Source organism: Streptomyces odontomachi (assembly GCF_024435355.1).
GTDB lineage: Bacteria > Actinomycetota > Actinomycetes > Streptomycetales > Streptomycetaceae > Streptomyces > Streptomyces odontomachi.
Window position 1 is genome coordinate 461,373 of sequence record NZ_JAMJWG010000001.1, and the last position, 57,671, is coordinate 519,043.

At 70.7% G+C, this 57,671-nt stretch carries 43 protein-coding genes and 3 tRNA genes (2 of these 46 cut by a window edge); 22 read left to right on the forward strand and 24 right to left on the reverse strand.

The window, feature by feature from the left end:
• The 4 genes in view from NQO67_RS01935 to NQO67_RS01950 are tightly spaced (at most 45 nt apart) and all read right to left on the reverse strand, a layout consistent with a single transcriptional unit that may run on beyond the window.
• A protein-coding gene (locus NQO67_RS01935) for an MFS transporter (RefSeq protein WP_255945651.1) crosses the window boundary here: on the reverse strand, nt 1-948 show its 5' portion. The gene continues 453 nt to the left of window position 1, outside the view; the window shows 948 of its 1,401 coding nt (coding positions 1-948); the start codon lies at nt 946-948; its stop codon lies off the left edge, out of view.
• A 45-nt stretch (nt 949-993) separates the two neighbouring features.
• Complete coding sequence (locus NQO67_RS01940) at nt 994-1,452, reverse strand: RpiB/LacA/LacB family sugar-phosphate isomerase (RefSeq protein WP_255945652.1); 459 nt, start codon at nt 1,450-1,452, stop codon at nt 994-996.
• Nucleotides 1,453-1,468: 16 nt separating this feature from the next.
• Entirely contained in the window at nt 1,469-2,401 is a 933-nt protein-coding gene (locus NQO67_RS01945) for a PfkB family carbohydrate kinase (protein WP_255945653.1), read from the reverse strand.
• Nucleotides 2,402-2,403: 2 nt separating this feature from the next.
• Nucleotides 2,404-3,384 (reverse strand): LacI family DNA-binding transcriptional regulator, encoded by a 981-nt coding sequence (locus NQO67_RS01950; protein ID WP_255945654.1) that lies wholly within the window; start codon nt 3,382-3,384, stop codon nt 2,404-2,406.
• A gap of 756 nt (nt 3,385-4,140) precedes the next feature.
• Between NQO67_RS01950 and NQO67_RS01955 the strand changes: the two genes are divergently transcribed.
• The gene (locus NQO67_RS01955; RefSeq protein ID WP_255945655.1) at nt 4,141-4,701 is read left to right on the forward strand and encodes a DUF308 domain-containing protein; all 561 of its coding nucleotides are present in this window, start codon (nt 4,141-4,143) and stop codon (nt 4,699-4,701) included.
• Nucleotides 4,702-5,031: 330 nt separating this feature from the next.
• Here NQO67_RS01955 and NQO67_RS01960 read toward each other — a convergent pair whose 3' ends face one another.
• Nucleotides 5,032-5,607 carry a TetR/AcrR family transcriptional regulator gene (locus NQO67_RS01960; protein ID WP_255945657.1) on the reverse strand — a complete coding sequence of 192 codons (576 nt, stop codon included), beginning with the start codon at nt 5,605-5,607 and terminating at the stop codon, nt 5,032-5,034.
• 173 nt (nt 5,608-5,780) lie between these two features.
• Here NQO67_RS01960 and NQO67_RS01965 point away from each other — a divergent pair, with 173 nt between their 5' ends.
• Both NQO67_RS01965 and NQO67_RS01970 read left to right on the forward strand, forming a co-directional pair.
• The gene (locus tag NQO67_RS01965; RefSeq protein ID WP_255945659.1) at nt 5,781-6,146 is read left to right on the forward strand and encodes a VOC family protein; all 366 of its coding nucleotides are present in this window, start codon (nt 5,781-5,783) and stop codon (nt 6,144-6,146) included.
• Nucleotides 6,147-6,581: 435 nt separating this feature from the next.
• Nucleotides 6,582-7,145 (forward strand): chorismate mutase, encoded by a 564-nt coding sequence (locus NQO67_RS01970; protein WP_255945661.1) that lies wholly within the window; start codon nt 6,582-6,584, stop codon nt 7,143-7,145.
• Between the two features lie 145 nt (nt 7,146-7,290).
• On the opposite strand, the gene NQO67_RS01975 is transcribed toward NQO67_RS01970, so the two are convergent.
• The 9 genes from NQO67_RS01975 to NQO67_RS02015 all read right to left on the reverse strand — a co-directional run bounded on the left by NQO67_RS01975 (nt 7,291) and on the right by NQO67_RS02015 (nt 17,340).
• A complete protein-coding gene (locus tag NQO67_RS01975) occupies nt 7,291-7,875 on the reverse strand; it encodes a TetR/AcrR family transcriptional regulator (RefSeq protein ID WP_255945663.1) in 585 nt (194 codons plus the stop codon).
• 109 nt (nt 7,876-7,984) lie between these two features.
• Nucleotides 7,985-9,553 carry an MFS transporter gene (locus NQO67_RS01980; RefSeq protein WP_255945665.1) on the reverse strand — a complete coding sequence of 523 codons (1,569 nt, stop codon included), beginning with the start codon at nt 9,551-9,553 and terminating at the stop codon, nt 7,985-7,987.
• A 667-nt stretch (nt 9,554-10,220) separates the two neighbouring features.
• On the reverse strand, nt 10,221-11,069 hold the full coding sequence (locus NQO67_RS01985; RefSeq protein WP_255945667.1) for a TetR/AcrR family transcriptional regulator: 849 nt from the start codon (nt 11,067-11,069) through the stop codon (nt 10,221-10,223).
• A gap of 182 nt (nt 11,070-11,251) precedes the next feature.
• Nucleotides 11,252-11,389 carry a hypothetical protein gene (locus tag NQO67_RS01990; protein ID WP_255945669.1) on the reverse strand — a complete coding sequence of 46 codons (138 nt, stop codon included), beginning with the start codon at nt 11,387-11,389 and terminating at the stop codon, nt 11,252-11,254.
• A 172-nt stretch (nt 11,390-11,561) separates the two neighbouring features.
• On the reverse strand, nt 11,562-12,491 hold the full coding sequence (locus NQO67_RS01995; protein ID WP_255945671.1) for a DUF1702 family protein: 930 nt from the start codon (nt 12,489-12,491) through the stop codon (nt 11,562-11,564).
• Entirely contained in the window at nt 12,488-13,477 is a 990-nt protein-coding gene (locus NQO67_RS02000; protein ID WP_255945673.1) for a DUF1702 family protein, read from the reverse strand. The genes NQO67_RS01995 and NQO67_RS02000 overlap by 4 nt, the downstream gene beginning before the upstream one ends.
• A 130-nt stretch (nt 13,478-13,607) precedes the next feature.
• A complete protein-coding gene (locus tag NQO67_RS02005; RefSeq protein ID WP_255945675.1) occupies nt 13,608-14,579 on the reverse strand; it encodes a DUF1702 family protein in 972 nt (323 codons plus the stop codon).
• An 11-nt stretch (nt 14,580-14,590) separates the two neighbouring features.
• Nucleotides 14,591-15,535, reverse strand: coding sequence for a DUF1702 family protein (locus NQO67_RS02010; protein ID WP_255945677.1), 945 nt, complete (start codon nt 15,533-15,535; stop codon nt 14,591-14,593).
• A complete protein-coding gene (locus NQO67_RS02015) occupies nt 15,532-17,340 on the reverse strand; it encodes an NAD(P)/FAD-dependent oxidoreductase (RefSeq protein WP_255945679.1) in 1,809 nt (602 codons plus the stop codon). Before NQO67_RS02015 ends, NQO67_RS02010 begins: the two co-directional genes overlap by 4 nt.
• A gap of 442 nt (nt 17,341-17,782) precedes the next feature.
• Here NQO67_RS02015 and NQO67_RS02020 point away from each other — a divergent pair, with 442 nt between their 5' ends.
• On the forward strand, nt 17,783-18,673 hold the full coding sequence (locus NQO67_RS02020) for an AfsR/SARP family transcriptional regulator (protein ID WP_255945681.1): 891 nt from the start codon (nt 17,783-17,785) through the stop codon (nt 18,671-18,673).
• Nucleotides 18,674-18,771: 98 nt separating this feature from the next.
• Complete coding sequence (locus NQO67_RS02025) at nt 18,772-19,101, forward strand: SCP2 sterol-binding domain-containing protein (protein ID WP_255945683.1); 330 nt, start codon at nt 18,772-18,774, stop codon at nt 19,099-19,101.
• A 106-nt stretch (nt 19,102-19,207) separates the two neighbouring features.
• Here NQO67_RS02025 and NQO67_RS02030 read toward each other — a convergent pair whose 3' ends face one another.
• A complete protein-coding gene (locus NQO67_RS02030; RefSeq protein WP_255945685.1) occupies nt 19,208-20,050 on the reverse strand; it encodes an AfsR/SARP family transcriptional regulator in 843 nt (280 codons plus the stop codon).
• Nucleotides 20,051-20,239: 189 nt separating this feature from the next.
• Between NQO67_RS02030 and NQO67_RS02035 the strand changes: the two genes are divergently transcribed.
• The 6 genes from NQO67_RS02035 (at nt 20,240) to NQO67_RS02060 (ending at nt 31,926) form a co-directional block, all read left to right on the forward strand.
• On the forward strand, nt 20,240-22,057 hold the full coding sequence (locus tag NQO67_RS02035) for an NAD(P)/FAD-dependent oxidoreductase (RefSeq protein ID WP_255945687.1): 1,818 nt from the start codon (nt 20,240-20,242) through the stop codon (nt 22,055-22,057).
• A gap of 24 nt (nt 22,058-22,081) precedes the next feature.
• Entirely contained in the window at nt 22,082-23,821 is a 1,740-nt protein-coding gene (locus NQO67_RS02040) for an NAD(P)/FAD-dependent oxidoreductase (RefSeq protein WP_255945689.1), read from the forward strand.
• A gap of 80 nt (nt 23,822-23,901) precedes the next feature.
• On the forward strand, nt 23,902-24,777 hold the full coding sequence (locus tag NQO67_RS02045; RefSeq protein ID WP_255945691.1) for a thioesterase II family protein: 876 nt from the start codon (nt 23,902-23,904) through the stop codon (nt 24,775-24,777).
• Entirely contained in the window at nt 24,774-30,434 is a 5,661-nt protein-coding gene (locus NQO67_RS02050; RefSeq protein ID WP_255945694.1) for a type I polyketide synthase, read from the forward strand. Before NQO67_RS02045 ends, NQO67_RS02050 begins: the two co-directional genes overlap by 4 nt.
• The gene (locus tag NQO67_RS02055; RefSeq protein ID WP_255945696.1) at nt 30,415-30,690 is read left to right on the forward strand and encodes a 4Fe-4S dicluster domain-containing protein; all 276 of its coding nucleotides are present in this window, start codon (nt 30,415-30,417) and stop codon (nt 30,688-30,690) included. Before NQO67_RS02050 ends, NQO67_RS02055 begins: the two co-directional genes overlap by 20 nt.
• Before the next feature lie 156 nt (nt 30,691-30,846).
• Entirely contained in the window at nt 30,847-31,926 is a 1,080-nt protein-coding gene (locus NQO67_RS02060; protein WP_255945698.1) for a hypothetical protein, read from the forward strand.
• A gap of 78 nt (nt 31,927-32,004) precedes the next feature.
• Here the strand turns inward: NQO67_RS02060 and NQO67_RS02065 are convergent, their stop codons facing one another.
• The 5 genes from NQO67_RS02065 to NQO67_RS02085 are packed head-to-tail and all read right to left on the reverse strand — an operon-like array spanning nt 32,005 to nt 37,193.
• Complete coding sequence (locus tag NQO67_RS02065) at nt 32,005-32,601, reverse strand: GTP-binding protein (RefSeq protein ID WP_255945699.1); 597 nt, start codon at nt 32,599-32,601, stop codon at nt 32,005-32,007.
• Nucleotides 32,582-33,028, reverse strand: a complete 447-nt coding sequence (locus NQO67_RS02070; protein ID WP_255945700.1) for a DUF742 domain-containing protein — start codon at nt 33,026-33,028, stop codon at nt 32,582-32,584. Before NQO67_RS02070 ends, NQO67_RS02065 begins: the two co-directional genes overlap by 20 nt.
• Nucleotides 33,029-33,039: 11 nt before the next feature.
• Nucleotides 33,040-33,462 carry a roadblock/LC7 domain-containing protein gene (locus tag NQO67_RS02075; protein WP_255945701.1) on the reverse strand — a complete coding sequence of 141 codons (423 nt, stop codon included), beginning with the start codon at nt 33,460-33,462 and terminating at the stop codon, nt 33,040-33,042.
• Nucleotides 33,462-36,344, reverse strand: coding sequence for a sensor histidine kinase (locus NQO67_RS02080; RefSeq protein WP_255945702.1), 2,883 nt, complete (start codon nt 36,342-36,344; stop codon nt 33,462-33,464). The genes NQO67_RS02075 and NQO67_RS02080 overlap by 1 nt, the downstream gene beginning before the upstream one ends.
• A gap of 51 nt (nt 36,345-36,395) precedes the next feature.
• Complete coding sequence (locus NQO67_RS02085) at nt 36,396-37,193, reverse strand: MHYT domain-containing protein (protein WP_255945703.1); 798 nt, start codon at nt 37,191-37,193, stop codon at nt 36,396-36,398.
• A 685-nt stretch (nt 37,194-37,878) separates the two neighbouring features.
• Between NQO67_RS02085 and NQO67_RS02090 the strand changes: the two genes are divergently transcribed.
• The 5 genes from NQO67_RS02090 (at nt 37,879) to NQO67_RS02110 (ending at nt 40,950) form a co-directional block, all read left to right on the forward strand.
• Nucleotides 37,879-37,951, forward strand: a tRNA-Glu gene (locus tag NQO67_RS02090).
• A gap of 146 nt (nt 37,952-38,097) precedes the next feature.
• Nucleotides 38,098-38,169, forward strand: a tRNA-Asp gene (locus NQO67_RS02095).
• An 18-nt stretch (nt 38,170-38,187) separates the two neighbouring features.
• Nucleotides 38,188-38,266: transfer RNA gene (locus tag NQO67_RS02100), tRNA-Val, on the forward strand.
• 33 nt (nt 38,267-38,299) lie between these two features.
• On the forward strand, nt 38,300-39,724 hold the full coding sequence (locus tag NQO67_RS02105) for an SDR family NAD(P)-dependent oxidoreductase (RefSeq protein ID WP_255945704.1): 1,425 nt from the start codon (nt 38,300-38,302) through the stop codon (nt 39,722-39,724).
• Nucleotides 39,718-40,950, forward strand: a complete 1,233-nt coding sequence (locus NQO67_RS02110; RefSeq protein WP_255945705.1) for a leucine-rich repeat domain-containing protein — start codon at nt 39,718-39,720, stop codon at nt 40,948-40,950. Before NQO67_RS02105 ends, NQO67_RS02110 begins: the two co-directional genes overlap by 7 nt.
• A gap of 103 nt (nt 40,951-41,053) precedes the next feature.
• Here NQO67_RS02110 and NQO67_RS02115 read toward each other — a convergent pair whose 3' ends face one another.
• The 4 genes from NQO67_RS02115 to NQO67_RS02130 all read right to left on the reverse strand — a co-directional run bounded on the left by NQO67_RS02115 (nt 41,054) and on the right by NQO67_RS02130 (nt 49,135).
• A complete protein-coding gene (locus tag NQO67_RS02115) occupies nt 41,054-42,199 on the reverse strand; it encodes a Glu/Leu/Phe/Val family dehydrogenase (protein WP_255945706.1) in 1,146 nt (381 codons plus the stop codon).
• On the reverse strand, nt 42,192-45,218 hold the full coding sequence (locus tag NQO67_RS02120; protein ID WP_255945707.1) for an FAD-binding and (Fe-S)-binding domain-containing protein: 3,027 nt from the start codon (nt 45,216-45,218) through the stop codon (nt 42,192-42,194). Before NQO67_RS02120 ends, NQO67_RS02115 begins: the two co-directional genes overlap by 8 nt.
• A 75-nt stretch (nt 45,219-45,293) precedes the next feature.
• Nucleotides 45,294-47,042 carry a hydantoinase B/oxoprolinase family protein gene (locus tag NQO67_RS02125; RefSeq protein ID WP_255945709.1) on the reverse strand — a complete coding sequence of 583 codons (1,749 nt, stop codon included), beginning with the start codon at nt 47,040-47,042 and terminating at the stop codon, nt 45,294-45,296.
• Complete coding sequence (locus tag NQO67_RS02130; RefSeq protein WP_255945711.1) at nt 47,039-49,135, reverse strand: hydantoinase/oxoprolinase family protein; 2,097 nt, start codon at nt 49,133-49,135, stop codon at nt 47,039-47,041. Before NQO67_RS02130 ends, NQO67_RS02125 begins: the two co-directional genes overlap by 4 nt.
• 222 nt (nt 49,136-49,357) lie before the next feature.
• On the opposite strand from NQO67_RS02130, the gene NQO67_RS02135 reads away from it, so the two are divergent.
• The 6 genes from NQO67_RS02135 to NQO67_RS02160 all read left to right on the forward strand — a co-directional run.
• Complete coding sequence (locus NQO67_RS02135) at nt 49,358-49,999, forward strand: GntR family transcriptional regulator (RefSeq protein WP_255945713.1); 642 nt, start codon at nt 49,358-49,360, stop codon at nt 49,997-49,999.
• A gap of 124 nt (nt 50,000-50,123) precedes the next feature.
• Nucleotides 50,124-51,461: an MFS transporter gene (locus tag NQO67_RS02140; protein ID WP_255945715.1), complete on the forward strand. Its 1,338-nt coding sequence runs from the start codon at nt 50,124-50,126 to the stop codon at nt 51,459-51,461.
• Nucleotides 51,462-51,561: 100 nt separating this feature from the next.
• Nucleotides 51,562-52,953, forward strand: coding sequence for a 2-oxoadipate dioxygenase/decarboxylase (gene hglS / locus NQO67_RS02145; protein WP_255945717.1), 1,392 nt, complete (start codon nt 51,562-51,564; stop codon nt 52,951-52,953).
• A gap of 103 nt (nt 52,954-53,056) precedes the next feature.
• A complete protein-coding gene (gene boxC / locus NQO67_RS02150) occupies nt 53,057-54,784 on the forward strand; it encodes a 2,3-epoxybenzoyl-CoA dihydrolase (protein ID WP_255945719.1) in 1,728 nt (575 codons plus the stop codon).
• Nucleotides 54,785-54,788: 4 nt separating this feature from the next.
• On the forward strand, nt 54,789-56,210 hold the full coding sequence (gene boxB / locus NQO67_RS02155) for a benzoyl-CoA 2,3-epoxidase subunit BoxB (protein WP_255945721.1): 1,422 nt from the start codon (nt 54,789-54,791) through the stop codon (nt 56,208-56,210).
• A gap of 21 nt (nt 56,211-56,231) precedes the next feature.
• On the forward strand, nt 56,232-57,671 hold the 5' portion of the coding sequence (locus tag NQO67_RS02160; protein WP_255945723.1) for a benzoate-CoA ligase family protein. The gene runs 180 nt beyond the window's last position; 1,440 of the gene's 1,620 nt are visible here — the first part of the coding sequence; its start codon is at nt 56,232-56,234; its stop codon lies off the right edge, out of view.

Here is a 57,671-nt window from a genome sequence, read left to right on the forward strand (position 1 = left end):
GACACAGCAGGCGGCGATGTACAGCGGACGCCTTCCGATCCGGTCGGTGAGGGAGCCGGCGAGGAACGTGGTGAAGATGGCGGTGATGCTGGCGGCGGTGAGCGCGCCCAGGGCGACGGAGTGAATCCCCTTGTGGTGTTCCGTCAGGTAGTTGAGCAGGAACGTCGCCGTCAGGTAGTAGGCGAAGGACTCCACGATGCGCAGTCCGATGACCTTCAGCACGCTCCGCCAGTCGTCGCGCAGGGTCGTCACGAACGGGTTCCGCTCCGTGCGCCCTTCCACCTGCGCTGCCGCGAACGCGGGGGACTCGGACAGCCGTGAGCGGACGACGAGCCCCACGACGACGAGCACGACGCTGACCAGGAAGGGAAGACGCCACTGCCAGTCGCCGGGAAGGTTCGACGAGATGAGGAACATGGCGCTGGCGAGGGCGATCCCGAAGGGGTTCCCGGACTGCGGGATCGCCGCGAACCGGCCGCGCTGGTGCCAGGGAGCGTGCTCGTAGGCCATGGTCACGGCCCCGCCCCATTCGGCGCCGAACGCAAGGCCCTGGATCATCCGGATGACGACGAGGAGGACCGGGGCGAGCACGCCGATCTGCGCCTCGGTGGGCAGCACGCCTATGAGGCAGGTCGCGCCGCCCATCACGAGCATCGCCGACACGAGCACGGGCTTGCGGCCGAAGCGGTCCGCCAGGTAGCCGCCGACGGCTCCTCCGAGCGGGCGCATCAGGAACCCGACGGCGAAAGTGGCGAACGCCAGGAGCGTGCCGGCGAAATGGTTCGAACTGGGGAAGAAGGCATCGCCGAAGTACAGGGCAGAGGCGGTGCCGTAGGCGATGAAGTCGTAGTTCTCGACGCTGGTGCCCAGAGCCGCGGCGACGGCTGTCTTGACGCGGTCCTCGGAACCGAGTGGCGACTGGACGGGTGCGGGCGCAGTGGCGCTCATCAGGTCAGGTCTCCTTTGATCAAGCCCTGAGGGATGGATGTGAGGTCAGCTCGTGGGCGGCCGCAGCCGGTCCAGTGCGTTGAGTTTCGCCACGCGTCGACGGGTGTCCTCGTCGTCGTCGAAGGTGGCCCGGAGGAAGTTCTCGAGGATGGCATCGAGGAAGGCGGGCGGCACCAGCCAGGCGCCGAGTGCGATGGCGTTGGCGTCGTCGTGCTCGACGGCCTGGTGCGCGGAGTAGGCCTCGTTGGCCAGTCCGCAGCGAATGCCCGGGATCTTGTTCGCGGCCATCACCGCCCCGGCCCCCGTGCCGCACACCAGGATGGCCCGGTCTGCTCGGCCGTCGAGCACCGGAGCGCAGGTCGCCTGGGTGATGTCGGGGAAGTCGACGGCGGCGGTGCTGTCCGTGCCGCAGTCGACGACGGTGTGGCCCAGCCGCCGGACGGCCTGGACGACCCTGTCCTTCAGGGGGAATCCGGCATGGTCGGCACCGATGGCAATTCTCATGTACCTGCTCCTTCAGTCAGCAGACGGCGGGGATCCACTGCTCCACTTCGCAGAGCGTGGGAATGGACGGGGAGGCGCCGGGCCGGGTGACCGTCAGAGCACCGGCCGCGCCGGCGAGAGCCATGCCCGCGCGGACCGGCAGCCCCCGGTGGGCGGCGAGATAGCCGACCACGGTGTCTCCGGCCGCCGTGGTGTCCACGGCGACGACCTGCGGGGCCGCCACAGCGACCGCCTCACGCCCATCGCTGTGCACTGCGCCCAGGGCGCCGCGGGTGCAGATCACCTGCGTGCGAAGGGTTCGGGCCACGGCGTGCAGGAGCGGCTCGGGCAGCTCGGCCGGTGCCTCGGACAGCTCGTCCGGCAGGGCGAGCAGCCGGCCGATGCTCGCCAGCTCGTGCTCGTTGACCACCAGCAGGTCGACATCCGTGACGATGTCCGCTTGCCTCCGCGGCGCCGGCGCTGCGTTCCAGATCACCGTCGCGCCTGCCCGGCGAGCCGAGCGCGCCGCGAACCGGCCGACGTGAGCGGGGATCTCGTTCTGCAGGACCAGGACGTCACCGTCCGCGATCGACGCGAGGCCGATGGCCACGTCCTCCTCGGTCACCGTGGCGTTCGCCCCCGGCAGCACGACGATCGAGTTCTCGGCCGAGCGATCGACCAGGACCGTGGCCTGTCCCGTCAGGGAACCGGTACGGGATCGCAGAAACGTTACATCTACGCCGCGCTCCGCGACGGAGCGCACCAGGGCCCGCGTACCGGCGTCATCGCCGACCGCTCCGACGAGCACCGTCGGTGCGCCGGCCGCCGCGGCGGCGATCGCCTGGTTGGCCCCCTTGCCGCCCGGTGAGGTCGCAGACGTTTCGGCGATCACCGTCTCGCCCGGCCCCGGGAGGAGCGGTACCAGGATCCGGGTGTCGGCATTGATGCTGCCGACGACGTACACAGTCATGGTCAACTGCCGGGCCTTTCGATGAATTGCGTCGGGATCCTGCTGGGCGCGGGCGATTCCCCGGCGATGACGGAGAGGAGTGTCCGCATGCCGCGGCGGCCGATCTCCGCCGCGTCGTTGGCCACGGCGGAGACGGGAGGGGAGACCAGGCCGAACCAGGGCGCGTCGTCGAACGCGACCACGTCGACGTCGCGACCACGCCCGGCGAGCCGGTGAAGCTCTTGGACCACCCCGAGGGTCATCAGGCCGTCCGCCACCAGGAAGGCGTCCGGCCGGATGCCGGAGGCGAAGACGCGCCGCGCGATCTCTCCGCCGCTCTCCATCCGGAAGTCGCCCTCGCAGACGAGCCGTTCGTCGACCGAGAACCCGAACTCGTCGCGCAGGTCCAGGAACGCCCCGAGTCGCTCGGCCGCGGTGGAGACCTCCCGCGGACCTCCCACGAACGCGATCACCTGCCGGCCCCGGCCGGCGAGCCAGGCGGCCGCCTGGCGGATTCCACCCGCGTTGTCCGAGGCCACGACCGGGACATCCACCCCCGGCACCGTCCGGTCCACGAACACCAGCGGCACGCCCGCCGAGACCAGCGCCGCGAACTGGGCCTGGTCCTGTCCCTGGGGAGCGATGAGCAGTCCGTCGATGCGCTGTGCGGCGAACGTGCGCAGGGAGGAACTCTCCTGCTCCGGATCCTCGTTGGCGTTCGCCAGCAGTACCGCGTATCCGTGCCGGCGCGCCTCCCTCTCGGCGGCGTGCGCGAGGTCGGAGAAGAAGGGGTTGCGAATGTCGGACACCAGCAGTCCGACGACATCCGTGCGTGCCCGACGGAGCGACCGGGCCGGGCCGTGGGCGATGTAGTTCAGCTCCGCTGCGGCCGCAGTCACCTTGAGGCGTGCATCGGTGGAGGTTCGGCTGTCGCCGCTCAGCACCCGCGAAGCCGTCCCCAGGGACACCCCCGCCAGCTTAGCGACATCTTTGATCGTCGCCATTCCCGCCTCCGTGGAAACGTTTCCATGACTGCTGCGTGGAAACGTTTCCACGTCAGGATTTTCGATGATGCTGTCAGCGTGGCGCTCCCGTGTCAATGCTCTGCCCTGTGGTACCGCCCCTGCCGAATGCCTCATCCATGCTGGTGGGGGCGGTTTCGAGAGGGTCAAGTGGCGTGCCGTGGCGTGCACTTGCCTGCCGCGAGCGCCGCGGCGCCATGGGTGGTCGCGCTACCGGGACGGGCCCGTCGCCGACCGCCATCGCCCGCACCGGGCCGGCGGATCACTCTTTTCCCTCGTGCGCGGGCGAGCATCCGGTCCCGTCGCGCCCGGGCGAGCACCCGGCCCATGATCGTCCCGACCGCTCGCCGGGGGCCTGCGCACCCAGCTGTTCGGTGGCGTGATCGGGAGCCGGGGAGTGAACTTCGCCCGCATCGCGCGAGATCGAGCCCCAGGGGCATGATCCGCTCGTCCTGCCTCGGCGCCGAACAGGCCCTCTGATCTGCGCGGATGTCATTCTCGGCGGGCGCTGGATGGCGATGGCCGGATGCCCGGGCGGGCCTCCTGATGTGCGGCGACTCCCGAAGCCCTCCGGTAGAGGTAGAACGTTCTGTCTTGACAAGTCGGAGCCGCCTTGCCAATCTTGCGATACAGAACGTTCTCCCTTGCGGTGGGGGCCTCCGGCAACCCGGGACGCCCTCCGACCGCAGGACAGGCCTCACCGCTTTCTCCGCCGCGTATTCACCGAAAGGGATCACTGTGAGCACCATCGCTGCTCCGTCCGGCATCACCGGCACCGCCTCCACCCTGCGCCGGCTGTACTTCGTCCGGTTCGCGTTCGCCATCGTCTGGGCCCTCGTGATGTTCACGATGGCGGCGAAGCTCAGTCCCGTCGGGATCGTGCTGCTCGTGCTGTATCCGCTGTTCGACGTGGGGGCGGCCGTCGTCGACGCGAGATCGTCGCGCACCGCGGGATCGCCGGTGCTGCTCTACGTGAACATGGCGGTCAGTCTGGTCGCGGCCGTCGGCGTGGCCGTCGCCTGCGCGTCCGGCATTCCGGCGGTGCTGCGCGTGTGGGGAGCCTGGGCGATCGTGTCCGGGCTGGTCCAGCTGATCGTCGCGGTTCCGCGCCGCACGATGGGCGGCCAGTGGGCGATGATCCTCAGCGGCGCCATATCGGTCCTGGCCGGGGCGTCGTTCGTCGTGTCGGCCAGCGCGGACGAGCCCACGCTCACCAGCGCGATCGGCTACGCCGTCCCGGGCGGCGTCTTCTTCCTCATCTCCGCCCTGCGGCTTGGCCGCGCCGCCAGGGAGAGCTGAAGGGACGCCCCTGCCTGCGACGCCAGCGCGCCGTGCACCACCCGGTCGGGGAGCGCGTCGCCGACCGGGTGGTGCACGGCGCGCTGGGTGCCGTCGTCGTGCGGGAACTGACCGGCGGTGAGTGCTCCGACCGGGCCCGCACACCGGTCAAGGCGCCGCTGCGGAGCACGGCCGCGCTCCGAGGGGCACGGGGAGGAAGAGGGAGTCGACGCGGAGCTATGGCGGTCCCTCCCTGCTCGAACGAAGTGGAGAGCTTGGGGGAGAGTGACGACAACGCGGAAGATGCGCGTGCCAGGGCCCGCGAGCCCAGCAGGATCCAGACGAGAGGCCCTAGCCCTGGCTCGCCGCGCCGTAGCGCAGGCCGTCGTACAGCAGCGACACGATGCGCTTGGCGTCGTCCTGCCAGCCCTTGGCCCGCATCCCGCAGATGCCACCGAGGGCGCGTAGGACGATGCGGCCGCTGACGTCGCCGCGGATGCTGCCGGCCTCGACGCCCGCGGCCACTAGCTGGTCGAGGGCGTGCGCCATGTCCTCGCGTGACTCGTCGAAGACCGGTGAGTCCGTCGCCATGATGCTCTCCAGCGCTTCACCCATGCCCTTTCCCGTGGCGGAGTGCTCCACGAGCAGGAGCAGGAAGGCGTGCAGTGCTTCGTCTGCGGGGTGTTGAGCGAGGAGCCGTGCCGGGGCGTCGCAGAGCTCGGCGACCTCCTGGCGGTAGACCTCGGCGACCAGCGCTTCCCGCGTCTCGAAGTGACGGTAGAGCGTGCCGACCGCTACCCGGGCGCGTCGGGCGATCTCCTCTACGTGCGCGTCGGTGTCACCGGCCAGGAACGCCTCGCGCGCTGCCGCGAGGAGCGCTTCGCGGTTGCGGCGGGCGTCGGAGCGCATCGGGCGGGACGAGGGCAACGGTCCTCCAAGGTGAGTCTGGTTCCGTTTACGTGTAGGGTTTCCGGAGTCCGGTTCACTTTACCGGCGTGCGCGGCGTGCGCGTCATGTGCCTCCTGCCGTCGACGCGGGACCGGGCTGAGCCGGCCCGCCTCGAAGAAGAGGCGACGAGAAACAAGACCAAGGGAGAGCACGTGAACCTCAGCCTGATGTCACTGGTCGTGGACACCGCAGACCTGGAAGGCGAGAGCTCCTTCTGGAACCGCCTGCTCGGCGGATCGCTCGCGAGGACGGACACGCACCACTTCCTGCGGGTCGATGACTTTCCGGTGCTGGTGATCCAGCTCGTACCGCGGCACGAGCCGCCGCAGTGGCCCGACGGTGTCTCCCAGCAGATGCACTTCGACCTCGCGACGGACGATGCCGCCGAGGCGGACAAGCGCATCCTCGACGCGGGCGGCCGACGCCTGCGGCCGACCGACGAGGTCGCTCCCACCCACCAGGGCAACCGCGTGTACGCCAGCCCCGCCGGCCACCCCTTCTGCGTCCGCGCGGCCTGACCGCAGCGGACACCCGAGGCGGGCCGGCCCTGCGGGACGGGCGGTCACCACCGGGCCGGACGAGTGCCCCTGACGGAGCCGGAGTTCGGCAACCGCGCCCCACACCGGTAAGCTGACCAGCGCTCTCGAGCCCGGTGCGCTGCCGGGCGGCCACCCCGACTGCTCGGGCCGGACGAGGCGATGCAGAGGCACGAGCCCCCGGTCCGCGCACCGAGCGGCTGCTCGCAGCGAAACGCCGCTTCGATCCGGACCACGTCTTCCGCGCGATCCCGCTACCCTGCCGAACCCGGCGAACGGCACGCTGACGCAGGCAGACCGCTTCCTGCGTATACCGAAAACCGAGGTAGACAATTGAACCTGCCAAACAGGATGGCTCGCTGCGCAGCGATCACCGGATTGTTGGGAGCCGCAACCGTACTGACTGCCCCTCACGCCGTGGCCGCAGATGGCCATGGGCATGCCGAATCCGTCACCAGCACGGTCGAGACGACCAGGCCACTGGGCAGGCTCGGCCCTCTGACGGGTCTTGTCATCGAACGCATCCGCGTGGGCGACGACGTGGCGGCGGCCAAGTTCGGCACCGACTCGCCCATCGAGGATCCCGTGCGCGAGGCCCAGGTGCTGGAGCAGGTCCGCGAGCAGGCCGAAGCCGTCGGAGTGAACCCGGACGCGGCGGCGGCGTTCTTCCGTGACCAGATCACCGCGAGCAAGGTCGTGCAGCGGGGACTGTTCACCCGCTGGACCGCTCACCCCGAGGAAGCCCCCACGACCCGCCCCGACCTCGGTCGGATTCGCCAGCACCTCGACCAGCTCACCACGGCCCTGCTCCAGGAGCTCAAGGACACGGAGCACGTGCGGGACAAGCCCCTGGCCTGCACGGCGCAGCTCGCCCTGGCAAGTGCGTCGGGGACGGTGCTCGAACGGTTGGACACGCTCCACCGCCAGGCGCTCGGGGTGGCGACGCCTTCCGTGTGCCGTTCCGGCGAGCCGACCGGATAACACCGAGCACTTCCCCGGGCACGGCACTGCTTCATGGACCAGGACGCGGCACGCAGCTCACCGCGCCACCGGGCGGCCGGCCGGGGTGCTGGTCCATGACGGCACCCCGCGGTGCGCGCGGCGCGGACATGACGGCCCGCCCGCGTCAGGCGGCGCGGGCCCGGAGGATTCCTTCGATGCCTTGCAGGAAGGTCTCGGAGACCAGCTCGGGGTCGGACAGGCAACCCGAGGCCATGGCGCCGTCCCGGAGCATGACGAGATGCCGGCCGGCGGCTTCGGCGGGCGCGTCACCGGTCTGGGCCAGCAGCCCCGTCATGGTCTCCAGGAACCACTGTCGATGGGCCAGGACGGCTCGGTGGACCGGGTGGTCCCGGTCGGGGTATTCCGCCGCCGCGTTGAGGAAGGCGCATCCCCGAAACCCCGGGGACCGGATACCCGCGGTGATGGTCCGGCAGATGGCCCGGATCTTGTCGGCTGCCGACTCCTCGCCTGCCTGGGCGGTCTCGGCCTGCGCCCGGAGCTCCCGGTCGGCCTGGTCGAGGTACGCGAGGACGAGGTCTTCCTTGCCCGCGAAGTGGCGGTACAGCGTGGCGCGGGTGACCTGTGCCTCCGCGATGATCCGGTCGATGCCGACGGAGTGGATCCCCTCCGCGTAGAAGATCTTGGTCGCCGTGCTGAGCAGCCGCGATCGCGCTTCCGACGTCCCTCTTCCTTTGGTGCTCTGGCTCATGCGCCCAGGTTAGCGAAGAACAAGGGAGAACGATCTGTCTCGTCGGGGTTTCCTGTCGGCGACGGTTTATCTTCCGGCCCGCGGAGTCCGACGCCGGCGACGTCGCCGGTCATGTCGTCCCGCCTCCCTTGCCCGGCGTGCGTGTTGTCGGTGTGGCCTGGGCGGGAACGGACTCGCTGCGCACCAGATCGTCGAGTTCGGCGTCCAGCGGAGCCGCATCCCCGAGGGGCTGGTGTGCGGCGTGCGGGTTGCTTCCGCGGGCGGCCACGGCGATCCCCGCCAGGGCCATGGGGAGTGCGACGAACAGCGCAGCGGTGCGCATGCCTCCCGGTACCGAGAGGATCAGGGCGATCAGCGGCGGTCCGAAGGCGCCGCCGGATTTCCCGACCGCAGCCGCCCATCCGCCGGCGGTGCCCCGGATGGCCAGGGGGTAGATCTCGGCTGTGTAGGGGCCGATCAGCGCGATGACACCGGCGGTACCGGCGAACAGCAGCATCACGGTCGTCAGGAGGACGGCTCGGTCGCCGTCCATTCCGATGGCGGCCAGAACGAGGAGGGCCGCAACGGTGAGGGCCGCATAGACGACCATGGTGCCCCGGGCCGACCAGCGCATGTAGAGCCATGCGGCCACCGCGCAGGTGGGGATGGACAGCAACGACGAGATGAACAGCAGCGTGGCAGCAGGCATGCCGTGTACGCCGGAGGACTCGAGCTGGCTGGGCAGGAACGTGATGAAGCCCCAGTAGACGAGGCCCCAGGCCAGCGCGTAGGCGCTGACGACCAGCGTCTTGGCCGTCTGCGGGCGCTTGAACAGGGCGGCCGCCGGGACGTGTTCGGCCTGCGCCTTCCGGGCGGTGAAGGCGGCCGATTCCGGAATCCACCGGTTCAACGCGATCAGGGCCAGGACCAGCGGGAGCTGGGCGAACCACAACACGCGCCAGCCGGCCAGCGGGATGAGGAGCACGGCAAGACCGGAGGCGGCCATGTAGCCGCCGGTGGTGGTGAGGCCGGCCTGGAGCACCATGATCGCCGCACGTCGGCCGGGTGGCAGGCTCTCGGTCATCAGGGCGTAGACGACGGGCAGCATGCCTCCGGCCGCCATGCCCATCAGGAAGCACATGATGAGGTTGCCGCCGAAGCTCGGCATGGCGCCGCACACCGTCGTACCGAGGAAGAGCAGCGACGCGATGAGGATGGTGGCCCTGCGGCCGATGCGGTCCGCCGCGCGTCCCCACACGAGTGAGCCGATCACGGTGCCCGTCAGGGCGCACGTGGGCATCCAGGAGATTTCGGCGGCGCTGAGCTGGTACTCGACACGCATTCCGGGGGTGATGAACGCCAGGGTGGCGGGCTTCATCTGGTCCACGAGCAGGGCGAAGGTCAGGATGGCGATGAGGCGGTGGCGGCTCGCCGTGGTGCTCGGTGCCGGGGCGGGCGAGGCCCTCGGACCTGCGCCCCGCGCCGGCATCACCGCGACGGCGGAGATCACCACGCCGACGACGATGGCGACCATGGCCACCCACATCGTCGGCGACATCGGCATCATGGACATGTCGAAATTCATGGGTGCGCAGTCGACGAACATCCGCAGGTGCTCGATGACGCCGGCACACGTCAGGATGACGCCGGTGGAGAACATCACGGGCCGGGGTATGAGGGACGCTGCTCGCGTGGCCAAGATCAACTCCTGGTCGAGGTGCGTGTGGGGGAGCCTGGTGACGCGGGGGCGGTATCTCTGCGGACCTTCACACCGAGTGCTGCTGCGGGTCGCCTGCCAGGCCGGCCGGCGGCACGGCAACGATGCAGCGACACAACGGATCACCTGACGGCGCCCGCCCGGTGCCACGGCGCTCGAAGTCCTGTTTGCGTTGCGGTTCGGCCGGCCGAGGTCCTTTCCCGGCGTCACCGTGATCGGGGTGCCGCGTGCTCGGATCCACATCCACCTCCGCAGACCCCCAGTCGCACGGTCGTCGCCGGGCGTTGCGCGCGCCGAGTCGTCGTTGAGGGCGGCCAGACCGGGTGGCTTTGCCGATTGCTGTGTGCCGCAGCCCTTTCGGCCGGTGTCCATGGATGCTGGCCGAGGCGAGTTACGCTGCGCTTACTCGAGGCGCAAGTGGGTGAACTGCTCTCCGACGGGGTCCGGCGGACGAAACGGCCGCGCCGGCACGGAGGGCGGGTCGGTGGCGGCGACCGTGCTTCTCGAGCGGTGCCGGCGCCGGCACCCGGTCGGCCGTGACGTGGTGCGCCGTGCTCGGGCTTGTGGTTCGCGCTGTGCGCCCCAGCGGCCGTAGCCGCGTGCCGCCGTTCGTGATGCGTCGGGCGGCGATGCCCTGGTGGGCCGCAGATCAGTAGCTTGCGGCGCGCGGGGTGCCGGCGCGGAGCGCGGTGTCGCGGCTCACCCCGACGAGCCGGTCCCAGCTGTCGACCAGGCCGAGGCTGGCGAACGTTTCGCGCATCAGCGTGTTGAAGACCGCGTCGGAGCTGATGAGTTCTGCTTCGACCTGGCCGATGACCTCGACCATCAGGACCCCGCACAGCCTGGCCCAGGCCAGTTTGAACAGCCAGAGCGTGCCCAATCCGTCCGCGCCGAGCGCAGCGACGAACGGGTCGTCGCTCTTGCTGGCGCTCTGCTGGATCAGCGCGTGCAGACCCGGGTCCAGGTCGCCGGGTGTCGGCACGGCGATCAGGCCGCGGGAATGCAACTCGATGAACAGCCGCGCGAAGTACGTGGCGAACGGATTCGGAGGGTCGTCGTCGTCCACCCCGGAGGCGGCGAACGGATTCGTGGGGACGTCGTCGTCCACCCCGTGTAACAACCCCAACACCTTGCGACGAAGGCAGGAGGCGTCGGCGAGCCTCGGGTTGGCGAACGCCATCTGGAATTCGCTCCGGTTGGCCAGCGCCCAGCAGCGCAACACCGTGGCCGACGCGGCGAGCCTGGCCGCGGGGTCGTCGCACGGATAGCGGTCGCGGGCCTTCTCCATGGTGGCGACCACACCGGTACAGATGTCGCGTGCGACCAGGGCGTGCAACTGGTCGACGCTGTCGATGTACCGGTACAGGGCCGGTGCCGTCATTCCCATCCGGGTGGCCACCGCACGCAATGACAGGGTGTCGCCTTGTCGCAGCAGCGCCCGGGACACCTCGACTATCTCGTCGTAGGTCTCCAGGCGCCGTCGTTCGCGGCGGCTCATCGCTGGTGACCGTTGCGCCATAAAGCCTCCCCGGGCCAGTCCGCCGATGTGTCCAACCGGATTCGTCCGCGACCGCGGGGCTGTGCGCAACAGCCACGGCCGGATTACGGTGCTCCTGCCAGTTTATGGCGGCCAGTCATCGCGACCACGGGTCGAAGGGCCGACTTGGCGCCTTTTCGATCCTACGTCGTGTCGCCCGGCACCAGGTAGTTGCCGCTGGAGCGGGCGTGCGTGGTCGCGGCGCCGAAGAGGTCGTGCAGAGGCGAGGCGCCGGGCCGGCCGGAGACATGATCGGGTCGCCTCGCACGGTGCGGCCGCATGCGCAGGAGTGCCGGCACGATGTGCCGAAGAGGGTGGGCGCGGCGGCCAGGGGTGACGCGGTTCGGACTCGGGTCGGGAGCGGCGCCCACCTCTTTCGTCAGGGTGCGGTCGCCGAACGGGCCGTCGCGTCGTTCAGCCTCGGCGCCGGCACCGAGCAGCCACCGCGGCCCGTCACGCAGTGGCGGTCTTCGCCGCGAAATGATCGCGCCACGCCTGGATCGGCGTCGACGACGTCGAACCGGCGACCTCACGCCGCCCTTCCCTGAGCACGCGCGCGGCGTCGCCACTGGAGATGCCGCCGAACACCTCGCAGGCCAGATCGGTGTGCGCGGCCTCGTTGCCCGCCAACTCCCGCGTCCAGGCGGCGGTGGCCGCGCCCCAGGCCAGCCGGTCCTGATACGCGCCGGCCACTTCGCACATCCGGTCGAGACCCGCGCGGTCGGTGCCGCCGCCGTAGGCGCAGGCCATGCCGACGCCGTTCCACAGGTCGCCGTGCCGGTCGGGCTGGAAGCCGGCGACGATGTCGGCGGCCCGGTCGACCACGGCGCCGGTCGAGAACCAGATCGCGCGGCCCAGGCCCTGGTCGAACAGGGGCCTGCACTCGCTCGACAGGCGGGTCGGACGTGCCTTCCCGGCGATGTAGCGGCGGTGTTTGAAGAAGCCCTCGTGGAAGCCGTACCCGTCCACGATCGCCCAGCCGAGCAGCGGATCCAGCCTGCCCAGGTACGACTCGGGCCGGCGCCGCAACCGGGCCAGCGCGAGACCGACACCGACGTAGGCGGTGTAGATGTGCGGGCCGCCGGGACCGTCGATGAAGGCGCCGAGCCGTTCCTTCCAGGGCGTCATCAGGTCCAACGCGCCCATACCCATGCCCGCGCCTTCGTAGGCGAACCCGCGGAACGCGGGGTCGACCGCCTTCAGCCGGTCGGCCAGCACGGGCACGGAGCTGTTCTCCAACGTGGCGTTGTAGCCCAGCGCCAGTGATTCGGCCACCGGGGCGAAGCGCTCCCAGGCCTCGGGAGCGAACCCGGGTCCGCTGAACACCTTGCGTGGTTCGGGGATACCGGCAAGCCGGCGACGGAGGCTGCCCAGTGCGGTCATCGATCGGTCCTCGCTGCTGTGGTCGGGTGTGGTCGGCGTGCGCTCCAGGCCGTTCGCACTCCTTGTCGCCACGCCTCGTAGCGTGGGGTGGTCGTATCCGGTGGCGCCGTGCGCTTTCGTTCGGCGGTGGCGATCCGTGCCACCGCCGCGCTGTCGGCCCCCCACGAGAGGGTGCAGGCCAGATCGGTGTAGGCCGCTGGGTGCCCCGTCAGATGCCGAAACTCCGCGGCGACGGCGACCCCGACGGCGAACTGGTCGACGTCCGGACCGGCCGCGGTCACGAGACTGCGCATGGCCGGTTCGTCGAGCACGCCCGCGGCGTATGCGCAGGCCAGGCCGACGCCGCTCCACAGGTCGCCACGGCGCGCCGCCGGAAACGGTTCGATCGTTGCGGCGATCCGCTGCGTGTTCGCGGCGGTGGTGAACCAGAGGCTGCGTCCCAGCCCGCGATCGAACATCCGTGCGGCATAGCCGGTGATACGGCGTGGCCTGACCTGCTGGTGCAGGCTCTTCTCGGGGGTGAAGAAGCCGTGGTAGAAGCCGTATCCGTCGAGGATGAGCCACCGCTCGTCATCGTCGTGGCGCGCCATGACCCGTAGCGGGTCCACCGGCATCCGCGGCAGTGCGAGACCGGCACCGATGTACAGCAGCGGCTTGTAGTCGCGTCCGGGACCGGCGAGGAACCCGGCAAGCCGCTTCTTGTGGGGCAGCAGGCAGTCCAGCAACGACAGCCCCATGCCGGCACCTTCGTAGGCGACCCCGCGCACGTCGTCGTCGCTGGCGTCCAGCATCGGGACCAGCGTGGCGAACCGGGGATGGTCGACGGTCGTCCAGAAGCTGTCGACGAGGGTGTGCGCGACCGGTGCGAAGTCCTGCCACACGCGATCGATGTCGTCGTGGACACCGAACTGCCGAGCCGCGATCTTGGGGAACTCGTCGGCGGACAGCCGCAGCACCGGCTTGAGGAACGTGCTCAGGGTGATCAACGTTCGGCTCCTCACGCTGGTTCGGCGAGACGCAGGGCACCGGGTGGCGGCACGGCGAGGGGACACGGCCTCGGCGCACGGACCTGCCGGCGCCGCCCCGCCCGCCGGCGGTGGCCGGATCGGTCCGAGGTCATTCGAACCGTCGGAGAATGCGCTGCCGCCACAGGGCGTACGCCGGCACGTCCGGGTCGCTCGACAGACCCTCCTGGAGCGAGTCGACCACCTCGGCCGCCTCTGCCGACGGCATCCCGCACAGCACCTCGCTCGCGAAGTCGCTGTGTTCGGCGAGGTTGCCGACGCCGTGCCGGATGCTGGCCGACATGGCCGCGCCGACCGCGAGATGCGCCCGGCGCTCGCCCGCGACGTCCTTCAGGCGCTCGACGATCGGACGCTCGACGCCGCCGGTGTAGCCGCAGGCCAACCCCACTCCCTGCCACAGGTCGGCCTGTCGTGACTCGGGGAAGCTCGCGATCTGCGCTCCGACGCGCTCGACGTCGGCGCCCGAGGTGAACCAGATGCTGCGCCCCATCCCGTGGTCGAACACCCGCCGTCCGTAGCCGTGCAGACGCCCCGACACACGCTGTTCGACCACGGAGCTCCTGTGCCTGAAGAACCCTTCGTGGAAGCCGTAACCGTCCATGATCACCCACCCGAACAGCGGATCGTCCAGGCGCCTGCGGAACCGCTCCGGGTTCAACCGCATCCTGGCCAAACCCATGCCGGCGCCGAGGTAGATGCCGTAGACGTACGGGCGCCCCGGGCCCTTGGCGAAGGCCCGGGTGCGCCGCTTCGTCGGCATCAGGGTGTCCAGGGCGGCCAGGCCGATACCGGTGCCCTCGTAGGCGAAACCGGCCAGCTCCTTGTCGTAGGCCTCGAGTCTGGGCACCAGGGTCTCGAAGCGGGAGTCCAGGATGGTGGTCTGGGCGCATTCGGTGACGGTGAACACGACCTGCTTGAGCCGTGCGCTCGAGGCGTCGTCGCCGGCCAACGGCTTCAGCGACGCCGACGGTACGCCGAACCCCTTCCGCATGACGTTGCCGATGAACGTGCGCATCTTGCCCTCGCCCGCGCCGGCAGATGATGCGGGTGCTAGGTCGACCATTGGCTCCCTTTCTAGGTGGACGGACTCGAAGCGCTGAAGGCCTCGAACAGGTGGGTTTGCAGCAGCTCGTAGCCGGGCCGGTCCATGCGGGTGGGCAGGCTGGCGAACGCTTCCTCGACGATCTTCGAGGCGCCCAGGCTGTCGGTGCCGCACAGCACCTCGCACGCCAGGTCGGTGTCGGGCTGGGGGTTGCCGGCACGGTGGCGGCCCCGGGCCGCGAACGCCGCCCCGGTCGCCACGCGCGTCAGGTGCGGAGCGCAGACCTCCCGCAGGCACTCGATCTCCTGCCGCGAGACCCCGCCGACGTAAGAGCAGGCGATGCCGACGCCCAACCAGAGATCGGCGTGCCGGTCAGGCGCGAACGCGGCGATATGGGCAGCGATGCGGTCGATGTCGGCACCCGAGGAGAACCAGATGCTGCGGCCGACGCCCTGATCGAAGAACCGCCGCGCGTACGGCGAGAGGAACCCGGGGACGACCTGCCGATCGACGTACTTGGCACGGGCGAAGAATCCCTGGTGGAAGCCGTATCCGTCCATGACCAGCCAGCGCAGCACCGGGTCGTCGAGCCGGGCCAGAAACGGTTCGGGCCGTCGCCGCATCCGCGCCAGCGCCTCCCCGGCGCCGATGTGCACCATGTACGCGTGGGCGTCCCCGGGCCCGGCGAGGAACTCGCGGAACCGTGATCTCGTCGGCAGCACACAGTCAAGACCGGTCAGCCCCATCGCGACGCCTTCGTGGGCGTACCCGTTCAACGGCTCGGGGACCTGCTCGACGCGCGCCATGATGTCGGCCAGACCGCCGCCGTCGACCACGGCGTGGTAGCCGCCCACCGCCGCTCGGACACCCTCCTCGAGGTGTCGCCAGTTCGCCGAGTCACCGCCCTTGAACGCGAGGATCTGCTTCTCGGGAACACCCATCGCGGCGCGGCGCGCCCGCATCACCATGCCGGTCATCGCGACTGGCCCCCCGCCAGCGCACCCGCTGCGCGGTCGCCCTCGGGTTCCTGCGCCGGCACGGCCGTGTCACCGGTGTGCGGACGAACCGAGAAGTCCCGGCCGCCGCCCCTGGCCAGTCCGTCCGGCCCCACGGTGATCCACGCGTCCTGCGACGTGCCGTGCGCCCGGTAGACGTCGACGAGCCGCATCAGCGCCTTGTCGGCTCGCCACCGATCGGCCTGCCGGCGTCGCACCTCGTCGTCGGCCGCATCGCACTCCGCGATCACCGCCGACACGAGTTCGCCGGCGATCCGCTCCAACTCGTCGAGATTGGCGGCGAACCGGCGGTCGAGCTCGGCATCGGGCAGGTCGCCGGCCATGCCCTCGTGGAAGCGCGTCATGAAGTCGTAGTCGTAGTAGGTGACGAAACCGTCGGCATGACCCTTCGGCTCGACGTCGTACCACTGCCGGAAGAACCGCTGGACCGGCTCGGAGATCGTCGATATCCGTGCCATCTGCGCCACCAGCCGCGGCCGATCGCCCAGCCGCCGGAACTGGTCGTGGTGGAAGAGCAGCGATGCCACCGCCCAGTAGACCCCGGTGTCCCAGATGACCTTCGCGCTCATGACGCGGGCGTTGCCCAGGATCGGGTACTGGTCCTTGTAGATCGGCAGCCAACCGTCGGTGACCAGGAAGAACACGTTGTTGTGTATGGCGGCGAGCTCGCTGACGTCCTCCCCGTCGAGGGCACGGGTGACCAGATCGGTGATCAGCCCGTTGCTCAGCGAGATGACGTCGAACCCCGGCGAGTACAGCGGGTCCAGGAAGATGCCCGCCTCTCCGGTCAGGCACCAGCCCTGCTCGGAGTACACCTGCTCACAGCCGTACGAGTAGTTCCGCAGGACCTTGAAGTCGAGCAGCTTGTCGCGGTGCGTCTCGACGGCCTCGGCGCACTGCGGCTCGTGTTCCCGCAGCCACGTCAGCGCCCTCTCGAAACGGTTGATCTTCTCGAACGGGTGGATTGCGGCGTCGGCGACGATTCCGACGCTGATCGAGTTCGAGGCCAGGGGGATCAGCCACACCCAGTACCCCTCACCCACCAGGTGGTTGGTCGACAGGCGACGCCGGCCGTCGGTGATGCGCTGGTGCCAGCTGGGCAGGCTCGACCACTCGTCGATGTCGATCGGGTGGTCGATCCGGAACCACACGGCGTTCACCTGGTGACCGTTGGGTTTCGCCAACCCGAACTTGCGCTTGAGGAGCGCGGTGCGGCCCGAGGCGTCGAGCACCCACCGCGCCCGGATGCCGCGATGCGTACCGTCCGGCGCCGTCACGCCGACATGGTGCCGCCCGTCGGCATCGGAGATGTCGACCTTGTCGATCCGGTGGCCGACCCACATGTCCACCCCACGAGCGGCCAGCTCGTCGGACAGGTAGTTCTCGAACCGCCCGCGGTCCAGCTGGTAGGTGGCGCCGACGTGCGGCCGGTGCGCGTGACCCAGCTCGACGCGGCGTGTGATGTCGCGGTTGTCGGCCTGGGTGAAGAAGAACCGGAGCCCGAACTTCTCGAGCTGCCGGCTCGTGATGTGCGGTTCCACCTCGAGCACGTCGCGCATGTAGTGCGAGGCGATGTCGACGGTCGATTCCCCCACCTTGTGCGCCGCCTCGGGCGCCCGGGTGTTCTTCTCCACCACCACGATCGAGGTGTCCGGGCGGGCCTTGTGCAGCTGCATCGCCAGGGTCAGCCCGGCCGCGCCGCCGCCCATGATCACTACGTCGAACGCGGAAACCGTGTCGTCGTCGGATGTCTTCTGCTCAGTCACTGTGCTACCTCCGGCACGGTGTCACGGGCGACGAAGGCCCCAGAGCGGTCGGCCTGCATCTCGTCTTGCCTGCGCACCCTAGGGAGCCCGGTTACACCGCACTTACCGCCGATGGAAGATCCACCGGGACGGCCGCTCCCTCGCGCAGCCGCGGTTGCACGAGGAGGGGGCGGCGGCGCTGTGCCCATGACTGATGACTGCGCGTCATAAGTGCCTGCGCGCTGGTGAGTTGGGTGAGTCCCATCAAATTTGAACGATCTACTTGTCTCCTGTGTTTGTGTGGTGCATGAACTTGAGTAACGTGCCGTCACGTGGGTAACGTGCCGTCACTTAGGTAACGCGCCATATCGTCTGTGAACAGCGCTAACTTCTGGCCGGAACCGATGCGTCTCCGCTGGTCAGCGCGATTTTCAGGGAACCTGAGGCAACGGAATGGGGGCCTATGGCTTCTGCATACGCAGTCGAGGATCTGAGCGGCAACGAGGTCGATCATCCAAGGGAGCTCGAAAGGGAAGCTCCCTACCGGGCCTACCTGTTCGGGCATCTGCGGATGTACCGGGGCGATCATCGGGTGACGTTGGAGGCGAGTCGCAAGAAGGGCCTGCACATCCTGCTGTGGTTCCTGCTGAACCCTGGAAAGCCGTGCTCAGCTGATCAGTTCGTCGATACGTTGTGGCCCGAAACCGAACCCGACAAGGCGATCCGAGGGTTCGATGTCAACATGCATGTGCTCAAGCGGCTGCTCGAGCCCGAACTCGGTCCGCGAGAGCGGTCTTCGTTCATCCACCACCATGCCCACCGCGTGTACACCTTCGACCTGGAAGACCTGTGGTGGACCGACGTGGCCGACCTCGAGCTGCTGTTCCGGCGCGGCCACGCCTACGACATCGCCGGCGATGTCGCTCGTGCACGCTTCTACTACCGCCGTGTCTCGGGATATGTCTCGCAGGGCCCCCTGCTCGACGGTGAGTCGAACTCCTGGCTGGAGCGCTACCGGCACAAGTACGTGCTGATGTGCTCGCAGGCGCTCACGCGTCTGATGCAGCTCGACATCGACTACGGCACGGAAGAAGAGCTCCTCGAAACGGCCTACCAGATGTTGCAGCTGGAGCGCTACAACCAGCTGGCGACCAAGGTGATCATCGAAGCGTCGCTGCGGCAGGGCAACCGCGGTCGAGCCGTACGGCGGCTGGAGGCGTTCTGCGATGCCGTTCAGCATGATCTCGGCATGCGGCTGCCGAGGGAGTTCGTCGAACTTCGCCACCAGCTGCTCGGCACGCGCATCTCCTCCGGTGGTCCGTCGCTGCGGGCCGCGAACTTACACCTACGGTAATGGGCAGGGAAGTCTGCTTCCCTACGGTCGTCGCGCACGGGCCGGCGGTCGACGACGCCGGCTCCACCTGAAGGACAAGGCATCAGGAGCGCAATCCCATGGCCCTCACCATTGACGAACTCTTCGACCAACTACCCGGCCGCCTCCGGGCCGAGGAGGCGGCAGGCCTCGAACGCACCCTCCAGTGGCAGCTCACCGACCTCGACCCGGGCGTGTGGGCTGTCGAGATCAAGGACGGTCAGGGACGCCTCATACCCGGCGGCGTCCCCGAGCCGGACACCACGTTCACCACCACCAGCGAGATCTGGCTCGCCATCGCCGAGGGCAGGCAGGACGCGATGAAGGCGTTCATGGCGGGCAAGATGAAGGTCGAAGGCGACATGACGCTTGCGCTCAGGGTCCCCGAGCTCTTCGACACCGAACCCTGATCCCGCCGGGGGCCCGGCCCGTCCCAGGGACGCGCGCCGACCTCATGTGCGCTCCACGCCATGGGGCGGGCTGACCACCTCTCGCGGTCGATCGACCGGCCGCCGGTCACCCGGCCCGCTCTATGCGCTCCCACAGTTGCAGCGCGGTTCGGCTCGGGCCGATCCCGAGTTCGCGGTGGATGGTGTCCAGATAGCCTGCAAGCTGCGTCCGCGCCCCCAACACATTGCCCTGGAGCAGGTTGACCTCCGCGATGGCCGTCGACGCCTCTTCCGAATACGGATCTCGCTCCAGGACCGACAAGGCGATCTGGAGTGCCTTGTGGGTCAGGCCGCGCACCAGGTAGAGCCGCAACAGCCGACTCTCCGTCCCGCGGCGCGCGACGTCGTGCGCCGTGCGAGACGAGTCGAAGGCCTCATCGAAGAGGTTCTCGGGCAGAAACGTTTTGTCGTAGTAGTCCAGAAGTGCCTCGTACGACGTGATCGCCGTCTCGACGTCCCCGTTCGCCTCGGCGCTCTTGCTCTCGGCGAAGAGCCGTTCGACCTCGGCGACATCGGTCCACCAGCAGTCGGCGCCGTCGAACCAGTACCGGCCCTTGCCGTCGAAGCGCACGAACGTCGACGGCTGCCGGGCGGCCAGCGTCGGCTCGAGCAGATACCGCAGGTAGTGCAGCGTCACATGCAGCCGGTTCGGATTGCTGCGCGTCCTGCGGTCGGGCCACAGCAGTTCACCCAACTCCTGTGACTCGATGCGAACGCCCGGGTTCAACAGGAACCACTTCAGCAGCGTGCGTGCGCTGGTACGACCCAGCCCGGCGGCATCGTCGAGTGGTTCGCCGTCGCGCCGGATCTGGAACGGCCCGAAAAGGCGGGCCTCGAACCGGTGCCCAACGGCTTCGCCGGCCGCCTCGCGTCGAACTCCGTGCTGCGCACCTTCCCGCTGTCCCGACATGTGGTCCTTCCGTGATGAGCCTGTTCGACCGCCCACGTCGCCTCCACGTTCGGGCTACCTCACCCCGCTGGAGTGCCGGCAGCGCCTCGAACAAGTACACGCCCTCAGGGCAGCTGTCGTGACCCTTCCGTGCGACGTAAGCGCTCCGAAAGTGCCTGCTGTGACAGTGCCGCAGCGAGGAGGGAACCCATGACTACAGCGTTTCGGGATCGACTGTCCAGGCTGTCGGGCGATCAGCGGGCGGCGCTCGCGGAGTCGCTGCGCGCACGCATGGCGACCGGACCGACCGAGCCAGGGCACTACGACGTGGTCGTTCTGGGCGGCGGTGCCGCCGGCCTGACGCTCGCGCTCCAGCTGCGAAAGACGCTGCCCGGTGTTCGGGTCGTCGTCGTCGAGAGACTCACTCATCCGGTCCCCGAGACCACGCACAAGGTCGGCGAGTCCACCGTCGAGATCGCCGCGCACTACCTGCGTGATGTGCTCGGGTTGCAGGACCACCTCGAGACGCGTCAGATCCGCAAGTTCGGGCTGCGCATGTTCTTCAGCAACCATGACAACTCCGACATCGCCCGCCGCGTCGAGCTGGGCAGCTCGGTGTTTCCGCCGCTGGGCACCTACCAGCTCGACCGTGGCCGCCTGGAGAACGAACTCGGTGTGCGCTGCACCGAAGCCGGGGTCGAGTTCCTCGGCGGCTGCAAGGTGGTCGACGTGGAGCTGCGGCCCGACCAGGTGCGGCACCGGATCCGGGTCACCGGTCCCGACGGCGAGAGCAGCCTGGAAGCGCGGTGGGTGGTCGACGCCTCCGGTCGCAACCAGCTGCTCCAGCGCCACCACCGCAGGCTGCGCAAGCCGGTCGGGCACACGGCGAACGCCGCGTGGTTCCGGGTCGCGCACCCCATCGACGTCGGTACCTGGACCGACGATCCCGCATGGGCCGAGCGGATCGCCGAAGGCGACCGCGCCATGTCGACGAACCACCTGATGGGCGACGGCTACTGGGTGTGGCTCATCCGGCTCGCTTCGGGCTCGACCAGCGTCGGGATCGTCGCCGACGCCGATGCGCACGCGTTCGGCTCCTTCAACACCCTCGACAAGGCGCGTGACTGGCTGCGGCAACACGAACCGCAGTGCGCGGCCGTCGTCGACGAGCACGTGGACGGCATCCAGGACTTCCGGGTGATGCGCGACTACTCCTACGCCTGTGACCAGGTGTTCTCGGGCGAAGAGCGGTGGTGTCTCACCGGTGAGTCCGGGGTGTTCCTCGACCCCCTGTACTCGCCGGGCCTCGACCTGATCGCGATCGGCAACGGCCTCGTGGTCGACCTGGTCACCCGCTCGCTGGCCGGGGAGGACGTCACCGCCCTGGGCGCGATCCACGACGGCCTGTTCCGCAGCGTGGCCGACATCTGGCTGGCGATCTACGAGAAGCAGTACAGCCTCATGGGAAACGCGCAGGTGATGTCGTCGAAGGTCATCTGGGACACCGCGTTCTACTGGGGTGTCTTCGGTCTGCTGTTCTTCAACGACAAGTTCCGCAGTGCGGCCACCATCCCGTCGGTGGCCGCCGACCTGGGGCGGCTGACCCGGATCAGCAACCGGGTCCAGCAGTTCTTCCGCGAGTGGGCGTCGATCGACGACTCCGAGCTGCGCCCGCAGTTCGTCGACCTCTACGCACCGCTGAACTTCATGGTCACGCTGCACGCCGGCATGGCCGACGAGCTCACCGCCGCGGAGTTCGAGTCGCGGTTCAGCGCGAACACCCGCCTGTTCGCGCAGCTCGCCGGGCAGCTGATCAGCACGGTCATCGCCACCTACGCCGAGCGGACCTACGACGACGCCGTCGTCGCGCGCATCCAGGACTGGCAGCGCGACCCGATCATCGCCGACCTGCTGGCCACCTACCGGCGTGAACGGCACCGCAACCCGACCAGCCCCCAGTGGATGACGATCGGCCGGCCCGACGCCGAGCAGCCGGCACCCACCACGCACGCAGCCAACGCAGTCTGAGAGCCCGACCTCTAGGTAGGCGATATGCAAGAGTCGACCAACCCCACCGGGGAGCAGGCACCCGAAACCGTCGATGTGGCCATCCTCGGTGGCGGCATCGCCGGACTCACCCTGGCCCTCCAGCTGAAGCAGTCCATGCCCGACCTCGCCGTCACGGTGATCGAGCGCCAGGCGCACCCCGTTGCCGAGGCCGCCCACAAGGTGGGCGAGTCCAGCGTCGAGATGCAGGCCCACTACCTGCGTGACGTCCTCGGCCTGAAGGACCACCTGGAAAGCGAGCAGCTGCGCAAGTTCGGGCTGCGCATGTTCTTCCCCCATGACGGCAACCACGACATCGCGCGCCGGGTGGAGTTCGGGCAGATCGAGGAAGCGCCCCTGGGTACCTACCAGCTCGACCGCGGCCGTCTCGAGAACCACCTGGGCACCCGGGCCACCGCCGAGGGAGTGCGGTTCCTCGACCACCAGCGCGTCACCCGGGTCGATCTGCGCGGCGGCGACGAGCAGCACCTGATCGAGGTGAACGGCGAGGGCGGGCGCCGGTCGATCGAAGCGCGCTGGGTGGTGGACGCGTCCGGGCGTGCGGGCCTGCTCAAACGACAACTCGGACTCGCCAAACCGAGCTCCCACCATGCGAACTCGTCCTGGTTCCGGGTGGCCCATCCGGTCGACATCGGATCCTGGTCCAGCGACCCCGAGTGGCTTGCCCGCACCGATGTCGAGCGCGGCCCCTACGGCCGCCGCGGTGGCGCCCGCCGGCTGTCGACGAACCACCTGATGGGCCACGGCTACTGGGTGTGGCTGATCCCGCTCGCGTCGGGATCGACCAGCATCGGCATCGTCGCCGACGCAGAGATCCATCCGCACGACGGATTCAACCGGCTCGATCGTGCGCTGGAATGGCTCCGCGACCACGAACCGCAGGTCGCGGCGGACGTCGACGCGCACCGCGACGAGATCCAGGACTTCCGGATCATGCGTGACTACGCCTACAGCTGCAAGCAGGTGTACTCCGAGGACCGCTGGTGCCTCACCGGTGAGGCCGGTGTCTCGATCGACCCGCTGTACTCCTCCGGCGGCGACCTCATGGCGATCAGCAACGGGCTGATCGTGGATCTGGTCCAACGGGACCGCGCCGGCGAGGACATCCGCGAGAAGACCGTCGCGCACAACCAGGTCTACCTGGTGCTCAGCGAGATCTGGCTGGTCGCCTACGAGCGGCAGTACCCGCTGATGGGCAACCCGCAGGTGATGACGGCCAAGGTCATCTGGGACACCATCATGTACTGGTCGGTACCGGGCCTGCTGTTCTTCCACGGCAAGTTCCCACGGCTCGGTGACAGCCCCCAGTCGATGGTCAACCTGTTCCGCGCCTGGAAGATCCACGACCGCGTGCAGCAGTTCGCGCGCGAGTGGCACGCCGTGGACGACCGGCCGGCCGACGGGGTCTTCGCCGATCCCTACACCCTGTTGCCCTTCATCGTCGACCTGCACGAGGGGATGGCCGCCGGGCTGCCGGACGACCAACTGGACGGGCAGTTCGCGCAGAACGTCACGCTGCTCGAGCAGGTCGCCGGACAGCTGGTCAGCACCGTCATCGACCGGCTGCGGGAGACCCCGGAACTCTCGGCCGGCCCGCAGATCGAAGCCTGGCTCGCCGACTCCTTGCTGGCCGAGTGCCGGGAGACGTACCAGAAGATGCAGGAGATCAAACCGATCGACAGCGCATGGGTCACGCTGGGCCGACAAAGCCCCTCGATGGCCTGAGCGGGGAGGCAGGACATGAACCCGGCGACCCGATCGGCCGGCACGGTCGACGACGTTCCCGCCCGGACACAGGACCGCCGATGACCGGACCGACCGGCACCGAGCAGCGCCTGCGCGCGCGACTTGCGAACCTGTCGCCCCAACGACGTGCCCAGCTCGCCGAACGCCTGCGCCGAGACAGGTCGCACGCCCCGGCGGGCCCGGCGTGGTTCGTCCGGCACGGGAGCGCCGATCCGGCCCTGCGGCTGTTCTGCTTCTCCTATGCCGGCGGCGGCACCACGGTCTTCCGCGGTTGGGGCGACCACCTGCCGGACCAGGTCGAGGTGTGCGCGGTCCAGCTGCCGGGGCGCGAGTCCCGGGCCGCCGAGCCCTCCTACCGGCGTCTGGTCCCGCTCGTGGCCGACCTGCACACGGCCATCGCTCCGTTGCTCGACCGGCCGTTCGCGCTGTTCGGGCACAGCATGGGCGCGCTCGTGGCATTCGAGCTGGCCCGGCAGCTCCGGCGGGCCGGCGCGCCGCAGCCGGAGCGACTGTTCCTGGCGGCGTTTCGGGCGCCGCAGCTGCCCAACCCCAACATCCGCATCTACCACCTGCCCGACGAGGTGCTCAAAACGGTCCTCGCCAAGGAAGGCACCCCGCAGGACGTGCTCGACAACGACGAGCTCATGCGCGCCCTGCTGCCGACGCTCCGCGCCGACTTCGAACTGTGCGACACCTACGAGTACCTGCCCGAAGCCCCGCTGTCCGTGCCGGTGTCGGTCTTCGGCGGCCAGCACGACGTGCGGGTCGGGCGAGCGGACCTCGACCAGTGGAAGGTCCAGGCTGGCAACGGGTTCGGCCTCACCATGCTGCCCGGCTCGCACTTCTTCATCCACGGCAGCCAGGACCTGCTCCTGGCCCAGCTCACCAGCGAACTCCAGGCCACGATGCTCTCCGAGGGGGACGCACCCGCATGAGCGATCGACAGGACGGGAATCCCCGGCGCGAACCCCTCGCGATCGTGGGGATCGGATGCCATTTCCCCGGCGGCGCCGACACTCCGGACGCCTACTGGAACCTGCTCTGCGCAGGCGTGGACGCCACCCGCGAACTCCCGCAGGACCGCTGGGAGATCGGCAAGTTCTACGATCCCGACCCCACCAAGCTCGGCAAGATGAGCACCTTCAGAGGCGGGTTCCTCGATCGGGTCGACCAGTTCGACGCCCAGTTCTTCGGCATCTCGCCGCGCGAGGCGATCTGGCTCGACCCCCAGCAGCGCCTGCTGCTGCGGGCCGTCTGGGAAGCCCTCGAAGACGCCGGCCAGGACGCGGACCGCCTCGCCGGCAGCGACACCGGAGTCTTCGTCGGCGGTTTCACCCTGGACTACAAGCTGTTGCAGAACTACGGGGTGCACAGCCGCTACGAACTCCAGGCGCACTCCGCCACCGGCATGATGATGACGATGCTGGCCAACCGGCTGTCCTATGCGTTCGACTTCCGTGGCCCCAGCCTCTCCGTCGACACCGCCTGCTCGGGCTCGCTGGTGGCGCTGCACCTTGCCACCCAGGCCATCTGGAACCGTGAGTGCGCGCAGGCCATCGTCGGTGGCGCCAACGTGATGCTGGCCCCGAACATGACGATCGCCGAATCCAAGGGCGGCTTCCTGAGCCCTGACGGCCGGTGCAAGACGTTCGACGCGTCGGCGAACGGGTACGCGCGTGGCGAAGGCGCAGGCGTGGTCCTGTTGAAGCCGCTCGCCCAGGCGCAGGCCGACCGTGACCCGATCTATGCGCTCGTACGCGGGACCGCCGTCACGCAGGACGGCCGCACCAACGGCATCACCGTCCCCAACGGGGCGTCGCAGGAGGCTGCCATGCGGGCCGCCTACGCGCGGGCCGGGGTGTCGCCCCACGAGGTGCAGTACGTCGAGGCGCACGGCACGGGCACGCCGGTCGGCGACCCGATCGAGGCCGCCGCGATCGGTCGGGTGCTGTCGGCGAACCGGCAGGGCGGCGATCCCGTCTTCGTCGGATCGGTCAAGACCAACATCGGACACCTCGAAGCCGCCGCCGGTGTGGCCGGCCTGATCAAGACGGCACTCTCCCTCAAGCACGGGCGCATCCCGGCCCATCTGCACCTGAAGGACCCCAACCCCGCCATCGCGTTCGACGAGCTCGGGCTGCGCGTGCCCACCCAGTTGACCGAATGGCCGACCAGGAGCGGTCCCCGGTACGCGGGGGTGAACTCGTTCGGATTCGGTGGAACCAACGCCCACGCCGTGCTCCAGGAGCCGCCCGCCGAGGTCGCGGGCCGAACCCGCGGCGACGACCGGCGGCACGTCGTCGTGTTGTCGGCCCGCAGCGCCGACGCGCTGCACGACCTGGCCGAGTCGATGTGCGGGTACCTCGGCGAGACCGACCACAGCCTCGCCGATGTCGCGTACTCGTGCAGCCTGCGCCGCACCCACCACGATCACCGCCTCGCCGTGGTCGCGCAGGACGCACAAGAGGCCAGCGCGCGGCTGCGCGCCCACCTCGACGAGGAGAAGGCGGCCGGCGTGGTCGCAGGTCGCGCCCAGCCGGGAGACAGGCCCAGACTCGCGTTCGTCTTCTCCGGCATGGGTCCGCAGTGGTGGGGCATGGGCCGGCGCCTGTTCGCGACCGAGCCGGTGTTCCGAGCGGCGGTGGAAGCCTGCTCCGCGGAGTTGCAGAGGCACACCGGTTGGTCGCTCGTGACGGAGCTCCTTGCGGACGAGGACCGGTCACGGATGCCCGAGACCGAGGTGGCCCAGCCGGCCAACTTCGCGTTGCAGGTCGGCCTTGCCGAACTCTGGCGGTCCTGGGGGATCGAACCGGACGCGATCATCGGTCACAGCGCAGGCGAGGTCGCCGCGCAGTACGTGGCGGGCGTGCTGAGCCTGGAGGACGCGACCAAGGTCATCTACCACCGCAGCAGTCTGCAACAGCGCACGTCGGGAACCGGTCGCATGCTGGCGGTCGGTCTGACGCCGGAGACCCTCAACAAGGCGGTTGCCGATGCGGGACCGCAGGTGTCGGTGGCGGCGATCAACAGCCCGAGCGCGGTGACGCTCTCCGGCGACGCCGAGGTCCTGGAAGGCATGGCAGCGCAGCTGAAGACGTTCGGCGTCTTCCACCGGTTCCTCCAGGTCAAGGTCCCGTACCACAGCCACTACATGGACCCGTTGCGGGCCGATCTGGAGGCCGGCCTGGCCGACCTGCGCCCGAGCACCGCCAAGCTGCCCCTGTACTCGACGGTCACCGGCAGCCGTATCGACGGCCGCGGGGCCGACGCCCACTACTGGTGGCAGAACGTGCGCGCCACCGTCCTGTTCTCGGCCGCGTTCAGCGAGATGGTCGACGACGGCTGCACCCACTTCGTCGAACTCGCACCGCACCCGGTCCTGGCAAGCTCGATGAGGGAACTGCTCGGCGAGACCGAGCAGGAGAGCCTGGTGGTCCCGTCGCTGCGGCGCGGCGAACCCGAGGACGAGGTCCTGCTGCGGGGGCTGGGTTCGCTGCACAGCCACGGTCACCCGGCGAAGTGGGAGACCTTCCATCCGGCCGACGCCGGGTTCGTCAGGCTGCCGACCTACCCGTGGCAGCTCAAGACCTACTGGAACGAATCGGAAGAGGCCCGCGAGGACCGCCACTACCGGCAGGTACATCCGTTGCTGGGCCAGCGGATGAACGCCGCGCACCCCACCTGGGAGGTGGAACTCAACACCGGTCTCCTGACGTACCTGGCGGACCACCGCGTGCAGGGCAACACGCTGTTGCCGGGTGCGGCGCTCATCGAGATGGCCTTGGCGGCCGCCCACCAGGTGTACGGCGCGGGCGACTACAGCGTCGACGCCCTGCAACTGCGCAAGGCGCTGGTCCTGTCACCGGTGTCGGACGCGCGGGTGCGGACGACGCTGTACCAGGAGCAGGCACGCGTCGAGATCGCCAGTTACGTGGCGCTGCCCAGCGGCGAACGGCAGTGGACGGTCCACGCGACCGCCCAGCTCGGCACGAGCGCCACGGTGCCGGCGCCGCGCGACGTGGCCGGCACCCGTGCCCGGTGCGGCAACCACGTCTCCCAGGACGAGTTCTACACGCAGACGCGCGACATGGGCTTCGAGTACGGGCCCGCCTTCCAGGGCGTACGCGGCATCGTCACCGGTGATCGGGTGGCGGTCGGCACCGTCACCGTTCCCGACGAGATCCGTGCCGGGGCCGGCGACTACCTGTTCCACCCGTGTCTGGTCGACGCCGCCTTCCAGGTGCTGCTGATCGCCGCGACCCCGCGCGACACGGACCAGGAGCGCGGCACGCCGTACCTCCCGGTCGGGGTCGACCGGATCCGCGTGCTGGCGCCGCCCGCCGGGGACATGGTCGTCGTCGCGCACGTGGTGGCGGCCGACCGCTCGCAGGTCGTCAGCGACATCGCCCTGTGCGACGGCACCGGGCGGGTCCTGGTGGAGATCGAAGGGTTCCGCGCACAGTCGCTCGCGGCCGCGGCAAGCCTCTCGCCGGAACGCATCGACCGCGGCCTCTACGAGCTGCAATGGCAGGAGGCCCCCCGAGAGCCCACGGCCACCGACGACATCGCGGCGGCGGCGGAGGTCGCACCGGACGCGACCGGCACCGACGCCGCGTGGGTGATCTTCGCCGACGGGGCGGGCGTCGGTGCCGAAGCGGCGACGATCCTGCGCGCCGGCGGGCGCCGCGTCTTCTGCGTGACCCACGCCGACGTCGGGGAACTCGTCGACGACGGCGACGGCGCGTACACGATCGACCCCGCCGACCCGGCCCACCACCTGGAGCTGATGCGAAGGCTGCGGGACCACGAGATCGGCACGGTGGTGCACCTGTGGAGCCTCGACATCGACGTGGACGAAGCCACGTCCGCCGACGTTCTACAGGCCTCCCAGGAGATCGGCGTGTTGTCGGTCATGGGGCTGATGCAGGCCCTGTCGGCCGAGCTGCCGCAGGTGCCGAAGGTGTGGCTGGCCACCCGCGGAGCGCAGGCTGTCGGCGCGGACGGCCACCGGCCGAACGTCGCGCAGGCTCCGCTGTGGGGACTGGGCCGTGTCATCGGCCACCAGGAGTTCGCGACCCTCTGGGGTGGCCTGTGTGACCTCGACCCGCAGCACAGCGACGCCGAGCAGGCCCGCCTGCTGATCGCCGAGATCACTGCGGGCGACGTCGAGGACCAGGTGGCGCTGCGGGGGAGCGGACGTTACGTCGCCCGTCTCGCGGAGAGCACCCGCCTCACGCCGCCGTTCCCGGCCCGCATGCGGGACGCCGGCAGCTACCTGGTCACCGGCGGCCTGGGTTCGCTGGGACTCCTCGTCGCGCGGTTCCTGGCCGAGCGAGGCGCACGCGACGTGGTCCTGATGGGCCGCACCCCGGTGCCGGCACGGCAGTCCTGGGACGAGCTGCCCGACGACCATCCGCAGCGCGGCCTCGTCGGCAGGCTCCGGGAACTCGAATCGCTCGGCGCCAGGATCCACCTTGCCGCCGTCGACGTGACGGACCCCGACCAGCTGCGGCAGTGGCTGAGCCGGCACCACGAACAGGGCCTGCCGCCGATCGCCGGTGTCGTGCACACCGCCGGCGTCGTCGACGACGAACTCCTGGTGCGCATGGACCGGGCGACCTTCACCAAGGTCCTGCGGCCCAAGCTGCTCGGCGGATGGCTGCTGCACCGTCTCTTCCGGGACGCCGCCCTGGACTTCTTCGTGCTGTTCTCGTCCACCGGCTCGGTGATCGCCTCCCCGGGCCAGGGCAACTACGCGGCCGGCAACGCCTTCCTGGACGCGCTGGCGTGCTACCGGCGCGGGCTCGGGCTGCCCGCCCTCAGCATCGGATGGGGGCCCTGGTCGGTCGGGATGGTCGAACAGCTCGACCTGGAAAAGATGTACGCCCACCGTGGCATCGAGCTCATCACCCCCGAAGCCGGTATGCAGATCCTGGGCCGTGTCCTGCACCAACGCCCGGCCCATCTGGTGGCGATCACCGCCGACTGGGCGAGGGCACGGGAGACCTCGCTGGCGGGCCGACTTCCGCAGATGTTCAGCGAACTCGAGGTACGCGACCAGCGTGACCAGCCCGAGGACAGCGGCGCCGACACCCAGTCCCTGCTCGCCGCACTGCGGCGGGCGGGCGAAGGCGAGCATGCCGCAGTCCTGGGCGACCACCTGCGCGACGTCGCGGCACGGGTGCTCGGTCTGGAAGCGGAGCAGATCAGCACCGAGGAGTCGCTCAGCAACCTCGGTCTCGACTCCATGATGGCGATCGAGATGAAGCACCGCATCGAGGCCGTCCTACAGATCGATGTGTCGGTCCTCGACCTGCTCCAGGGCACCACCATCACCGAGCTCTCGGAAGGGCTGGTCGCGCGGCTCGAGCTCGGCGCACCCGACGCGGACGAGCCGATGCCCGCCGAGGCCGGTGACGCCGGCGATCAGCTCGACGAGCTCGAACGGTTGCTCGCCGAAGCCGCTCCCGACGAACTCGAGGCGCTGCTGCAAGAGCTGGAGGCCGGCCCGCCCGGCGGCGACGACCACCACGATCAAGACGGTGCCGCTCACCGCTCCCAAGGAGGTGCGCATGTCGTACGTGATCACTGAGCCGTGCGTCGACAGCAAGGACTCGTCGTGCTACGACGTGTGCCCGGTCGACGCGATCCAGCCCACGCCCGACGGACCGGACTTCGACAAGCACGACCAGCTGTTCATCGACCCCGTGGCCTGTATCGACTGCGGCGCGTGCGAGGCGGTCTGCCCGGTCGAAGCCATTTACGACGAAGACGACGTTCCGGAGCAGTGGAGGTCGTCGATCGCGGCCAACAGGCAGTTCTTCGCCGACGAGGAGGCAGCGACGTAGCGATCCCCTTTTCCACCCTCCCCACGTGTCCCCTTCGGCACCGTGCACCACTGGTTTCGCCGCGGTCTTTCCGGGCTATGACCGTTCCGCCGTCGCGCTGCGGCGGTGCGCCCGCCGCAGCGCGGGCCGGTGACCAAAAAAAGGGGGGAACACGTGGTGCCCAGGAACAGGAAGACGTGCGCCGTGCTGCTCGGCGTGTCCGCACTTCTCGGAACCGTGCTGTGTGCGCCGTACGCCGCCGGCGCCGCACCGCACGCGGCGCCGGTGGAAGCGGTGCCCAACACGGACCCCGGCTTTCTCCAGGTGTACGACGCCAACGTGGAGAACCTGCCGACCAGCACCGAGACCTGCAAGGGCGACTGGCACGACCTCATGTACTACATGCGGCTCCAGCGGTACCGGCCCGACATCTACCTGGTGCAGCAGCTGAGCGGCCAGGACCAGCTGGACCTGCTGCTGTCCCGGATGGAGGAGCACTTCGGGGAGAAGTTCGAGGGCGTCGTCGCCGAGGCGAACCCCAAGGAGGGGGGCGGCACCTGCGGGCCGGAGAAGGACTACCAGACCAACGCGGTCATCTGGCGCGCCGACCGGCTGGAGCTGACGCTGTCCCAGTCACCGGACAACCGCTGGCAGGCGCAGTACGCACCGGACCCCGACCAGCCGGCGTACTGCGTCAACGGCACGGCCTCGCGTACCAAGGGCGTCAAGGCGCTGCTGCACGACAGGATCGCCGACAAGGACGTGACGGCCGCGTCCTTCCACTGGCCCACCCAGACGAACGGCGGCGGTACGGCGGCCTGTGCCGTGTCCAACGCCGGAGAGTTGAGCAACGAGCTGACGGAGGACGGCTACGGGGTGGCCGACCTGTTCGTGGCCGGCGGTGACACCAACCGCGGCGCCAGCACGCACAACGGCCAGGACGACTGGACGGACTGGTACGCGGCAACCAACGCGGACGTCGGTGGCGCCCACGGCTTCCGGGACGCGGTGTACCAGGGCTGCGGGGGCGACGCGGTGTGCGCGGGGGAGAACTGGTCGATCCAATCCGACAGCGGGCCGCGCCGGATCGACTTCCTGTTCGCCCGCGAGCCCGGCGGCACCCCGGCCGACACCAGCGACACGGTCGTCCCCGACTTCGACGACGCGGACCAGGCCGACATCGCCCTGACCGGGGACGACAACCAGGACCTGAACTACTCCGACCATCGCGCGGTGGGCAGCCGGGTGCACTACTGAGGCCACGGGCAGGCCCCTCCCCGCGGTGAGGGGTCTGCCCGTCGAGGTGCGGGGCCGACGGAGGCAGGGGGCGCCGCCTCACGTCGCCTTGCTGTACACCCGGCTGGCGTGCTCGACGAGGGCGATCAGCACCTCCTTGGCCGACTCCCGCTCGCGGGCGTCACACAACACCACGGGAGTCTCCGCATCGAGGTCGAGCGCGCCCCGCACCTCCTGGGGGCCGTAGATGTGGAAGCCCTCGAAGCAGTTGACCGCGACGACGAAGGGGATGTCGCGGCGCTCGAAGTAGTCGACGGCGGGGAAGCAGTCTTCGAGGCGCCGCGTGTCGGCGAGCACCATGGCCCCCAGCGCCCCGTTGGCCAGCTCGTCCCACAGGAACCAGAACCGGTCCTGCCCCGGCGTGCCGAACAGATACAGCGACAACCCCTCGCGGAGGGTGATGCGGCCGAAGTCCATGGCGACGGTCGTCGTCGTCTTGCGCTCGACGCCGCCGAGGTCGTCCACCGGGCGGCCGGCCTCGGTGAGCTGCTCCTCGGTGCGCAGCGGGCGGATCTCGCTCACCGTCCCGACCAGCGTGGTCTTGCCCACCCCGAACCCGCCGGCCACCAGGATCTTCAGCGACAGGAAGGAGCCGGGAGCATCCGGACGGGGATCGTCAGAGAGCACGGAGTCCATCGATCACTTCCTTGAGAAGGCCCGCATCGGGGAGTTGCGCCGGGGCGATCGGGCGACTGACGCGGATGTGCCCGGCGTCCAGCAGGTCGTCGAGCAGCACCCGCACCACGCCGACCGGCAGGTCGGAGTCGGCTGCCAGGTCGGCGACGGACCGGGGAGCGGCCCGGCACAGCTCGATGATCGTCGTGTGCTCGGGCGACGGCGGCGGAGCGGCCTCGGTTCCCGCCTCGTCCGCGTGGATGACCGCGGCCAGGTCGAAGGCCTCACTGGTCGGCCGGGCACGACCCGCGGTCATCGCGTACAGGCGTACCAGTGGTCCCGCCTCGTCGTCGAACCACTCGGGGGTGGACGACGGGGTGCTCGGCGCCGGGGGCGGCGGGGGCCGCCCCGATCCGTCGCCGAACCAGTCATGGGGATGGTCTGTCATGGCGGCCGGGGTCACTCCTGGAAGGCTGCGGCGTCATCCGTGCGTGAGGGCACGCCCAGATGCTCGGCCACCCGGGTCACCAGCCGTGCCATCTCGTAGGCGACCAGCCCCACATCCGCGTCGGCGTCGGTGAAGACGGACAGGCAGGACCCCTCTCCGGCCGCGGCGACGAAGAGGAACCCGCCTTCCAGCTCGACCACGGTCTGCACCACCCGGCCGGCCTGGAAGTGCCGTCCCGCTCCCTTGGCCAGACTGTGGAAGCCGGAGGCGATGGCGGCGAAGCGCTCCCGGTCGTCCCGGTGCAGTTCGTCGGATGCGCCGATGGCCAGACCGTCACTGGAGAGCACGACGGCGTGTCTGATCTGCGGTACCCGTGAGACCAGTTCATCCAGCAGCCAGTTGAGCTCACCGGAGGTCTCCTTCGTCCCGGACATCACGTTTCATCTCCCTGCGAGGGTGTCTCGGAATGGCTCGGCTTCCGTGCGGGCAGTGGCGGCCGGTCCTCCTCCGCGTTCTGGTCCGCTGTTCCCCCGGTGCGCTCGCGGGCGCTCCCCAATGTGTTCCGGTCCGCGTTCTCGTCCGCCTTGCCACCGCTCAGCCAGCCGGCGCGCAGTGCCGCCATGGTGGCGCGGGCGCGCTCCGGCGAGCGTCCGGTGGCGGCGGGGTCCGCGATGTGCGGGACGCTGCGCTGTGGCTGGTCCGGGGCGTCGCGAAGATGTGGCGAGATGTTCGCCTGCCGTACCCGCCGGGGCAGCGGGGCGGGCTCGTCCGGGCGGTGTTGTGGTGCCTGTGCGGGGTGTTCCTGCGCTCGAGTGGAACGTTCCTGCAAAGGTGTGGGGGCGTGTTCCCGGCCCTGCCCGGCGGCCGCCGCCCCGGTGCGCGCACGCGTGGGCAGCGCACCCGGTCGCCGCGGGTCAGTGCGCTCGGGAGCGGGCGAGGTGCCGGGCCCGGCGTCCGCTCGTGACGGGTCGACCGGCTCCCGGACGGGTGCCTGTCGCACCGGGGTCGCCGGGGGAGCGGTCTCGGCGCGGCCGGAGTGCTCGGTGTGGTCCGGGGACCCGGCATGGTCCGAAGGCCGTGCGTGCCATCTCCGGTCCGGATCGAAGGCGGGCCGCGTCGGGAAGGCGCCCGGCGGCTCGGTGTCCCCCTGAGGCAGGGGCTCGGCCGCCGCGCCGTGGGGCCGGTCACCGCCGCGCTGACCCGGGATGGGCGGGAGTTCCACGGTCGCCGCGCCGAGCTCGTACCCGGGGTCCTGCGAACTCGCCGGCGACGTCTCCTGCTCCAGCTGGCTCTCCGGGATGAGGACGACGGCCGTGACACCGCCGTACACGGAGGCTCGGAGGGCGACCTGGATGTCGCGGCGGTGCGCGAGCCGGTTGACCACGAACAGGCCCAACCGGTCGGTGTCGAGCAGGTCGACCTGGGAGGCGTCCTCGATCTTGCGGTTGGCCTGGGCCAGCGCCTCCCGGCTCATGCCGAGGCCGCGGTCCTCGACCTCCAGCGCCAGCCCGGCGCCGACCTTCTCGCCGCGTACCTGCACCTTGGTGTGCGGTGGTGAGAAGGCGACCGCGTTCTCCACGAGCTCGGCGATCAGATGGGTGAGGTCGGCGACGGCCGAGCCGGCCACCCGGACCTCCTCGGCGACCCGGACCTCGACACGGGTGAAGTCCTCGACCTCGGCGACCGCGGCGCGCACCACGTCGAGCATCGGTACCGGCCGGCGCCAGCCGCGGACGGGCGCGGCACCGGAGAGGATGATCAGGCTCTCCGCGTGCCGCCGCATCCGCGTCGTGAGGTGGTCGAGCCGGAACAGGTCCTCCAGGATGGCCGGGTCCTCGATGCGCCGCTCCATGGCGTCCAGCAGCTCGAGCTGCCGGTGGAGCAGCACCTGGCTGCGCCGGGCCAGTTTCACGTACACCTCGGAGATGCCGCTGAGCACCTCGGCACGCTCGACGGCGGCCTGGATCGCGGCCCGGTGCACGGCGTTGAGCGCCGAGCCCACCTGGCCGATCTCGTCGCCGCCGTGCCGCCGCACCGGTGCCTCGGCCTCGATGTCCACCACTTCGCCCGCGTGCAGCCGGCGCAGCGACCGGGGGAGCTTGCTGCCCGCCAGTTCGAGGGCCGAGTTGCGCATGCCGACCAGCTCGACGATGAGACCGCGGCCGACCTGCATCGAGATCAGCAGGGAGAGCAGCACTCCCACGAAGCCCAGCACCACCGCGATGCCGGACTCGCCGAGTACGTCGAACGCGAACGGGTCCGCCTTGTGCGCCGCCGCCGTGCTCGCTCCCGCCTCGGCCCTGTGCAGGCCCTGGAGGACCGGGTCGGTGGTCTGGTCCCACGTCGTCGTGGAGACGGTGCGGTTGGCACGGTCGGGGCCGGCGTCCTCGATCGCCCGTTCCAGGGAGCGCAGGTCTTCGTAGGACCGGCTCTTGAGGACGCCGCGGTAGGCGGCCTCGTCCGACGGGCGCAGATCGTCCACGGCGGACTCGAACAGCGTCTGCTGGGACTGCACGGCGCCGACGAAGGACCGGTAGCGCTCCGCCGGCATCCGCTTGTCCGCCTGGGCGCTGCCGACGATGGCGTCCTCGCGGGAGATCATCTCGCGGGCGCGGGAGAGCTCTTCCACGACGCGCGCCTGGGAGGCCACGTCGGGGCCCTGTCCCTGACCCGTGACGGAGGCGCTGATGCCGCTCAGCGCGCCGTCGACGGAGAAGCCCCGGTCGATCGTCGCGGTGTACCCGGCGTAGGCATCGTCCCAGTTCGTCTTCTTTGCGGTGACCTGTTTGCGCAGCGCGGGCAGCTTGTCGGCGGCGGCCGTCAGATGGCGGGTCCGGGTGAAGAGCTCGGGGCTGAGCGCGGCCGTGTCGGTGCTGTTGGCGTTGATGCCGTGCCGCAGGGCCGCCGCAGCGGTTTCGGTGCTGCTGGCCTTGCTGTTCAGGGCGCCCAGCCGCGCCGGATCGGGATGCGCCAGGTACCGGGTCGCCGCAGCGCGCTCGGCCTGCACGGCCGTGACGTAGTCGTCCACCGGCTCCAGGAGGGTCGCGTTGACGTCCTTGAACCGGGTGAGGTCCGAGACGCTCTGCGCCGTGATGACCGTGGCGAAACCCCAGAGCGCCATCAGCGAGATGATGGGGACCATCAGCAGCGCGACGATCTTCGCTCGGACGGACTTGGGGCGCAGCCGGCTCGGCACGAGCGACCACAGCCCGGCTCGGGCGTCGCGCGGCTCGCGCAGGGCGTGCCGCGTGCCGCCGGTGCGCGAGGGCCGCTCGTCGTCGTGGCTGCTCTCGGTCAACATGCGGCTTACACGCATGACTTCCTCGATCGATGGTGGGCGGAGAAGTGGGTCGGACGGCGGGGTGCGTCAGTCGGCGGGGAACCGGACGCCGCCCGCTTCGACGTCGTGCAGGCGCCGCACCGCCGACTCGGACTCCCTGCGCTGCTGGGCGGTGGGCGACAGCGCGACGAACGCGGAGGTCAGGAAGAGGAACGAACCCAGGACGACGGCGAGCGGGAAGATGAACTCGGTGGCGGTGGCGCCGGAGAGCGGGGCCTGCCCGGGCGCCACTCGTACGGACAGCGCGGCCATGCCGGTGTAGTGCATGCTGCTCACGGCGATCCCCATCACCAGGGAAGCGCCGACGGCGGCCGTCGTGCCGCGCACCGTGAGGGCGGCCCACAGAGCGGCCGTCGCAGCAACGACCGCGATCAGCACGGACAGGACCACGAGCAGCGGGGCGTACCCGAGGTCGCCGTGCAGCCGTAGCGCGGACATGCCGATGTAGTGCATGGCGGCGACGCCGAGCCCCGTGCCCAGACCGCCCACCAGCACCGAGCGGACCTGCGACCGCCCGTACCCGGCGGTGAAGACGCCGGCACCGACGAAGAGGATCGCGACGATCAGGCTCAGGACGGTCAGCGGCACGTTGTAGCGGATCGCGGAGCCGGAGACCCCGAAGCCGAGCATCGCCACGAAGTGCATCGTCCAGATGCCCGAGCCGATGGCGAGGGAGGCGAGCACCAGCCAGTTGCGCCGGGTCGCCCCGGTGGTGGCGAGAGCGCGGACCGTGCAGCGCAGACCGAGTGCACCGCCGACGCACGCCATCACAAAAGAGAGCACCGGTGTCAACCATCCGTAAGTGAAGTGATGCATCTCTCCCACGGGGCTGCCCTTCTTACTGGCTGGTTCTTACTGGCTGGTTCTGAGCGATGGACGCTAACACAGGAATTTCACATGAGGTTGGGGGTCCTCCATTTTCGACGGCGTTCAGACGCAACTACTCACGCGTATACCGCAGGTAACTGATGAGCCGTCACATCTGCAAAGCTCGACTTCACACCCTGCATGCGACCCCAAATGAGTGTGCTGAACGATGAGTTGGCTGCCGATCGCCCAAATTCACGTCGCCTCGCCGTTCACATCCGACGACCGAGCCTTCCGGTGATCGAGATCGCGGCCGGGTGGATGCCCTGGTGGCTGGTCCTGGCCGTCGGACGGTCCGCAGGTCCGGGATGGGGGGAGGGGAGTGACGGGAATTACGTCAGGTGAGATGGCCGACGGGTGTGTAGTGCGGCCGCTACATTCTGCTATTCATCCTGTTGGCAAGTGGTGCGGTGTGCGGGTCCACGGTGTTTGCGTCCGCAGCGTCCGCTGATGGTGGGGTAACGGCATTTGCAGGGGGTCCCGGATCCGAGGTGGTGCGGTGTGGTTTTTCGTACAACGACTCGGAATTTCCCCGGCATTTCCCTGATGCGGCCGAAACGTGCGCGGAGCGCCGCGGAGTGCGCGGCGAGGCGGTAATCCGATGGGGCGCGCACGGCGCGCCGGGTTAGGATCCCCGCACTGTCTGGACGTAGCGCAGAGGCAGACGCGTCCGCCCCTCAAGCGGGAAGACGCCGGTTCGAATCCGGCCGTCCAGGCAGCTCACACGTCCGGCCGTGAGCGGCACGCGTCCATGGTCGCCGTAGCACACGGGCCGTCACGTGGCCGCGCCGGCCTCCTGCGTCGGTGGAGCCGCAATTCGATGGGGCGCGCACGGCGCGCTGGGCTAGGATCCCCGCACTGTCTGGACGTAGCGCAGAGGCAGGCGCCCCCGCTTGTCGAGCGGGAAACGCCGGTTCGAATCCGGCCGTCCAGGCAGGTGGTGCCACCACACGGTCTCCGTAGCGCAGAGGAAGTCGCGCCGCCCTCACAAGGCTGGAGGACGCCGGTTCGAATCCGGCCGGAGACCACCAGGCGCAGACAGGGGACACCGGGGGCGGGGGCACATGGGCGGCAGCGGGCAGACCGAGGAGACGGCAGGCCGCGCGATCGCCGAGGACGAACTCACGGCGTTCCACCGGACCCTTTCCAAGCTGCGCGCCCTGGACGCCGACGACCCCACGCGGCTGCACGCCGAGCAGGTGGCCTTCTCCTTCGCCCGGGACGGACGGCTGCGTCGCCGCAGGGCCAGGCAGCAGCGGCTGACCCAGGCCGACGCCACGGTCACCGCCGCCACCGCCACCGGCGCCACCACCCGGCGCGAGGACGCCCCGCTGCACGCCGGCGGAACGGCCGGCGTCTACGCCCGCGCCCGCCACTGCTACGTCTGCAAGCGGCGCTACCAGCAGGCCGACGCCTTCTACCACCTGCTGTGCCCCACCTGCGCGGCCGACAACTCGGCACGTCGTGCGCTGCGCACGGACCTGCGCGGGCGCCGCGTGCTGCTCACCGGCGGGCGCGTCAAGATCGGCTTCCAACTCGCCCTGATGATGCTGCGCGACGGCGCCGAGGTGCTGGTCACCAGCCGCTTCCCGCGCGACACCCTGCGCCGCTTCAGCGCGGCGGCGGGCAGCGCGCAGTGGTTCGACCGGCTCACCGTCGTCGCGATCGACCTGCGCGATCCCCGCCAGGTGCTGGGCCTGTGCGAGCAACTGCGCGACGAGGGTGAGCCGTTGGACATCCTCGTCAACAACGCCGCCCAGACGGTGCGCCGCCCGCCGGAGTCCTTCGCTCGGCTGGCGGCAGGAGAGGCCGCCCCCGCGGACGCCGGTGCCGTCCTGCCCGGTGCCGTGCGGTCCGCACCCGGCTTCCGGCCGCTGCCCGTCGCCCTCACCGACGGGGGCACGCGACCGAGGGAAGCCGACGGCGCGCTCTCCCTCGTGCTCACCGCCGCCGGCACGGCAGCAGGCACGGACGTCGACGAAGCGGGCCTGCTGCCCGACCCCGCACCCGGCAACTCCTGGTCGGCCCGGCTCGGCGAGGTGGACCCCGTCGAGTTGCTGGAGACCCAGCTCGTCAACGCCCTGGCCCCTGCCCTGCTCTGCGACCGCCTCCTGCCGCTGCTGCTCGCCTCGCCGCACCCCCGGCGCTACGTGGTGAACGTGACGGCCGTGGAAGGCCGGTTCGCGGTGCGGAACAAGACCGCCGGACACCCGCACACCAACATGGCCAAGGCCGCCCTCAACATGCTCACCCGCACCAGCGGTCCCGAACTCATGAAACAGGGCGTCCACATGTGCAGCGTGGACACCGGCTGGATCACCGACGAGAACCCGGTGCCGAAGAAGACCAGGCTCGCCGACCGGGGCTTTCGCACCCCCCTCGACGTCATCGACGGCGCCGCCCGCGTCTACGACCCCATCGTGCGCGGCGAGGCCGGCTCGCCGGTCTCCGGCGTCTTCCTCAAGGACTATCAGGAGGCCGCATGGTGACCGAAGCGGGCGCGGCACGCTTCGCCGGAGTGCAGACGGTCGTGCCCCGACCGGCGGCCGACCTCACCGAGCTGCTCGCCTGGCTGCGCACCGGCGACGCCGTCGCCGCACGCCGGGACTTCCCCACCGGCACCGCTCTGCCCGACGGCCGGCTCGACCTGTGCAAGCAGGCCCTGGGCGCCGAAGGCGCCACGCTGATCGCCGACGCGCTGCGCCCCGGCCCGGTGCGCCATCTGCTGCTGGGCACGGACGGGCTGGGCGACGACGGCGCCGGCACCGTCGCAGAGAAGGCCGTCGAGACCGCGGTGGAGACGCTCTACCTGGGCTGTAACGGCATCACCGCAGGCGGCGCCTGCCGGATCGCCGATGGCCTGCGGGCCTCCCCGACGGTCACCGGCGTCTGGCTGAAACGCAACCCGCTGCGGGCGGGCGCCGGTGAGGCGGGGGCCAGCATCATCGAGGCCGCCCGGTCCCTGCGCACCCTCGACCTGGTGCAGACCGGCCTGGACCCGGACGGTCTTGCCGTGCTGGCCGACGCGCTGGTCACCGCCGCTAGCGCCGGCCGCCGCGTCACCCGCCTCTACGTCAGCGGAAACCCGTTGGGCCCCGCCGGAGCCGTGTCGCTCTGCCCGCTCATCGCGGCCGGCGCCCTGGGAGAGCTGTACGTCTCCGCGGCCCGGCTCGGTGACGCGGGTGCACATACCCTGGCCGACGCCCTGGCGCACGCGCCGTACGGCAGCCTCACCCGGCTGTCCGTCGCCAGCAACGGCATCGGGCCGCAGGCCGCCGCCCGGCTCGTCGCCGCGGCGGTGGCCGCCGGGGTCGAGACCCTCGACCTGGGCCGGGTCAGGGCCGCCGGCGCCCTGGCCGCAGCCGGCAACCGGATCGACGAGGCCGCCGCCGCCGCGCTCGCGGAGGCGCTCGCGGCCGGTCCGCACCGGTTGCGGCACCTGATCCTGTCCGACACCGGCATGCGCAGCCGGGAAGCCCACCGGCTCCTGGACACCGCCGGGCGCGCGGTCTCCGCCACCCGGTTCGTGCTGGGCAGGGGCATCGCCACCAGCATCCGCCGCCGGCTGAACGCGCACAGCGCCCAGCTGCCGGCGCTGCCGCCCACGCCGGCCGACGTCGCCGCGATCCGCAGCGTTCCACCGCCAGCCGCCCGCAGGCCCGCCGGACGGTCTCGACTGACGGACGAAAGGGTGTGTCCGGGCGTCCCCCCGTAACGCCCGGACACCTGCACGACACGGACGACGGGTGGGGCGAGCCGACGGCCGCGACGGGAGGCCGGGGGTCGCCCGCCGCGCCGCGCCGTGCGAGATCGTTGCTTCAGCGGGGGAGACGCCCCTTGCTCTGCATGGCGGTGCGGACGCGTTCTTCGGCCAGGCCGCGGCCGGCCGTGTGCGGCGTCGTGCCGCGGCGCCGGGCCTCTTCGAGGACGGTGACGGCGTTGGCGCGCAGCCGCCCGGAGATCGTCTCGAAGATGGTGGACGTCTGCGGCCGGAACCCGGAGTAGCGGGCGTCCATGGCGAACGCGGCGGCCACCACACCGCCGGCGTTGGCCACGAAGTCGGGCAACACCGTGACGCCCCGCTGGGCGAGCACCTCCTGGGCCTGCGGCGAGGTGGGCAGGTTGGCGCCCTCGACGACCAGGGAGGCCTTGATCTGCTGGGCGGTCTCGCCGTCTATGACATCGTGCAACGCGGCCGGCACGAGGATGTCGCAGTCGACGGTCAGCTCAAGACCGGGGGCCAGAGCGGTGCCCTGGGCCTGTCGGACCACGAAGGAGTCACCGTGTTCCGCGCGGCCGGCGAGCAGGGCCGCCACGTCCAGGCCGTCGGGAGCGTGCAGTCCACCATGAGCCGTCGACACGGCCACCACCGTGGCACCGAGCTCGGCGAACCGTGCCGCTGCCGCCGCGCCCACGGCACCGAAGCCCTGGATGGCCACCCGGGCACCCGCCAGGGGCAGCCCCAGACTGCCCGCGGCGGCATCGGTGGCTTCGGCGACGCCGTAGCCGGTGACGCCGATCCTGTCGTAGGCGACACCGCCCAGGTGTTCGGGGGTGCCGACGGCGGCCCCTCGATCTCCCAGCTCGTCCTGGATGATGGCCGCATCGCTCTCCGTCAGCCCCATGTCCAGGCCCATGACGTACTCGCGTGGCACCTCGTTGGACAGGGCGCGGGCGAACGCCCGCAGGACCGCCTCCTTGTCGCGGGACGCGGGATCGGCGACGATGCCGGCCTTGGCGCCACCGTAGAACAGGTCGACGCTCGCCCACTTCCAGGTCATGACGCGGGCCAGCCGGGCGACTTCGCCGACCGTCACGGTCGGGCTCATCCGGGTGCCGCCCTTGCCGATGCCCCGTGCGGTGTTGTCGATGACCAGCACGCCCTTCATGCCGGTGCGCCGGTGGGAGACCACGACGATCTTCTCGGGGCCCCAGTCGTCAACGAGGGAGAGTGCGTCAGTCACGTCGGTTCCTTCTCGGGAGGTCTGCGGGAGTGTCAGGGGCGGTGGGCGCGGCGGCGGAGGAGGTGCCGGGGGACGCGCCGGACGGCCGTAGGGCGTGGGCCATGAGCTGGGCGAGATGGGTACCGGCCCGGTCGGTCCGCTGGGCGATCTGGGTGCGGCAGCTGAAGCCGTCCGCGAGGATCCGGGTGTCCGCGGCCGCCGCCCGCACCGCAGGCAGCAGCACCTGTTCCCCGGCGGCGACGGAGACGTCGTAGTGGCCGCGTTCGAAACCGAAGTTGCCGGCCAGACCGCAACACCCCGAATCCAGCACCGTGTTGTCCACGCCCATCCGGCGCAGCAGCGCACCGTCGGCGCCGAAGCCGGAGGTGGCGTGCTGGTGGCAGTGGGTCTGGCTGATCGAGGCGCCGTCGACCTGCGGGGGTTGCCAGTCGGGCGCCCGCTGGACGAGGAGTTCGGCGAGGGTGACGGTGGCCTCGGCCAGCGCCCGGGCACCGGCCTGGTCGTCGTCCGTGGCGAGCAGCTCCGGCAGGTCGGTCCTGAGCGCGGCGGTGCAGCTCGGCTCCAGGCCCACCACGGGCACGCCCGCGGCCACGGCCGGGCCGAGGGCCCGGACGGTGCGCCTGGCGACGCGGCGGGCGATGCCCAGCTGCCCGGTCGTGATCCAGGTCAGCCCGCAGCACTGGGTGCCGTCGGGGACCCGGACGCGGAAACCGGCGCTCTCCAGCACCTCGACACCGGCTCTGAGGACGTCGGGCGTGAAGTGGTTGTTGAACGAATCGACCCACAGCATGACCGGGCCGCGGTGCCCGTCACCCTGCGGTGTGCGGCCGCGGAACCAGGTCAGGAAGGTCCCGTCGGCGAACTGCGGAACGCTGCGCTGCGCGGCGATCCCACCGAGCCGTTTCACGAGGGGGGCCAGGCGGCCGGAGGTCACCGCGTTGACCAGCCGCGGCATGCGGGCGGCCAGCCGGGACAGCAGGGGCAGCCACCCCATCGTGTAGTGCGACGCGGGCCGGACGCGGCCCTTGTAGTGGTGGTAGAGGAACTCCGACTTGTAGGTGGCCACGTCCACGCCCACCGGGCAGTCGGCGCTACAGCCCTTGCAGGACAGGCAGAGGTCGAGCGCGTCGCGTACCTCGGTGGACCGCCAGCCGTCGGTGATCACCTCCCCCTGAGTCATCTCGTACAGCAGACGGGCGCGCCCCCGGGTGGAGTCCTTCTCGTCCAGGGTGACCCGGTAGCTCGGACACATCACGTCGCCCCGCTGGTCGGCCGAGCGGCACTTGCCCACCCCGACACAGCGACGGGTCGCCTTCGTGAAGTCACCGTCGTCGGCGTGGAAGGCGAACCCCAGGGCCGCACGGGAGACCACCGGCAGCGTGGGACGGTGCGGGCTGACCCGCAGGTTTCCGTCGACCGGGAGCGGGTGCACGATCATGCCGGGGTTGAGGCCGTTGTCGGGGTCCCAGATGCGCTTGAACGCCTCGAACAGGGCGATCACGCCGGGCCCGTACATCAGGGGCAGCAGCTCGGAGCGTGCCTGGCCGTCGCCGTGTTCGCCGGACAGGGAGCCACCGTGCGCGGCCACCAGCTCGGCGGCGTCGGTGACGAAGGCGCGGAAGACGGCCGTGCCCTGCTCGGTGGTGAAGTCGAAGTTGATGCGCACGTGCAGGCAGCCCTCGCCGAAGTGGCCGTAGACGGCGCCTTGCAGGTGGTGCCTGTCCAGGAGGTCGGTGAACCGGCGGAGGTAGGAACCGAGCTGGTCGGGCGGGACGGCGGCGTCCTCCCAACCCGGCCAGGCTTCCGCCCCTCCCCCAGCCTCCGGCTGGGAGGTGCCCCCAGGCAGCCGGGTGGCCAGGCCCGCCCCGTCCTCGCGGATCCGCCACAGCTGCCGGGCGCGGGCCGGATCGGTGATGACCTCAGCCCCGGTGAAACCCTTCGCCTCTGCGGCGCGCGCGGCCAGGGTCCGGGCCCGTGCGGGCAGTTCGTCCGCGGTGCCCCCCAGCTCGGCGAAGAGCCAGGCCCGGGCGGTGGGCAGGGTGTCGATGGCGGCCCGGGTCCCGGGCCTGGTGACGATGTCGGTCAGGGCCTGGTCGATCCCTTCCAGGGCGAGCAGCCGGTGGTCCAGCAGGGCGGGTACCGCGTCGGCGGCAACGCACGCGTCCTGGAAGCCGATGACGACCAGTGCCCGGGCGGGCGGCGGGGAGACGAGGCGGACGGTCGCCGAGAGGACGACCGCGAGCGTGCCCTCGCTGCCCACGAAGGCCCGGGCGAGATGGAACCGGTTCTCGGGCAGGAGGTGCTCCAGCGCGTACCCCGACACCTGCCGCGGGAACCGTCCCAGCTTCGTCCGCAGGGCGGCCAGGTTCTTCTGGGCGAGCCCGTACAGGGCCGCGATCAGCCGGCCGCGGTCGTCGTCGGCGGCGATGGCCTCGTCGATCTCGCGCCGGGTCATCTCGCCGAGCCGGACCACCGTGCCGCGGTAGGTGACCACTTCGAGTTCCGTGACGTTGTCCGCGGTGCGGCCCCAGGCCACGGAGTGGGTCCCGCAGGCGTTGTTGCCGATCATGCCGCCGAGCGTGCAGCGGCTGTGCGTCGAGGGATCGGCGCCGAACACCAGGCCGTGCCGGGCGGCGGCGGACTGGAGATCGTCCAGCACGATGCCGGGCTGCACCGTCGCGGTGCGCGCCCCGGGGTCCAGGGCGAGGAGCCGGTTGAAGAAGCGGGAGAAGTCCAGCACCACGCCCGCGCCGACGGCCTGCCCGGAGGTGCTGGTGCCCGCGCCGCGGCAGGTGACGGGAACGCCGAGCCGGCGGCAGACCGCCAGGGCGTTGAGGACGTGCCGGCGCTCGCGGGGGAAGACCACGGCCAGCGGAACCTGCCGGTAGTTGGACGCGTCGGCCGCGTACTGCGCCCTGCGGCCGGCGTCGCCCGCGACCTCACCGCAGTCCCCACGGACGAGGGCTTCGGCCAGTTCCGCCGCAGCCACCCCGCCGGGGACCTGCACTGTCGTGGTCACTGTGCTCGTTTCCTTCCTTCACTGGTCGTGCGACGGTGGCGGCGTCGTCCCGTTGCCGGGCACGGCGCTCGTGCGTCAGCCGCGGGCCCGCACGACGCGGTAGGACTCGGGAGGCCGCACCAGGGCGTCGGGATCCCCGACGTACTCAATGTGGACCCCGTAGCGCTCACGCGCGGCCTCGCAGGTCACGTAGCCGTTGACGACGTCGTCGAGCACCCGCTCGACAGGACGTGCCTTCGGGTCGCCGTAGCCGCCCCCGCCGGGGAACCGCAGCCGGACCACGGAGTCGGAGCCGAGCCGCACCAACTGCTTGCGGGGCAACCGCTCCTGGGTGGCACTGTCGGTGAACTCGCCGGGACCGCCGGGCAGTCCGCCCAGCGCACCCGGAGCGGGGTTCTCGATCCGGTCGATGTTGGCGTTGACCGTCCAGCCGTGCTCGCCGCGCCGGCCGACCCGCACCACCTGTCCGAGGCCGCCCCGGTACTCGCCGGGCCCGCCCGAGTCGGGGCGCAGCTCGCGCTGGAGCTGGACGAGCGGGGTGAGCGTCTCCAGCACCTCGGTGGGGGCGGCCCGTACGCCGGTGGGGAAGCCGGTGGTGTTGAGACCGTCCTTGCCGGGGCGACCGCCCACTCCGCCGGCGCCGAACACGGTGAGGGTGAACGGGTGCGTCTCCGCCATGTCCGCGCCGCGCCACACGGTCATCCACAGGGCGTCGGAGCTGGTGGCGGGCAGTCCCTGGGGAACGGCGGGACGCAGCGCGTCGAACAGCAGGCTCGGCAGGAAGTGCCCGACCAGATGCCGGGAGGCGACCGGTGCGGGGTCGATGCAGTTCAGCACCGAGCCGCGGGGCGCGCTCACCCGGACCGGGCGGAACGATCCTGCGTTGTGCGGGACCTCCGGGGCCAGGGCCGCCTTGATCGCGAAGGAGGTGTACGCCCGGGTGTAGTTGAGGACCACGTTCACACCGTGCGGGGACTGCGGCGACGAGCCGGCGTAGTCGATGTCGATGTGGTCCCCGTCGATGGTCACGGCCACCGCGAGATCGATCGGCTCGCCGTTGAAGCCGTCGGACGTCATCCGTGACTCGTACCGTCCGTCGCGCAGCGCGCGCAGTGCGGTGCGCAGGGCCTTCTCGGAGCGGAGCATGATCTCGGCGGCGACGGCGTCGATGCTGTCGAGGCCGAACTCGTCCATCATCCTGCCGAGGCTGCGGGCGCCCACCTGGTTGGCCGCCACCTGCGCGTAGATGTCGCCCATCGTCTCGTCGGGGGTGCGCACGTTGGCGCGGATGAGCTCTTCCAGGGTCTCGTTGGGCCCCGCGGCGCTGCGCAGTTTGAGGACGGGCAGGCGGAGCCCCTCCTCGAACACCTCGGTGGCCGCCGCGGACAGGATCCGCCCGCCGATGTCGGGCGAGTGGCAGCAGCTGGCGAACCAGGCGACCAGCGCACCGCCGCGGAAGACGGGGGTGGCGACCGTGATGTCGTTGATCTGGCCCGCCGTCATCCAGGGGTCGTTGGTGATGAGCACGTCGCCGTCGGCGAGGACGCCGGGCGGGTACTTCGCCACGATGTGCTGCATCCCGGTCGCCATCGCGTTGATGTGCCCCGGGGTGCCGCCGGAGGACTGGCCGATCATCTCGCCCCGGCTGTCGAACACCGCACAGGCGAGGTCGAGGGATTCGCGCACCACCGGGCTGAAGGCGGTGTTCACCAGCGCGGCCTGCGTCTCGTCCAGCAGGGAGTGCAGCCGGTTGGTCACCAGACCGACCACGACCGGGTCGACCGCACCGGCCGGACCGACGGGGGCAGGGGGAGTGGTGGTCATCGGGTCTCTCCAGGGGTGAACTCGACGAGGATGCTGCCGTCGTCGCCGACGGTGCAGGTGGCGGCGGGCGGCACGACCAGGGTCGACTCCCGCTCCTGCACCAGTGCCGGCCCTTCGACGGCCGTGCCGACCGCGAGCCGGTACCGCTCGTAGACGGCCGTGGACACATAGCCGCCGGCCGAGGGGAAGTAGGCGTCGCGGTGGCCGACGAGGGCGGCTTCGGCCGTGGCCGGGCGGTCCCGGCGCAGCTGCGCCTGCGGGTCCGGGCCCCGGGAGGCGACGCGCCAGGTGAGGATCTCGATCCTGACCCCGACGGGCGCGACGGTCCCGAACCGCTGCCGGTACTGCTCGGCGAAGCCCTCCGCCAGGGCCGCACGCCAGTCGCCGTCCAGCGCGGGCGCCGGTACCTCGATCTCGCTGCCCTGCCCGACGAAGCGCATCTCCAGGGTGCGCTCGTGGACGATGTCCGCCTCCGGCACACCGGAACCGCACAGCACCTCGGTCCCCTCGCGTTCCATCGCGCCGAAGATCTCCTCGGCCGTGGCGAGGTCGACGGTGTGCAGTTCCGCATGGCGGGAGCGGACGATGTCGATGGACATCGGCGCGGACAGGAAACCCAGGGCGCTCAGCACCCCAGCGGCCGGCGGGACCACCATGGTGGGGGAGCCGAGCGCGCTCGCCACGCCGGGGCCGTGCAGGGGACCGTTGCCGCCGGAGACGAACAGCGGGAGGCGGGTGGGGTCCTGGCCCCGTTCGATGGCGTGCACGCGGGCCGCGTTCGCCATGGACTCGTTGGCCGTCGCGTGGATGCCCCAGGCGGCCTCGGCCACGCTGATGCCGAGCCGCCGGGCGATCTGGTCCTCGACGGCGGCGGCCGCCCCCGTGGCGTCCAGGGTCATGTCGCCGCCCAGGAAGCTGTGCGGGTCCAGATAGCCGAGGACGACGTCCGCGTCGGTGACGGTGCAACGGGTGCCGCCGCGGCCGTAGCCGACCGGTCCCGGCTCGGAGCCGGCCGAGTCGGGACCGACGGTGATCAGGCCGAGCGCGTCGACCCGGGCGATCGAGCCGCCGCCCGTACCGATCTCGATCATGTCGATCACCGGGGCCCGCACGGGCAGTCCCGAGCCGGCGCGCAGCCGGTACACCCGGTCCACCTCGAAGGTGTGGGTGACCAGCGGGCGGTGACCCTCGATCATGCAGAGCTTGGCGGTGGTGCCGCCCATGTCGAAGGCCATCTGGTTCGGGCGCTGCGCGCCGCGGCCGAAGGCGACGGCTCCCAGTGCGCCGCCGGCAGGACCGGACTCCAGCATCCGGATCGGGAACCTGCGGGCGACGTCGATCGCGGCGACTCCACCGTTCGACAGCATGATCAACGGGTCGCGGCGCAGCCCGAGGCCGCGCAGCCGGGTGCGCAGGTCCTCCAGGTAGGTCTCGACGAGCTGCTGGACGTAGACGTTGGCCAGGGTGGTCGAGCTCCGCTCGTACTCGCGGATCTCGGGGTTCACCTCGCTGGACAGCGCCACCCGCAGCTCCGGGGCGGTGGCCCGGATGATCTCCCGGGCCTGCCGCTCGTGCGCGTCGTTGGTGTGGCTGTGCAGGAAGCACACGGCGACGGCCTGGACGTGGGCCGCCGCCAGCTCGGCAGCGAGCTGCTTCACGGTGGTCGTGTCCAGCGGTGTGTCGACCGTCCCGTCGGCCAGCACCCGCTCGCGCACCCCGAAACGCAGATGCCGCGGCACGAGGGGGCGGGGCAGTTCCAGGTCGAGGTCGTAGAGCTCGTAGCGGTGCTCGCGGCCCATCTCCACCACATCGCGGAAGCCCTCGGTGGTGACCAGCGCGGTCCTGGCGCCGCGGCGCTCGATCAGCGCGTTCGTCACCAGGGTGGTGCCGTGCACGAACGTGGTGATGTCCGCGGGGTCCAGCCGGTGCGCCACCAGGGTCTCCCGCAGCACTCTCTCCACGGCGGCGGCGGGCTCGCTGTGGGTGGTGAGCGTCTTGCCGACGGCGACGATCCCGGAGTCGTCGAGGATCGCCATGTCCGTGAAGGTGCCGCCGATGTCTACCCCGACACGCAGTGCGCGGGAATGGGTCATTGAAGTCCTCCGGGGCCGTTCAGAAGGTGCGCGGGGCCTGGGAACCGGCCAGCAGCGCGCCCGGTGGACGCTACAGATCGTCCGACGATTTAGCAAGATTTCGTCTGACGAAATCGCTAGACTCTGACGACCCCTCGTGCCGACGTGTGGCTGCGTCACCGCACGGGAAACCGACCGGCCGCCGGCGCCCCCGCGGCCGGGCATATGAGGAACGGAGCAGGGATGGCGGATTCGAGCGGCGCCGCGAGCCGGGTGGCGGACGCGCTGCGCACGCAGATCGTCTCCGGCGAGCTGAAGCCGGGTTCCCGGCTGTCGGAGGAGCGGGTGCGGGAGGCGCACGGCGTCTCCCGGAGCACCTTGCGCGAGGCCTTCCAGCGGCTCATCAGGGAACGGCTGCTGGTGCACGAGCTGAGCAGGGGCGTCTTCGTGCGCCAGCTGTCCCGGGCGGACGTGGCCGATCTCTACGAGGTCAGGCGGATCGTCGAGTGCGCGGCCGTGCGGCGTATCCGCACCCTGACGCCCGCGGGGCTGCGCAGGCTCTCGGGCGCCATCTCCGACGGGCTCGCCGCGCGGGAGGAGCTGCGCTGGGACGACGTGGCGGCCGCGAGCATCCGGTTCCACGAGGCGCTGGTGGCACTGGTCGGCAGCGAGCGGCTGAACGCCATGATGAGCGGCGTCCTGGCGGAGTTCCGGCTGGCGTATGCGCAGATGGGGGACGTCCGCACCTTCCACGCCGGCTTCCTCGAACGGCACCGGGAGATAGCGTCGGCCCTGTACTCCGGAGACGTCGAGGGGGCGGCGGACCTGCTGGAGGTGTACCTGGCGGACGCGGAGGAGGCGCTGTTGAAGGAGTATCGCGAGTGAGCGGCCCGGGGTCGTCCGATGACGAGGGTGCCGGTGGACCCAAACCCTTGCGCATCGTCCGACGATTTCCTACAGTCGCCGCACTGTCCGGCGGCTGTGCCCGCCTGTCCCACCGGGAGCCTCTGTGAGTGCTGTCTCCAAGTCCACCGTCCCCAAGACAGCGGGGACACCGGAGCGACAACCGAATCCCGATCGGTCCACGCTGCGCCGGGCCACCGTCGGAGCCACCATCGGCAGCATCGTCGAATGGTTCGACGTCGCCGTGTACGGCTATCTGGCCACCGTGCTGGGCAAGGTGTTCTTCCCCGGCAGCGACCCCACCACCCAGCTGCTGAGCTCCTTCGCCGTGTTCGGCGTCGCCTTCGCCGTGCGCCCGCTGGGCGGCATCTTCTTCGGCGCGCTCGGTGACCGCATCGGCCGGCAGAAGACCCTGGCCTGGGTCATCATCTCGGTCTCGGTCGCGACGCTCTGCGTCGGCCTGCTGCCCTCGTACGCCTCGATCGGAGTGCTCGCCCCGCTGCTGCTGGTGGTCCTCCGGCTGATCCAGGGCTTCTCGGCCGGCGGGGAGATGGGCGGCGCGTCCGCGTTCGTCGCCGAGTACGCGCCCCCCAAACGGCGCGGCTACCTGGTGAGCCTGGTCGAGATGGGCTGCATCCTCGGATTCCTGCTCGGCTCGCTGGTCGTGCTGGTGCTCAACTTCGCCCTGTCCGCCCAGCAGGTCGAGGACTGGGGCTGGCGCATCCCGTTCCTGCTCACCGCCCCGATCGGCGCCATCGGGCTCTACATCCGGAACAAGCTGGAAGAGACCCCGGAGTTCGTCGCGCTGCGCGCCGAGGGCAAGGTCGCCAGGCACCCCCTGCGCGAGTCGATCACCCAGCACTGGCGGTCGATCATCCGCACGGCGGGGTATTCGCTGTTCCAGAACGCCGCGCTCTACGTGATCCTCACGTTCATCCCGAGTTACCAGGTGAACACGCTGGGCTACTCGGCCACCCTCGCCTCGGTCTCCTCGGTCGTCTCCATGGTGCTGGTGTGCCTGTTGATCCCGCTGACGGGTGCGGCCTCCGACGTGGTGGGCCGCCGGCTGGTGCTGGGGGGTTCATGCGTGCTCGCCGTGCTCCTCGCCTACCCGCTGTTCGTCCTCATGGACGCGCACAACACCGTGCTCGCGGTCCTCGCGCACTGCGGTCTCGGACTGGTCCTGGGCGTCTTCCTCGGCCCGACCCTGGCGGCGATGAACGAACTCTTCAGCACCCGGGTGCGCTTCGGCGGGTTCTCCCTCGGCTACAACTTCTCGGTCTCCGCCTTCGGAGGCACCGCACCCTTCATCGTCACCTTCATCGTGGCCAGGACCGGGGTCGTCGCCTCTCCCGCGTTCTACATCATGGCCGCCGCCGTCATCACCTTGATCGTGGTCCTGGCGACGCGGGAAACAGCGCCGCGGAAGATCGGCCAGGCATAGCGCGGCACCGCCTTCTGCCCGGCTCCGCGCACCGGTTCCGCCCGCCGACAGCCCGACAGCCCGACACCCCGGCACCCCGTACGGAAAGGCCCTCTTCACCATGACCAGCCAGTGGCAGCTGCGCGCCGCATTCGCTGCGCGGCTCTCCGACATGTACGGACGGGAGGTCCCCGCCTACACCACCCTCGTGGACGTCTCCCGTGAGGTGAACGAGGACGTCCTGCGTGCCCAGGGCGCCGACGCCGAGCGCCTGGGATCCATCAGCCGGGTGACCGCGGAACGGCACGGCGCGATCCGGGTCGGCACCCCCCAGGAGATGCAGCAGGTCGCCCGCATCTTCGGCGCCCTGGGGATGCGCCCGGTCGGCTTCTACGATCTGCGCGAGGCCGCCACCAGCGCGGTTCCCGTCGTCTCCACCGCTTTCCGGCCCGTCGACGGCGCGGAGCTGGCGCGCAACCCCTTCCGCGTCTTCACCTCCATGCTCACCCCCGCCGACCCGCGGTTCTTCGACGACGACCTGCGCGCCCGCCTGACGACCTTCCTCGCCGGACGCGAACTGTTCCCGCCGGAACTGCTCGCCCTCGCCGACCGGGCCGAAGCCGAGGGCGAACTGCCCGACGCGGACGCGGAACGCTTCCTCCAGCTCGCCGTGCAGGCCTTCGAGCTGTCGACCGAACCGATCGACAAGGCCTGGTACGAGACCCTGGAGCGGGTCTCGGCCGTCGCCGCGGACATCGGCGGTGTCCGCAGCACCCACATCAACCACCTCACACCGCGTGTCCTGGACATCGACGAGCTCTACCGGCGGATGACGGGGCGCGGCATCGAGATGATCGACGCCATCCAGGGCCCCCCGCGCTGGCAGGGCCCCGACCTGCTGCTGCGCCAGACCTCCTTCCGCGCCCTCGCCGAGCCCCGGGCCATGCGCGGCACGGACGGCTCGGTGGTGAGCGGCGCCCTGCGGGTGCGGTTCGGCGAGGTCGAGGCGCGCGGCATCGCCCTGACCCGTGAGGGCCGCGCCCGCTACGACCGGTTGCTGACCCTGGTGGACGAGCAGGCCGCCGCCCGGCCCACGGCGGACCGGGCCGAGGTCGCCCGCAGCGTGTGGGCGGAGCACGTCCCCGCCACCGAACACGAGCTCGCCGCCCGGCAACTGGCCCACTTCACCTACCAGGTGGTGCAGGACCGACCGCAGGACGGCACCCGGCCGCCCGCCGGCGTCACCGAACTGGTACGGCAGGGCTGGCTGCGCGCCGAACCCATCGTCTACGAGGATTTCCTGCCCCGCTCCGCGGCCGGCATCTTCCAGTCCAACCTCACCGGCGAGGGCTCCCGCAACAACGACCGGGCCGGCACCGCCTACGACATCGACTGGCTGTCCGCCGCCATCGACCGGGAGGTCCTGGACCCCTTCGACCTGTACGCGCGGCAGCAGGACCTCTCCCTCGCGAAGGCCGCCCGTGCGCTGGAGATGCCGGGCGCGCTGGGCTGAGCTTCCCGCAGGACGATTTTGTTCTACGCAATATTGACGGCCTTTCGCAATGATGTAGAAGATTGTTGCCGTCGATGCCCGACCGGGTGAGGAGGCGTTCGTCATGGTGATGCCAGACGGGTCCGACGCGGCCGTCGACGCCGCTGATGGAGCCCCTGAAGCGGCGCCGCCGGTGGTGTCGTTCGACCGGAGCCCGGACGCCTACCGGCACTGGAAGCTGCACACCGACGGGCCGGTCGCCTGGCTGGAGCTGGACGTCGACGAGGGCGGCGGACTGGTGCCCGGCTACGAGCTGAAGCTCAACTCCTACGACCTGGGCGTGGACATCGAGCTGTACGACGCGGTGCAGCGGCTGCGGTTCGAGCACCCCCAGGTGCGCGCCGTGGTGCTGACCAGCGCCAAGGAGAAGGTGTTCTGCGCGGGGGCCAACATCCGGATGCTGGCGGCCTCCCCGCACCACTGGAAGGTCAACTTCTGCAAGTTCACCAACGAGACCCGCACCGGGATGGAAGACGCGTCCGCACACTCCGGGCTGACCTTCATCGCCGCGGTCAACGGCTCCTGCGCGGGCGGCGGGTACGAACTGGCGCTGGCCTGTGACCGGATCCTGCTGGTCGACGACAACTCCTCCACGGTCGCGCTGCCCGAGGTTCCCCTGCTCGGCGTGCTCCCCGGCACCGGCGGGCTCACCCGGCTCACCGACAAGCGGCGGGTGCGCAAGGACCTCGCCGATCTGTTCGCCACCCGCAGCGACGGCGTGCGGGGCAAGACGGCGGTGGACTGGCGGCTGGTGGACGAGGTCGTCCCGCGCCGGGACTTCCGGGCGATCGTCGAGCAGCGCGCGCAGGAGGCGGCCCGGCGCAGCACCCGCCGACCGGGCACCGCAGGCATCGAGCTGACGCCGCTGCGGCGCACGACCACCCGGGACGGCATCACCTACCCGCACGTGAGCGCCGCCTACGACCGCTCGCTCTCCGTCGTCGACATCACCGTCAGCGGACCCACCGACGCCGCCCCGGACGCCGCCGCGCTGCACGCCCAGGGCGCCGAGGGATGGCTGCTCGCCGTCACCCGCGCACTGGACGACCTGATCCTGCGGCTGCGCACGAACGAGGTCGAACTGGGCACCTGGGTCCTGCGCACCGCCGGCGATCCCGCTCTGGTACTGGCCCACGAGCAGGCCGTGCTGGCGGCGGCCGCCGAAGGCGACTGGCTGGCACACGAGATCGTGCACTACTTCAAGCGCACCCTGAAGCGCCTCGACGCCACCAGCCGCAGCCTGGTGGCGTGCATCGAGCCGGGCAGCTGCTTCGCCGGACCGCTGCTGGAACTGGCGCTCGCCTGCGACAGGCAGTACATGCTGGACGGCCCGCCGCCGGACGACCCCGACAGCGCCGAGCGGGCCGCGCTGACCCTGTCCGACGCGAACTTCGGCAGCTGCCCGATGGCCAACGGACTGACCCGCCTCCAGTCCCGTTTCTACGGGTCCGACGACCATCTCGACTGGCTGGGGCGCGCGGCAGGAGCGCCGCTGAGCGCCCCCCAGGCCCGTGAACTGGGCCTGGTCACCGACGCGCCCGACGACCTCGACTGGGAGGACGAGATCCGCCTCGTCCTGGAGAGCCGGGCCGCCCTCAGCCCCGACGCGCTCACCGGCATGGAGGCCAACCACCGGTTCGTCGGCCCCGAGACCATCGAGACCAAGATCCTCGGCCGGCTCGCCGCCTGGCAGAACTGGATCTTCGTGCGCCCCAACGCCTCCGGCCCCGAGGGCGCGCTGCGCCGCTACGGCACCGGCCGGAAGGCGGTCTACGACCGGAAACGAGTGTGATCCGATGCCCTCGAAGATCGACTACGCCGCGAAGATCCCCAACAACGTCGACCTGGCCGACGACCGCCGGCTCCAGCGCGCCCTCGAAGGCTGGCAGCCCAAGTTCCTGAACTGGTGGGGCGAGATGGGCCCGGCGCTGGAGAACCGCGGCGTGTACCTGCGCACCGCGGTCTCCGTCGGCCGGGACGGGTGGGCGCACTTCGACCACGTCCATCCGCCGGAGTACCGCTGGGGCATCTTCCTCGCCGAGCGCGACCCGGAGCGCCGGATCGCCTTCGGGGAGCACCGGGACGAGCCGGTCTGGCACCAGGTGCCCGGCGAGTACCGCGCCGACCTGCAACGCCTGATCGTGATCCAGGGAGACACCGAGCCCGCCTCCGTCGAGCAGCAGCGCCTGCTCGGCCTGACCGCCCCGAGCCTGTACGACCTGCGCAACCTCTTCCAGGTCAACGTGGAGGAGGGCCGGCACCTGTGGGCGATGGTGTACCTGCTGCACGCCTACTTCGGCCGGGAGGGCCGCGAGGAGGCCGAAGCGCTGCTGAACCGCAACTCCGGCAGCCCCGACGCGCCGCGCATCCTGGGCGCCTTCAACGAGGCGACCGCCGACTGGCTGGCCTTCTACATGTTCACGTACTTCACCGACCGGGACGGCAAGTACCAGCTCGGTTCGCTCCAGGAGAGCGCCTTCGACCCGCTCTCCCGCACCTGCTCGTTCATGCTCAAGGAAGAGGCGCACCACATGATGGTCGGCACCACCGGTGTCGACCGGGTGGTCACCCGCAGCGCCCAGCTGGTCCGCGAGCACGACTCCCTGTCCATCGCCGCCTGCGGGGGCATCCCGCTGGACGTCATCCAGAAGTACATCAACTTCCACTTCTCGGTCTCGCTCGACCTGTTCGGCAGCGAGACGTCGACCAACGCGGCCAACTACTACACCGCCGGGCTCAAGGGCCGCTGGCAGGAGCAGCGCCGCACGGACGACCACCTCCTCGCGGACGACGGGTACCTCCTGGAGAAGCCCACCGACCACGGCACCTGGGAACCGTCGGAGGTCCCGGCGCTGCTGGCGCTCAACCTGGACCTGCGGGCGGAGTACATCTCCGACTGCGCCCGCGGTGTGACCCGCTGGAACCGGATCCTGGCGGAGCACGACATCGACTTCCGGTTCAAGCTGCCCCACCCGGGCTTCAACCGCCACGTCGGTGTCGCCGCCGAGCACCACGTCACCCCCGACGGCACGATCGTCGACGCACCGGCCTGGGAGGCCGGCCGGGACCACTGGCTGCCCACCGCGGAAGACCTGACCTTCGTGCGCTCCCTGATGCAGCCGGTGTACGAGCGCGGCAGGATCGCCGGCTGGATCGCCCCGCCGGTCAACGGAATCAACGGCAAACCGTTCGACTACGAGTACGTCCGCCTGGTGTGAGAAGGGTCTGGGGTGAGCCGGATGGCTGAGGTGCTCAACGCGACGGACTACCTGCTCGACCGGCACCTGAGAGCGGGCCACGGCGCCCGCACCGCGCTGGTCACCCCGGAGCGCACCCTGACCTACGGGCAGCTGGCCGACCAGGTCCACCGGGTCGCGGCCGGGCTGCGCGCCCTCGGGGTACGCCCGGAGGAGCGGGTGGTGTTCTGCATGACCGACGACGTCGAGCTCGTCGCCGGCATCCTCGCCGCCCTGCGCATCGGCGCCGTTGCCACCCCCGTCTCGACCATGCTCACCGGCCCGGAGCTGGGCACGCTGGTGGCCGACGCACGCTGCCGGGTGGTGCTGGCGTCGCAGGAGTTCGCCGCACCGGTGCGCGCCGCGGTCCGCACCGCGCCGGAGGTCGAGCACACCGTCCTCACCGGCGAGGACACCTCAGGCCTGCCGGGCCAGGTCCAAGGGACCACCTGGCAGCGGATGCTGGCGGCCGGCGCCGGCACGGCACCCACCGGCACGGCTCTCGACCCGTACCCGACCTGGCCGGACTCACCCGCCCTCTGGCTGTACACCTCGGGCACCACCGGCCTGCCCAAGGCGGCCATGCACCGGCACACCGACATCACCTTCGTGGCCGAGGCCTACGGGCGGCAGGTGTTGGGCCTCGGCCCCGAGGACCGCTGTCTGTCCGTGGCGAAGCTCTTCTTCGCCTACGGCATCGGCAACTCCCTGTTCTTCCCGCTGGCGGCGGGTGCGACGGCCCTGCTGGAGCCGTCCAGACCGTCACCGGCGCTGTTCGCACGGCGGGCGGCGGCCGACCGGGCCACCGTCCTGTTCGGCATGCCCAGCTTCTTCGGACCGCTGCTGGCCGACGCGGGCGTCGCCGACGGTGCCTTCGCGACGGTGCGCCAGGGCGTCTCGGCGGGGGAGGCGCTGCCCGCCCGGATGTACCACGGCATGCTGGACCGCTTCGGCGTGGAGGTGCTCGACGGCATCGGCTCGACCGAGATGCTGCACATCTTCCTCTCCAACCGCCCGGGCCGGGTGCACCCGAACTCGTCCGGGGAGCCCGTTCCCGGGTACGCCGTGGAACTGCGCGACGCGCAGGGCGGCGTCATCGAGGCCGACGGCACACCCGGTGAGCTGTACGTGCGCGGCGAGTCGGCCGCCACCGGCTACTGGTGCCGGGCGCAGACCTCCCGCCAGGTCTTCCTCGGCGACTGGGTGCGCACCGGCGACACCTACCTGCGCAACCCCGACGGCACCTACACCTGTATGGGCCGCACCAACGACCTGCTCAAGGCGGGCGGCATCTGGGTCGCGCCCGCCGAGGTGGAGGAGCGGCTGCTGGCCCACCCGGACGTCGCCGAAGTGGCCGTGGTCGGCGTGCCGGACGCGGACGGACTCGACAAGCCCGTCGCCTGCGTGGTGCCGAAGCCCGGCTGCGAGGTGGACGCGGAGCTG

Bases quoted from the DNA above. Each gene is read 5' to 3' on its own strand.
- NQO67_RS01985 (WP_255945667.1), bottom strand. From the start codon at position 11,069: ATGAGCCGCCGCGAACGACGGCGCCTGGAGACCTACGACGAGATAGTC.
- boxB (WP_255945721.1), top strand. From the start codon at position 54,789: ATGCCCTCGAAGATCGACTACGCCGCGAAGATCCCCAACAACGTCGAC.
- NQO67_RS01940 (WP_255945652.1), bottom strand. From the start codon at position 1,452: ATGAGAATTGCCATCGGTGCCGACCATGCCGGATTCCCCCTGAAGGAC.
- NQO67_RS02075 (WP_255945701.1), bottom strand. From the start codon at position 33,462: ATGTCCGGGACGAAGGAGACCTCCGGTGAGCTCAACTGGCTGCTGGAT.
- NQO67_RS02005 (WP_255945675.1), bottom strand. From the start codon at position 14,579: ATGGTCGACCTAGCACCCGCATCATCTGCCGGCGCGGGCGAGGGCAAG.
- NQO67_RS02045 (WP_255945691.1), top strand. From the start codon at position 23,902: ATGACCGGACCGACCGGCACCGAGCAGCGCCTGCGCGCGCGACTTGCG.
- NQO67_RS01950 (WP_255945654.1), bottom strand. From the start codon at position 3,384: ATGGCGACGATCAAAGATGTCGCTAAGCTGGCGGGGGTGTCCCTGGGG.
- NQO67_RS02035 (WP_255945687.1), top strand. From the start codon at position 20,240: ATGACTACAGCGTTTCGGGATCGACTGTCCAGGCTGTCGGGCGATCAG.
- boxC (WP_255945719.1), top strand. From the start codon at position 53,057: ATGGTGATGCCAGACGGGTCCGACGCGGCCGTCGACGCCGCTGATGGA.
- NQO67_RS02055 (WP_255945696.1), top strand. From the start codon at position 30,415: ATGTCGTACGTGATCACTGAGCCGTGCGTCGACAGCAAGGACTCGTCG.
- NQO67_RS02020 (WP_255945681.1), top strand. From the start codon at position 17,783: ATGGCTTCTGCATACGCAGTCGAGGATCTGAGCGGCAACGAGGTCGAT.
- NQO67_RS01975 (WP_255945663.1), bottom strand. From the start codon at position 7,875: ATGAGCCAGAGCACCAAAGGAAGAGGGACGTCGGAAGCGCGATCGCGG.
- NQO67_RS01995 (WP_255945671.1), bottom strand. From the start codon at position 12,491: ATGACCGCACTGGGCAGCCTCCGTCGCCGGCTTGCCGGTATCCCCGAA.
- NQO67_RS02010 (WP_255945677.1), bottom strand. From the start codon at position 15,535: ATGACCGGCATGGTGATGCGGGCGCGCCGCGCCGCGATGGGTGTTCCC.
- NQO67_RS02110 (WP_255945705.1), top strand. From the start codon at position 39,718: ATGGTGACCGAAGCGGGCGCGGCACGCTTCGCCGGAGTGCAGACGGTC.
- NQO67_RS01945 (WP_255945653.1), bottom strand. From the start codon at position 2,401: ATGACTGTGTACGTCGTCGGCAGCATCAATGCCGACACCCGGATCCTG.
- NQO67_RS01990 (WP_255945669.1), bottom strand. From the start codon at position 11,389: ATGCGGCCGCACCGTGCGAGGCGACCCGATCATGTCTCCGGCCGGCCC.
- hglS (WP_255945717.1), top strand. From the start codon at position 51,562: ATGACCAGCCAGTGGCAGCTGCGCGCCGCATTCGCTGCGCGGCTCTCC.
- NQO67_RS02040 (WP_255945689.1), top strand. From the start codon at position 22,082: ATGCAAGAGTCGACCAACCCCACCGGGGAGCAGGCACCCGAAACCGTC.
- NQO67_RS02070 (WP_255945700.1), bottom strand. From the start codon at position 33,028: ATGACAGACCATCCCCATGACTGGTTCGGCGACGGATCGGGGCGGCCC.
- NQO67_RS02065 (WP_255945699.1), bottom strand. From the start codon at position 32,601: ATGGACTCCGTGCTCTCTGACGATCCCCGTCCGGATGCTCCCGGCTCC.
- NQO67_RS02135 (WP_255945713.1), top strand. From the start codon at position 49,358: ATGGCGGATTCGAGCGGCGCCGCGAGCCGGGTGGCGGACGCGCTGCGC.
- NQO67_RS02130 (WP_255945711.1), bottom strand. From the start codon at position 49,135: ATGACCCATTCCCGCGCACTGCGTGTCGGGGTAGACATCGGCGGCACC.
- NQO67_RS02125 (WP_255945709.1), bottom strand. From the start codon at position 47,042: ATGACCACCACTCCCCCTGCCCCCGTCGGTCCGGCCGGTGCGGTCGAC.
- NQO67_RS02030 (WP_255945685.1), bottom strand. From the start codon at position 20,050: ATGTCGGGACAGCGGGAAGGTGCGCAGCACGGAGTTCGACGCGAGGCG.
- NQO67_RS02025 (WP_255945683.1), top strand. From the start codon at position 18,772: ATGGCCCTCACCATTGACGAACTCTTCGACCAACTACCCGGCCGCCTC.
- NQO67_RS02105 (WP_255945704.1), top strand. From the start codon at position 38,300: ATGGGCGGCAGCGGGCAGACCGAGGAGACGGCAGGCCGCGCGATCGCC.
- NQO67_RS02080 (WP_255945702.1), bottom strand. From the start codon at position 36,344: ATGCGTGTAAGCCGCATGTTGACCGAGAGCAGCCACGACGACGAGCGG.
- NQO67_RS02050 (WP_255945694.1), top strand. From the start codon at position 24,774: ATGAGCGATCGACAGGACGGGAATCCCCGGCGCGAACCCCTCGCGATC.